The organism is Photorhabdus bodei (genome assembly GCF_003287735.1).
Taxonomy (GTDB): Bacteria; Pseudomonadota; Gammaproteobacteria; order Enterobacterales; family Enterobacteriaceae; genus Photorhabdus; species Photorhabdus kayaii.
This window is the reverse complement of sequence record NZ_NSCM01000004.1, coordinates 115,343-173,013: the sequence shown is the minus strand read 5'-3', so window position 1 is coordinate 173,013 and position 57,671 is coordinate 115,343. Positions and strand designations below refer to the sequence as shown.

Here is a 57,671-nt window from a genome sequence, read left to right as displayed (position 1 = left end):
AGGTTAATAAACACCATAAGCAGGCATTGGAAGTTGCAGAAAAATTGCATCTGGTTCGCCAACAATATGCTAAAGAACTAAGTGAACTCATTACTCACAGTATGCATCAACTCGCCATGCCTCATGGTCGCTTTACCATTGATGTCTCTTTTGCACCTGAGCATCTGAATGCTGATGGTTCAGATAAAGTTGAATTTAACGTCACCACTAACCCCGGTCAGCCACACCAATCTCTCGCAAAAGTTGCTTCAGGTGGTGAACTTTCCCGTATTGCGCTGGCAATTCAGGTTATAACGGCTAAGAAAATGGAAACGTCCGCCTTGATTTTTGATGAAGTGGATGTCGGTATCAGCGGCCCAACAGCTGCAATTGTCGGCCGCCTGTTACGCGAATTAGGCGAATCTACACAGGTTATGTGCGTCACTCACTTGCCCCAAGTAGCCGGTTGTGGACACCAACATTTTTATGTCAGTAAACAGACTGACGGTGAAGAAACGGAAACTCAAATGCAATTGCTGGATAAAAAAGCCAGATTACAAGAGCTGGCGCGGCTTCTCGCAGGCAGTGAAGTGACAAAAAATACCCTGGCAAATGCCAAAGAGCTGCTAGCAGCATAATTTGATACAACTTTTGCGTAGATTTAAGGTCATAGATAAAGCTTGTATACCCTATGGATTTCAAGATGCATCGCGACGGCAAGGGAGCGAATCCCCGGGAGCATAGGTAACGATGTGACCGGGGTGAGTGAGCGCAGCCAACAAAAAGGCAACTTGAAAGATAACGGGTATAAAGGTTTTCAATTTCGTCAAGGTCTATTATTATCAACACCCTGACTCCTAAAGGAATGTAATTACCATGCACTGTAAAATGTTGACTGCCGCTGCTGTATCATTCGTTATGCTGACTGCGGGTTGCTCTACGTTGGAACGGGCTGTTTATCGCCCTGACATTAATCAGGGGAACTACCTAACACCGACTAGTGTATCAAAAATCCACAAGGGAATGACCCAGCAACAGGTAGCTTACACATTAGGAACACCAATGTTACAAGACCCGTTTGGGACTCAAACGTGGTTTTATGTATTCCGTCAGCAACCTGGGCACGAAAAAGTAACTCAGCAAACTCTGACCCTGACATTTGACAGTAATGGTGTACTGACTGACATTAAAAACGAAAATTCACTTACCGAAAATCTTCAATAACCGAAGAAATATAGACAGTCCGTCAAAAAAATAGATAACTGACTGTCTATAGTAATTATTGAGCATTATTTTTAGCCCGTTCAGCACGCTTACGACGCATTTCTTTTGGATCAGCCAATAATGGGCGGTAAATTTCCACCCTATCACCCTCTTCCAAAATATCCGTCAACTTGACAGGACGGCTATAAATTCCGACTTTATTCTTTTGCAAATCAATATCATTACGCAAAGTCAGCAAACCTGATGCAACTATTGCCTGCTCAACAGTTGAGCCTTGAGCCAATTTCACCGTACGCAGATATTGGCGATCAGGCAATGCATAAACAACTTCGATATTAATATCAGACACGATAAACCTCACGTGCACGCAGAGTAAAAGCCTGCACCATACTTCCAGCCAGCTCCTTAAAAATCTTACCGAAAGCCAATTCAATCAGCTTATTAGTGAATTCAAAATCAAGGTGCAACTCAACTTTACAGGCATCTTCACTCAATGGTATGAACTGCCAGCCTCCCATCAACTTACGAAAAGGCCCGTCGACCAGTTGCATATTAATGCTTTGGTTATCGGCCAGAATATTCCGGGTAACAAAAGTCTTACTTATACCCGCTTTCGAAACATCGACTGATGCAGTCATTTCGTTACTGCTAACACTCAGCACCCGACTGCCGACACACCCCGGCAAAAAATCCGGGTAAGAACCGATATCATTGACCAATTTATACATTTGTTCCACGCTGTACGGTACTAACGCAGAGCGACTAATCTGTGGCATATAATTTCCTGTAAGGCTTAATTGTAGCAAATAATATCACCTATACGTGATCAAAGAAAAAACTGTCAGCGTATAATGCAATAAACACGCATTAATCAGCAAATATGCGCGGGAAAAGATTTCTTTCACCAAACCATTCAGTATAATGCATACACTATGACAAAGAAAAAAGCACACAAACCCGGTTCGGCAACCATTGCCATGAATAGACGAGCTCGTCACGAATACTTCATTGAAGAAGAATTTGAAGCGGGTCTCTCGTTACAAGGATGGGAAGTCAAATCACTGCGCGCTGGTAAAGCTAACATCAGCGACAGTTACGTTTTGCTCAAAGATGGCGACGCTTATCTTTTTGGTGCCACCATCACCCCGTTAAATGTAGCTTCTTCCCATGTCGTCTGTGATCCAATGCGTTCACGCAAACTCTTACTTAATCAACGCGAACTTGATTCGTTATATGGTCGAGTCAATCGTGAAGGTTATACCGTTGTTGCCTTATCTCTCTATTGGAAAAATGCTTGGTGCAAAGTCAAAATTGGCGTAGCGAAAGGCAAAAAGGCACATGACAAACGTTCGGACATTAAAGAACGTGAATGGAAATTAGACAAAGCGCGTATTATGAAGAATGCTGGGCGATAAATTCTGGCATTATGGTTTAGTATTCTGATATACTTGCGTTTAAGACACTTGGGGCTGATTCTGGATTCGACGGGATTCGCGAAACCCAAGGTGCATGCCGAGGGGCGGTTGGCCTCGTAAAAAGCCGCAAAAAAATAGTCGCAAACGACGAAAAATACGCACTAGCAGCTTAATAACCTGCGCAGAGCCCTCTCTCCCTAGCCTCCGCTCTTAGGACGGGGATCAAGAGAGGTCAAACCCAAAAGAGATCGCGTGGATGCCTTGCCTGGGGTTGAAGCGTTAAATTTAATCAGGCTAGTTTGTTAGTGGCGTGTCTATCCGCAGCTGGCAAGCGAATGTAAAGATTAGACTAAGCATGTAGTACCAAGGATGTAGGAATTTCGGACGCGGGTTCAACTCCCGCCAGCTCCACCAATTTAGTAAGGACAGTGACAGGACAACAGCTTTAAAAACAGTGAGTTAGCAAAGTTGATTGGACACTGACCAGACAATGAAGGGACACAAAAGGATACGCAAAGGAGCCGCGGAGCTTTTGGAAAAACCAACCGCAATTAGGTTGGTTTTTTTATGTCTGTAGCATAGCAACCAATTCCTCACTGTCAGGTGTTAATACCATACTCATTAAAATAGAACTAACACCTCTATTATAATGCATAGTGCAAAATAAAATGCCTCACCAGATCTCTGCTTCATTGGGTATTATTCATAAATCCAGCACCTGATACCGTCAGTTTTTGACGCATGCATGTGACCCAACTTCATATAACAGTCACCTTAGTGATAGGTATTTCTGGTATGGCATATCCTATGTTCATGGAGTCTAGTTCATGTCACTTAAGCGGTCATTTTATTTACCAATGTCACCCTACCGGCGAAATGGCTATACTATGATGTGTCGATAAGCAGTTTATATTTGTGGAGTAATTTTGAAACGTATACCGCCAGAATTGTTTAAGTCTGAAATGAAACGAAAAGGCTGGACGCGCCGCGAACTGGCTGTACGGTGGGGCAAATCAGAAACATGGATCAGCAAAATAGTGAATAATATAGAACGGGATCAACACTGGAATGACGCCCTCAATGGACTGCCTGAAAACGAAAAGCCCAGGTAAACTATAGGTCACATTTTTATTGCAGAAAGGTGACCTATAGTTCATAATTCAACATTGAGAGACTATTTTCACTGACGCAGAGCTACCGGGCGGGCACCCGATAACCCTGCTTACCACAACTAACTATATAAGGTAGTTAATTATGGCTAAACGCGATAATAAAACAATTCGCAGAATTTCCCAAGTTGAACGTTTTGGCAAGGTAGCTAAAAACGGCATTTCTTTAAAAAGAAAATGGTTACAGGAGGCGGGATTTACCTTCGAAATGCCACTAAAAATCCGGGTGATGCCGGACTGTATTGTTATTACCGCCCAGAACACTCAGGAACTCTGGCAATGCCTAGAAGGACTGAGTATTGAGCCATTTAACCCCAGTGCTGCTATTGATTGGATTAAGTATTATCCTGGTGGGTTGATGATTATCTAATAGACTAAAGCATAAATGGACTACACCTTTAAATGTTGGATAGTTATCCAACATTTTGAGGACGATTCAGTCAGAGTAGTACAGAAAAGCCATATTTGATTAGACTTATCTAACTATTGGGGGTCGGTTCAATTGGCCCTGATTCCGTTATTCTAAAGGTTTTTCGGGCCAGTTAATATCTGACGCTGAATTAACATCAATTCGGTTCAATAATACTCTATATTTTTTTAACTCTGTTAACAGCGATTTTTCCTCATCACTCGACATCCCCAAATCTACAGCATCTTGTAACGGAGCGATCTGTTTACTTACAGTGAACATAAGTTGCTGTTTCTTATGTTCTGCTTGTTGCTGCTGTTCCCATCTAAGCTTTATTTTATCACTTTCTGATATTATCCACTTTTCACTATCCCATTTGTGATAAACAGACGGTGCTTGTTTTGTAAGAATTGGATAACCCTCTTTATCACTGACGATAGCAAAGCCGCGTGATTGACCGTCAAGCAATTCACTGTGTTTTTCTACTGTTATTTCAACACACTCTTCATGAGCTTCATTATAAAAAGCACATTCTTTTCTGGAAAAATAGACCATTTATACCCCCCAAAATAATATATGTACAACTTTGCTTGGGTTCTCATTATTGTTGGGAGTACCTGCTTGATATTCAAATGTCGATAGTGTTGCATTACGTACTAATGTGTGACCAGTTGATGTATTGATACTCGACATGCTTGCAATATAACCAAAAAACTTATTTTTAAAATAAATTGGATAATTTACTTTTATCCATGATTGCTGATCTGATGCAACCTTAACCCATTGAATAATAATCCCGGTATCTCCACATTGCCACCAACCATTTTCGGATTTTATAGCTGTATTTTGTAATGCAAGAGTACCACTTCTCTCAGGCGTTAATATATTGTAACGCCGCTGATTCCTGGGATCATTAGAATAGATATGTAACAATTTCCCTTCTGAACCATTAATCCCCAATACATACCCATCTTTCGACTTAAAACGTAATTCAGGAAATGGAGTTTTACTATCAATCAGTAAACTGCCAATTGTTGCGGTTTTATCGCTAGAAATGCGCAAGAAAGTATTATCGCTCTCAGATTTAGCATAACTTCCCACATCCCCAGCATTCAAACTAATATCCCCGGCCAACAGCTTCCCGTTAATTTTCCGGCTATTCGGCACCGCCCCTTTAGCCAACTCCACCGTTTCCGATAAACCGATATTTTTTACAAATTCAGTTTTATTGAAGATGTCAGCGCCATTTTGATTTTTAGCGAGCTTATTATTAGCACTATCATTCACATCAGAAACAAGTTTCTGAGTTGCTGCAAGGGTATTACTGTTACCTGTCTTGTCTGTAAGTTGGGTGATGCCTTTTTCTGTGAGTGTGGCGTCAAGAATAAAATCTTGAGTTGCAATCTCTCCCAGTCCCAAATTATTACGCGCTGTCGCTTTGTTATTAATATCAGATAAGTTATTAGCTTTCTGTAGAAATAACCCATTAGGATCTGCTAATAGATTTTTCCAACCGGAAACTGATGTACTATCCGGATCTGTATTGTTATCTTCTACCCCATTCCACCAAATTTTACTTCCATCAAAACTGGCAACAATGGCCCCTTTAGGATAACCATCAATGGCAGCACTAAAGTCAGCATTATACGAATACAAGCCACCAGACATTGAATAACGTATTGCGGTAGTAATATCATTCAATATCCCGTTCATATCCTTGCCAGATGGAGGAATTCCACCAGCAGATATTGCTGTCATCGTTAACGGGGGAAAACCGCTCAGATACGTAGCTACGCCTTTTGCCAAGCTGCTTTCAGTTGATTTTGTTGCAATCTCGTTATAGTCTCCGGCGCTCGCAAACGGAACAACAATAAGATTAGGTTTTTCAGTTGATTTCATTTGTTGGTATCCTTTGAACGATTGCGACACTGACACCAACCGGGTAAGGCAGTGCTCCCGATGTTTGAACAATTGCTAATTCTGCTGTTGATAGCTGAAATTCAAATACATAACTCATCTTCATATTTCCATCATCAGTGACATATGCACGTCCGCTATTGCTAAACATATAAACAAGCATTCTGTTGATGTTTGGTATAGTGCAGTCAGATATATTTGACATGGCTTTCATCATAATCAGCTTTCGGTACATCTGATCTGACAGTTCAATAGTTTTTGTTTTCGATTCTCCAGCGTAAAATGGTGCTTGGTTAAATGAGTTTGGATCTGTTGTTGTTGGAACACTCAGCAAAGCTTCACCAAAACCCAGATATTTTGCATTTTCATTAACAGTCAGCCGCCTGCTGACATTCACTATTTTTCCCCACACATCCAGCCCGTAAGTGTTTGCTGTGTCAATATTCCAAATCAGGTCGTAAAATGTATTAATAAATTCAGCGGAGGAAACAGCGGCATTGAAACTTCGAATAAGTGAGTTGAGTTTTGGACTAGCGGCATACTGAGCAAGAATAGTTGCTCCCATATTTTCCATTTATGAACCTACTAATTTCACAGATATATTATCAACGTCAAGCGTTGGAATTTCATCAATACCAAAACTAATTGATGTTAAATAAGTAGTACCGTCACGACTAAGCGTAATATTGTAAATATCAACACTCGATGTATCTATGTTATAAACACCTGAATAATATCTACCAGCAAATAATGTAGATGCTATTCTTGCTCGCGTTCCACCGTCTTCACCGTTAAACGCTTGTGCTATAGCCGACTTAACTTGTGTTTCAATATCAGCAGGAAGGTAATCACTATCAGCAAGTGAGACGTTGGCATAAACACGAATGGACGTTGGTATCACATATTTAATTTCATACTCAGGGTACGGCTGAACATAATTTTCATCATCAACAATTGTGTGAATTGTATTTCCATTCGTAGGAATACCTGGCGGCTTTTTCTTCCAGATTGCTCTAGCGACATCCTCAGTCTTTCCCCCATATACAGCAATATAAATAGAGTTCGATGCTATTCTGTATTTTGATACCCCGACTGTTTTTACTACCGAAGTATCATTTGAAATAACGTATGCATCTGCTACCCCATTTACTTCTAATACTGCTGCATAAATAGCATGTAATGAGTTTGTCGCATTTTTAGCAACAGATTGTTTACGACGATACTCAAAATTAGCGCGGGTTTCCTCATCTGTACCAGGTACACCAGCACTCGCATTACTGATACCAGACCAACCGGGCATCGAGCTATAAATCGTGTTCAAGTCATCAATTTGGCATGCTAACGGCCCTGTTGTTGAGTTTTGGAAAACAACATCAACAGAGCCGCTGTCAGGGATCTTAACCTCTGTTATTGAATGATAAAGATACCTTTTTTTATCTTGAGCAATACTACCAATTGGAATAACTGTATTAACTAACCCAGTGCATGTTGCTGTTACCGTTGTTCCCGATGCTGGAATTCGATCTAAAAAATAAATTCGTCCGATAGCATCTTGAAAACGTCCGGTTGCATAATCCGGATTAATTTGATTGACGATAGCAAGTAACTGATCGTTCTTGTCAGCAATGATAGCCGCATCACTCATGGCTATTTGACCTTGCGGTGTTGTTAAGCTCGTACTCATTGCACCACCCATTGCTGTAGCCAAATCATTTAGCCGCCCATTTAAAATATCAACCTCGTCGGGCACAGTTAGACCCGTCTTTGTAAAGGTTACACTTGGAACACTTGTTGTCAGTACTACAGAGTTAGTCATCAGAAATTTACCACCGTTGATTGATTATTCATGTCCGTTATTGTCATCGTGCCCGCAATAGTTCTTTCGTTCCCGTTTATAACTTTACAAATGGCAGATTGAACATAAGGTAACTTCACTGCTTCTTGTTGCATTTTGCTGTTGATTAGTTGAGTTCCCGGCCAATGTCCCAAAATTCGCTGGTAATAAGGAACACCCAATGTTGTGTCATACCAACACTCACCCAGATATGTACTACAGGCACAAGCGACATCCTGCGCTACAGAATAGGGATTATCAGAAATGGCGATATTTCCGGAGTCATTGAGAGTTAAATCCCATGACTCGGTATCAAGAAGAAATGAACGAGTTTGCATTTTCGAACCCTATAGAAATAAAAAAACCGCAATTAAGCCGCCAGATATGAAAAAACCCGTACTGGACGGGGTTTAGTTATTATCTCTGAAATTCTGAGCTATTCTTGCCAGATAACTCATTATCTTGGGATTTCTAGCTTTTCCATGAGCATCAGGATGCATTATCGCCAATAAGGAATATTTGTTTTCTTCCAAGAGACCTTGAACATATACTAGACAAGCATCATTTTCTGGGCTATTTGATTTACACGTTCTATAATACTGAACCCTATTTGTAGGGAATGAATCAGGCGGAAAACAAAGATGAATATGCATCATACATGATTTATATGCTGCTTCTGGCTGAGTGTAAGCAACATCCCTACCAAAATAATCAGGGACTTCTCCGGTTTCTTTATAGTGTTTAAAATCTTGCAAAATAGCCTGTTCAAGATCTGGATGTTTTAGGAAGACGTCATCAAAAAAATCTTTCCTTGTATACTCATTTATTGATACATCCACTTGTTCCATTTATCACCCAGTAAATGAAAAATTCCCAGACTCAACCTTTTTGGTTGTATAGGCAGCCAATTCTGATAGAGCAGCTTTATTTATATCGCTTTTATAAATCTTAGGCAAAGTAAATAATTGACGAGAAAAATCATTAAGACGAGTTATCTCAAATCTGGCCTTTGCTATAGATCTCAGATACATCCTCATTTCTTGTTTTTCTTCATCAGGTCGATCTTGCTTCAACATAGCTTTGAGTCCTTGCTCAAACCCTCTTATTGTGGTTTCGCAAGCCTTATTAATTTCTATATCGTTTTGAAGCATAATACCACGAACTTGACTTTCATCAAGGCTTAGGAGATTTAAATAATATTGGCTAATTTCATTAGCTAATGAATCAACAATCTCTCTTCTTTCTTGATATTGAGCTTTCAAATCATCCAGACTACAGATAGTTTCACCTACTTTAAAGCTAAGCATACTGCAACCGTCCCTCGAATCCACATAACCAGCAGAGAATGAAGGAACCGACAGCACTCCTCCAAATAAAACTACTGCTAAACAACTCCTTAGTGATAGATTCATGACGTTCTGCCTTATCAAATAGTTTGTTATAGTGAGTCACAAACAGTCATAATGTGTCACTATGTACCATATTAAACCACTATTCTTAACCTTACAACCACGCAGTAAATGACAATTAGCTACCTATGTAAGCCTTATTCCAGAAAATAACGACACGTTAAAAGCAAGATTTAGAAAAATAGAATCACATTGACATCATTTTGTCATGAGTGTCATACGTCTGATGAAAATACGCAACAATAATTGCACTGTAAGCCGAAGATGACTTTATCCACCAGCACGATTGGGGGTTTATAGGTTTTTGAACCGTTCGATTCTATATTTTTCCCGCTGCTTTTAACATGTTGTAGCTAGGAAGATAACGCTTTGGATTAACGATACATAGCTGCTGAAAATCGGATGAAACCTCTTCCCCCTGCAACAACATTGCTTCATCACGGTTCTCATAGTAATATCGAATAACATTCATTACTTGTTTCTCGTTTAGCATCAATTTTTTTCCTTGATTTACAGCATCTTCCTTTTGAGCTTTATATACCGGGCTTTCAGTCGAGTAGCTTCCTGTTTGTAACAGGACCTCTTCTGCGGGGGTGGACGGATCTATATAGTTAAGCCCTGCATTCGCGGCATACTGCTGTAATATAGACTGGGACATACACATAGCGGATATCTTTTCTTGCCGAGAAATGTCACTGTTTTTTGCTCCGGAGCTAAACACGCAGGCAAACAAAGCTCCCGCGACAATAATATTTGATGTTAGATTTCTACACATATTTTTACTCTGGACTGTTGGTTTTTGAACCACCAGATTCTACACCACCATGCATATGTGATGAAAGTTTAATCCCATTTCCTGTAATTTCACCCTTCGCTGTTACGGTTCCACCAAATGTTGCATTTCCACCGTTACCGCCACTACCTTGAATAACCGCACCATTTAATATAATAGATGGTGAGTTCATTGTGATTGAATTTGATGAAGTAATTTCCGTTGTCGGTGCGACCACATTAATTTTATTCGGTGAAACAATATTTATCTGATTATCTGCAAATTCAATATATTGTTGTGACTCTGCGTTTAAAACACCCCCCAGATAAATTGCATCTGAATAATTGTGTGTTCTTTTTGAACCGGGCAATGCCGGTGCTTTTGTTGCTCTGACGCTGCTAATATCATGATCACAAATAACGATTAGTCCAATATCTCCCACAACCGGGTTCATAATGACAGCACTGTTACCACGCTGAAGGCGAAATACTGGAACATTATAGATTATTCCATTCTCGATTTTTCTCCCTGTTCCTGTCATATTATGTACCATCGGCTTTACATCTACGGTTTTCCCGTTCGATTTAATAATAAGGCCCAGATGAACCATCCAGATCAGCAAAAAACAGTTCACCCTGGAACCGTAAGTAACTGTAACGGACAATTTTATTGCAGTTGAGGCACACAACTCCCTGCAATATAGGTTTATCATTAACGGTTAAATCCATATATAAACCTGTGCTACGTTGATTGAGACGTATCATGCATGACTGCTCATTCAAGGTCACAGTGAACTCCTGAGCTTTGGCTGCTCTGATCGCTATTTCAATCACGTTAATTTCCTTGATAATTCTTCTACTGCATCATTGAGATGGTTGGTGGCACTCAATACAGAATCATTTAATGGACCGGTAATCGTCTCTGTCGCACGCTTGAAACCGGATGAAACTTTATCGGCAACTTGCGTTGCAGCACTGGAAACGGATTTTTTCAATCCGGTCAGGGCTTTTTTAACATCAGATAATGTGGCGTGTTTTGTTGAGCCTGTTGATTGTTCGGTATTTTTACTTGGGCCTTTCGCCGTCTCATTCTTTGTTGTATTCGACTTAGCAACATTGCTGCTCATTTTCACTTCAGCAATGTCTTGTACAGCCTGGAAAACTGCGGTCACAATCAGTAAGGTAACACCGTTATCCTGCCTTATTCGAAAATCGTACTTAATCAAATCATAACTTGTGTACGTAGTATCAGGTGTTTCAATGTCGTAAATTTCGGCACTGGATACCATCTTATCTAATGCTTCAAGAACATCAGAACGGGACGTCAGGGTGAGGTTTGTTAAGTTAGGCACGGAACCAGAAAAACCGGTCCATCCCTCAAACGAAAATGTCACATGGACTTCACCGGGCCGCTGCACTTTGTTGTATGATGTATAGCCGCCTTTCTCTATCGGTACCGTAGTGATTTGATGCCTCTCGTGTAACTTCTACGGCAATAAACGAGGTGGGCGTAAACGGCTTATCACCAACTCTCTGCCCGGATGCGTAATAAATACCGTATCCGGGAGATATCATACTGTTAACGGCAGATAGCAGGTTGCCGCTACGGAACGCGCTAAGTACTGTTGTTTGATTGAGAGAAAATGCCATTATCCGGTTACCCCCGTTGAATAGCTTGCTGCCAGCGTTGATCCACCTATTTTCTGCCGGGCATCGTCAACTACGCCTTTTACGTTGTTAGCATTAGAGCTGACTTGAATAGTTCCGATGTGGTAACTCTCAGAAACAGAAGAGTTTCGATTGTTGTTTACCGCATTCTCATAGCGTTGAGCGGCCACATGAGCCCCTGGTTGTGGCATATTCACCAATACCTTTGGGATATAATCGCGGGTTTCTTTTGGCGCAGCGCCCAATCCTTTCCGCATGACATTTCCCTGCCCCCAGTTATAAGCTGCCAGTGCTTCACTCAAATCTCCGTCAAACATTCTCATTAGCTGAGATAAATATTTTGCCGCGGCTTCCGAAGATTTTACCGGATCAAAAACATCATCATCCTTTAACCCAAAATGTTTGGCTGTACCTGGCATGAACTGGAATAAGCCCTTGGTGCCTGCTTTGGACACAGCATACTGATTGCCTCCCGATTCAGTGATAGCCACACTACGTAATAAACCCTCCGGTAACCCGAACTGCTGCTCAAGTTGCGCTAATTTCGGTGATAGCCAACCCAGTAATTTCATGCCGGTAGTGTTCGGTGACATTTCAGCGGCTGCGACTTGAGGAACGAGCGAATCAATCAGTTTATTAATTGAATCGGTCAGCTTATCTAACGCAGTTCTTAACCAATTATTGCTGTATTCCAGCCGCTGTTGTCGTTCATCCTTGGCCCGAATGATACGGTCGTTTTCGCTGCGCTTTTCTTCCTCTTTGACTATGGTCGTATCTGGCTTAGAGGTTTTACCATCCAGTTTTGCCTGATAGGCTTCATACTCTTTTTTACTAAAAAAGGGTGTCCAGTCGCTTGCCAGATACAATCCATATGAATCAAGTGTATTTTTTGTCTCTTCCCCAACAATCGAAGTCGCAACTGACTCCACAGGATCATATAACGCATATGTAATAGCGCCATATATTCCGGCCTTCCCAACAATCCCTTTTCCCATTTTCAGCATGGACGAAGCCGCGCGATAAATTCCCCATAACCACCCGGCAAACTTCAACCCGATTAGCCCAATGATGACATTACCCCCAACCGCCTACCGCCCCCGCAGCCTGATTAGCGACTGAAATAATAAAACTCATCTTATCGAGAAAACCGCTGACCGCTTTTTTAATCTCTTCTGGGTGCTTATTCATCCAATCAGCTAAATTTTTTAGCCAGATATTGAAATCATTGATATATGGTAAAAGAGCATTAAACAGAATGTAGCCTGTTTTCTCAAAACTCTGGCTTATCTCTGTCCACTGTTCACGGAAACGACGCGCGGCGGCAACAGATTTATCATCCACACCCGAACTGGCCGTAAATTTATCCACGTCTTTGAGAGCATGGCCGGATGAGAACCACTGCTGCGCTGCGTAACCGAATCCGAGTTCACCACCGTAGGCTTGCTGCTGATCTTTATTAAGTTTAGGAAAAACACTGGTCAGCTTTCGCATGATGGATTCAGTGCTGTCTGACACAACATCAATATTGACACCCGCTTGTGATGCCGTTTTCAAGAGTGTTTCTAGGGCGGGATCAAGAGCAACACCCGATTTCAATCGGGCTTTAGCATCGTTAATTCGTGAAAATGCCCCGACAACCTCATTCGCACTAACCCCAAATGCCGCGCCTGCTTTTGTCCAGCCATCAAGTGCTTTGGCAGACATACCAAAAGCATCAGCAGCAGTACTTAACTGATTCAGATTACCGGTAAAGCTGGTCACAAAACTTTTCAGTCCACCGAGTGAAACCGTGACACCCGCCAAAGCCAAGATCTGACCCTTTATGCTGGAAAAGAAAGAGGAGGCTTTCTTTCCTGCCACCTCCATTTCTTTTGCTACTTTTTCGGTTGTCTTACCGGTTTTGTCTAATGATTTGCTGGTTTTCTTTTCGCCATCATTAAACGAGTCAACCAGTTTTTGCATAACCTGAACCAGGCCACCGATCCCGGCAATTACCGCGGCTTCACCTGCGCTAAATTCAGCCGCGTCCAGTCCCAGCGTTATAACAAGTTCATCTATAATGTTTGCCATCAGTTTTTACCCTGCTGTAAAACGTAAGCATTGTGATTATCGACCTGAATAATCTCTATTAACTGCCAAAGATCCTCCACGCCATAAACTGTATCCAGCTCATGGAGAGTTGCTTTTCCTGATGAGATAACGGTCGCTATTGTGCCTGGGACATTTGTATAACTGATGATACCGAATGGCTTTGAGATGCTGGAATAGCGCGGCGGGATTACGATTGGTCGGCGGTTTTGAAAAAATCCACGTGTAACTTAAGCACCTCTGCACGCAATTTCAGCCGGGTAACAATTTCTTCAATGTCACTGTCGATCAGTTCACGTTTGATTTTTTTATCCGCCGGGTTCGGAACCATCTGTACACAGGTCATTAGCTCATCAAGTAGCGGCCTGGCTTCATCAGGTGCGATGCGTGAAATTGCTTTCAACCCAACCACCGCTAATGCAGCCATGCCCAAATCCCGAAAATTATCGGGGATATCCAACCACTCTCTCCCCATTACCATCAATGCACGAATAGCCCACCATTCAGCCTGTGAAGCGGGCATTTCCTGAATGTAAAAAAGCTTTCCTTTGTCGCGATTATCATCATTCATAGTGATGAAGGTTTCTTTACGTGCCATTAGCTATATGCCTCACCTGTTATTGATTCCCACTCAATGACGGCCTGCGCCGCTTGTAAAACCTTTCCTGCGTCCGGCATGGTTTTCCATTGCTTCAGAACGCCGTTTACTAATGTGTATTTACGCCCGATAGCCGGAAGAATAACCGTCGCATTACATCTGAACACAGCGACACTAGTACGTGATGTCGTCGCCCAGGTATCAAAAATGGTGCGACTTTCCGAATCAGGCATAATATGAATCGTCTGATTGATATTGCCGTAGATAAAACCCGCTGACAGTTTACCGTCCGCCCCACGCACAGTTTCAGCCAAATCTAACACCTCAGTTTCGAAAATGTTGTCTGCGGCAAATCCCTGTAATTGCACACCAGACGGATACAAATTAGTGACTGTCAGGGTAATGACTGCATCAGCAGAAGTGATTGTGTCTGACATTATTGAACCTCCGTAGATGCCATTTCGAATTTCTGAATACTGCCACCGTCGCAATACCACAGTGTACAGCTTGGGCTGGTGCGATTTGCACGCATAGAGGCAGACATTTTCCCAATATACAAGTAATAACCCTTCGCGATTATTGACGTTGAAACATCAGATCCCACGGCGTTAATAATTTCCAGCTTTTGTGCAGCCGATAATGTTACGCCTGATCGGATACCGCCCCACAACTTAAACCGCTGGATAACATCACTCATTGAGGCTTCCACCAGCGCACGGCCGGCCGTGTTATAAGGAACAGTCTTATTGGATTTGAACAAGGCAATAACCGCGCCTTGCAAGTTCGCATTCAGCCAGATTTGACCACAGAAGGAATCTAACCACTTAAAATCACCGGTTATTGTGCCATCAGCCCAATAATTTTCGGTGATGTTATTGGCGGCATAATTGCCATAGAAGTTATATCCATTAGCAATCAGTGCATCATAAACATCAGAATCGATCACATCAGGACTGAGGCCGTTCAATTCTCTGAATTTAAACGGAACACGCCCCTCCGTTCGCTCAAAATCCAGCACCGCCGCATAACCCAATACTGCTACCGGTTTCATATTATCAGAGCAGAAAACAGGAACGACACTACCGTAGCTATTAATGCCGATAATTTTATGGGCGATAGTTTCCAGGCTGCCTTTTACTTTTGCCGTGCCGCTTGTTGTCCAGGCAACATAGAAATAGCGATATGCCTGACTACTAGCCCACGCTGATAATGCAAGATGCTGTTCATCTGTACATTCAAATACCGTCGTAAAACCTGCCCATTGCTGAGACTGCGTTTTAATCACAGCGAATAGATCAGGAACCGCCGACACTGTAGCCCCCTGAGAAACCGTTGCCCCTAGTGCGCCAGTGAACTTAAAAGCTTGAGCCCCATCACCAGTACCATAGGTAATGCTTGTATCTTCTGGTTTAATGCTGCCAGACACGACATTGATGATGAAAGCCTTACGGGTAGTATCGAACACAACCGTTACTGCCTTGCCAACCGCTGTTTCAATGCTCTTTGCTGCATCAGCAAAGGATTTAACCCCATCAAGATTGATTGCGGCATTTATTGCTGTGCCATTGATATTGAGTTTCAACGCACCGGACATTTTTTGCAGATCGGTAATAGCTACTCCATTAAAAGAACCTGAGCGTAACCAGGCCGATACTGCCGCTTGATTAAATCGGGAAAACAGCAATTGACCGGGCGTCTTTGTACAATTGTTGTACCCTGAAAAATAAATAGCCGCCATGCTATATTCTTCGGATGCACCACCGAAATATGCCGCCACATCCTCTTTAGTCGAGAACGACAACACCGCTCCAACAGGTGCATATATATTATCTGTCAGTAATAACCCATTGAGATCAACAGCATTACCCGCTGCCGACAGCACCCCCGGATTAATTCTCACGTCTTTACTGATTGGAATTGCCATGAATAGACTCCACTGTTTTAGTGTCCAGCGTAATGCTGTCGAAAAATAGTTGTTCTGTTGTCACAACGGGGTTGATTTGAGCAGTAAATTCAAATGTCCAACGCGACTCATATTGCTGTTCACCATTAATCATCGTCGTCTGAATCGGATCGCTGGCATAGAGCGGTGTCATATCGATACCCGATCTCTTGAATAGCTCACTTGCATGTTCAGTACGCACCGTCGTTGCAATAATGTGAGCATCCTCATGAGCGAACTGACCGTAGCAGTCAATTTGACATGTCCAGCGTGTCGTCCGAGTGATTAGACTTTCCCCCATACCTGCTGCTATAGGTGCGTTATAGATCTCTACACTTGTTGATAAACCCGTGCTGTTCAATGGTGTCATAACAATAAAATCGCCATCCGGCATCGGTGAGCGGTTTATCTGAGACAAAATAACGCTACGCTTAGGTATTAAGGCTATTAAAAAACCGCGTAATGCGGTTGTTATATCGTCTTGCGTTACACTTATCGTTGCCACTATTGTTCCCCACGCTGCAATGTAACAGCAAATTTGCACCAATCCGGCCACTCTTCCAAAATCTGCACTATCAACCACTCTTCACCATTAATAATCAGCAGATCGCCCCCTTGCTGCCTGGGGCGGTTGACGGCATTAAAATTGCCATTCACATAAGCCGCTTTGAGTATGCCCTGAATATTCAAACCGTTTGTATGTTGTAGATCAGTAAAAGTCAGTGGCTGAATTTGTGCGGTAACAGGTGTTGTGATGTATTTCGGAATTTGCTTGCCACTGGGTGCAATATCATAGCCCGCACTTACCCGTATCTCTCCAGGCGAGTGAGGATTAACAATCCCGACAGCACCAGATACAATATTATGCAGGTTCATTCGTTCCCCTCATCAACCACATAATCAACACTGTTCAGCATGTGTTTGGTGTCACGTAACGGGACATCAAATCCCTTTTTAGCTATAGTTGATTCCGCATTGCCTGGTGAAGTGAAAGAACGAATAGATTGTTGAATTTGCCCCTTGATAACTTCCCCGGTCATCCGTAACGCTGCATCCCCATTCATATCGTTAGCACTCAGGCCCTGTGCAAGCACATCACCCCATTCATTAGCATGTTCGTTGATAGTGTTACGAAAAAACGGACGGGGCGGCCTATTACGCTTCGGATCGCCAATCTCGTTACTGATTGCCACCATTGCTACCGAAGTACCATCGGGATAAGTCGCGTCTTTGAAAAAACCAGCACGTAATTTTTTGCCTTCACCTATCTTTTTGGCTAATTGCTTTAAATAGCGTTTTGCTGCATCACCGCCCTTGATACTATTCGACATTAGCGCCTCCATTGAGTCCGTGGATAGTAATATGACGGATAGTGAGAGGGAGAGCTGCCGGGGATGTAACGCATAGTTCTATATTGTGCTGTTGTCTGCCAGTACATAGCCCCGTATTTTGTCTGCAAGAACCAAGCAGCACGTTCACTGACAGCTCCCATATCAGCCGAAACGGAAACAGATCCCTCGCTTGCGCTGCTAACTCGCCCCACGAGCGGATTGGCCACTGTTCCGCTAACAGATAAACGATTAAGTTCGGCAATATGAGCAACAAGCATATTCAGCAACATTCCCCGTTGCTCAAGATCACTAACTGGGCTTTGGGCCGTATTGTTAAGATAGAGTGTTGCTTCAATAAAATAGGTATCCAGCAGGACATCACTGACAGAAGAAAACTCCGGGTAACGAGTGCGAAATTTCACGACATCAAAAACGACAACAAAGCCCATTAGCTTAATCCTCTTCTTTTCGCTGCTCGATATTCTTACCCGGTTTTTTTGGGTCGATAGGCTCCAACCCATTCTTTAACTCGGCTTTTTCCTCAGCTTCAGTCCGGGCCTCTTTGAGTTTTTCCTGGGCAAAAATAAGCCCATTTTTGACTAATTCCGTATCTGCATAGAGCTCCAGATATTTGTCAAAAAACGCTTTATCAACATCATATGTCAGCCCATAACCGCCAATAATTGTTGATGAATTTATCCCGTTTAGCGTCACGTGATTCTTATCAATTTCAATCGTTAATCCGTGGGGCAATTTACACCCCACAATGACTGTCGCCATTTAAACCCCCAACATTTGTGCAATAGCGTGTGGATAACGAATAATCGCACCCCACGTACCGGCTGATTTCTTTTGTTTAAAACTGGATGAGTTCACAACGACTGCGTGTGCCCGCATTTTTTCAGTAAATGAGGCATAAGCCGTTTTTTCACCATCAAGCGTATCGGCAATCAATTGAACCAGTTCCCCCGCATCTGTACTGTATTCAACCGCCGTTTCAATCGTTAGATTCGGGAAATTCTTTTTCAACTGATCGGTAACATTAACGTTGTACTGGTTGGTTTTTGTCAGATTGACTTCCGCTGTTGGCGACATGCAAAGTTTCAATGGATCTGTTCGCTCCACCAGCCCTTCTGTCTGTTTTGTAAGCTGTTTAAATAGGCGTTGGGAAATATCGTCATAAATTGCCTGCCCGTCTTTGGTTTCCCACGTTGTACCATTGGATTTTCCGTTTGCAGCTGGTACCACCGGTTCGCTTAACCCTGGATCATTCAACAGTCCATAGTTCTTAAGTCCAGCAATACCATAGAAATAAGACTTATTCATAAACTTGTTTAGGGTTAATGCGCTTGCGGTGTTAAGTTGCGCTGCTCGATTGATACGGGCCGTATCGTACATATCCAGCTCACGCTCCCCCCAGACAGTAAATGTTTGGAAATGATAGCTCTGGCGTTCCACCCAGTTCACGTTAGCATCTGACATACCATTGTTGCTGTGATCACCGTATGAACTCACTTCACCCGTTGATTCTTCAACCGGGAACTGGGTTGTCAGCGTTGTCCAGTCACCTTTTTTATTTTCACCGATAATTTCAGCCGCTCTCATCGGCGTGACCAACACACGAACCAACTCAGGATCGAGATAGTTAGTCAGATATGCAGGAACACCGGCGTTACTCACGGTCACCATAGCTGGCTGTACATCCATAGCTAACGTATAGTTATTAGCATATTGGGGATTTAAGTAATCGACGGCCTGTGGTACTACAATGCCGTATTCCCCTTCAATATATTGAAAATCTGCGTGTCGTTTCATTAGCTCCAGGTCCACTTTACGTCCATCTATTTTATTTTTATGGGCATCAATGGACACTACCTGCACCGCCACATTCCTTCTGGTTCATCACTGAAACTACTTAAGATGCTTGAACGTAACCCCGTGCATATTAATGAATTAAGCACACTTTAATGCTTTCACTTTCTCCTTGTCATAATGCAAAAGGAGAAAATAATTTCAGTTCTATATATCCAGTAAAACCGGCCTTATCTAATTTTTATGATAAAGCACGGCTTTCCTCCGTGATTTTATTTTCCACGCAAAATATAATTTTTCCTTTAATATCATTGTATTGGGATTTTATCCGTGATCCTCTTTTGATCCAAAAACTGAAATTCCCTGAAAATCTTTTCAATCATTTCAGTTTGCTGCTTCTCTCACAATGCCAGTGCTGGCACGGTTTGGCTGTTCGATTCGTAGGATTTTAAAACTGAAAAATTTTCTTGATCCAAAACGTGCAGGCGGGTGCGGTGTAGTGCCGTTTTCGCCATAAGTTCATTTATTTCGTCATGAACGCAGCGAGACAAACCGTCACTAAGGTATTTATTTGATTCTTGAGTCAGTAATACAATCAGTTAAAGTAGCACTGCCATCGGCAAAATCCGATGGTCAGTGGGTCGCAGCCTTGAATGAGTAACCCACTGGTAAGAGATTATTTCCTTACCAGTGTGCCTGCTATCGCTTCTATGGCGGTTCAGGCAGGGGAGGCTATGCCTCGCCGGAATGGCTACTCTCCGGTACTGCGAACCCTGTTTGAACCGCCACCACCAAAGAGGTAAGCAGGAATATGAAAAAAGACTGGCATACCGCCGATATTATCGCTGCGATACGTAAGAAGAATAAAACGCTAGCATCATTATCCAGAGAGCACGGTTTAAGTTCTTCAACATTAGCAAATGCTTTAACGCGTCCCTGGCCTAAAGGGGAGCTGTTAATTACTCAGGAAATTGGTGTCACACCTGCTGAGATATGGCCCAATCGGTATTTTGACGAAAATAAGCAGCCTATCAAACGAACCGTCCGAAATGATTTACCAAACAATTCTGATATCACATAAGTTATTTCTATATCCGAAAAAGTAACAACAACTTTTAAATCACTAAGCTAATATAACACGCTGAATTATCAGTTTTTTATTACACTTACTGCCCATTCATTTAATATCAGAATTGTATTCAAGCTCTATGAAAGTATAAAAAAGCCCGCATGTTGCGGGCGAGATAATTGTGTTTCAGGCCATCAGAACCTGTAGCACTGATCGATACCGCATTTAAAAAACGCGTCCCAGTGTTATTATGTGTATGACTCGCGGTAAACTACACTAATCTGTTGGCTATCCTCCCATACTACCGGAGCAATAACCGCTTGAACACGGGTTCAAGTCCGGTCGGGATTACCAAATTTAAGCTGTTAGATCAGTATATTGGGCCACTTAAACAAGAGTGGCTTGCTTGAGCAAAAGCGGTAAGTGTTAAAGGCCACCGGGAGGTTACCCCGATGGCCTTAGCTACGTTTCCGTTATCTATTTCAGAAATGCACGGATCAGCTCTAAAAGCGCGATTAACGCTTTGAGAACGATGATAGCAATGTCAATAAATGCTTTCACCCGTTTGCTCCAGTTGAGGAGCACGATTTACCCAGCCATTGCCTTTACATTGCCTGTCCGGCTGGTTCTCATCAATGTTAGTTGAAGTGGATCGCGCTCCGACCGAGGCTCTGAATCAGCACCACCTGTATTCAGCCAGGACTTACGAAAACTTGCGTAAGAGATACACAGGCCAAAACGCGCCTCAACTAACAGCCGTTGATTATAAGTTTATTTGGATATGATTCAATGGATTAATAGATAGGTAAAAACAAAAAAACCAACTGGTGAGGTTGGTTTTTTGTTTTTACCTTTAAGCAGGACCTCTGTTTTTGTGCTCTTAACCGGGTTGGTAGCCTCGGCCTTAGCGCGATCCACTTCAACTAACATAAGAAGTCTAATGCTTAGAATCGGAAATATCAACCTATAACATGACTATAAAACAAACAACACTGCCAGACTGAAAGTCAACCAATCACAGGCGAATATTTCTGTTTCAGCCTATCCGATTTATAAGCCGTGTTCCTTATCGCGCTGGCGTTCTCCGGCGTGCTTGTGTTGTGATGCGTATGCGCAGCTGTCAGTTCAGCCAACTCTTTGACCACAACCAGCGTCTCTAACATCAAGGTCATGACATTGATTTGCTGGCTGCCCACCCAAACCACGGGCGCGACGATTTCTTGCCTGGCTCCGGCGATGCTCTGCTTAAGCAGACCAATTTTCTCTATCCGCTTTTATCCGACTTCAACATTGGCCTCTTTCCCCACACTGGCAACGAAATTTGATGAGGTCACTATACTATAGTCACCGTCTGCGATTTGCTGGACAGCGCCCGCCAGTAGCGTAGACGTGCCCAAAACCGTGGTTTTATCCGTGGCCTGTATCGTGGTTTCCCGTGCGACGACGGTACGCGTTTCCGTGTCTGTCCTGACTTCACGGTACATGGACGATTCATCAATAGTTTGGTCAGTCTGACGAATCCAACTCCCTTCCTGAGTTACCCTCTGCGAGACTTCCGCCCGCTGCTGCTGCAATTGCTCGCCTGGTTTGATATCGGGCAAGGTATTGCCCTGGCTTAATGTCTGCCGGATAAAAGGCTTGTCCGGTCGGCCTCCTTCGAATGCAATTTCTACAATCACTGATAGTCGGTACCATGATGGGTAAAATGCGGGATAGGTGTCTCTGTATAAGGAACATCCGGTAATGTGAAGGTCAGTCCGCTGTGCTCCTGCAACCAGTCCGCAATCTGGCTCAGTGTTAGATGCTGAAATGAACACGACCACAATCGGTCAAACACGCCGACCAGCTCACGCACAAACAAACGCTGATAACCGTTTTGGGCTGGCTGTGAGCGTTCCACATAGCCCGTAAACCAGCGTAATACCAAATCCGTGTAACCCACGTCCAGCCGCACCAGTTTTCCAGTGTAGTCCGTTGTCGTCTCCGCCGTGATAAAGCCACGGCCACAGGATGCCAGTTCCAGCATAATATTGGCGTCAACCAGGTGAATTTCATCACCGGAAAGATAGAGCCGGTTAATCGGTGTCATTATTTAGCGGGGCCTATTTTGTCATTAATCGGTTTCAATACTTTGCTTTCAAACCAGCTTAATTTTTCCGGCGCTTCCTTGGCGGTAGCACTTACTTGCGTTGTCTGTGTCTGTTTCTTAGTCTGTACCTTGTCGGCAGCGCGGGCGTCCCGTTTTTCGGCAACAGATAAATGCTCACGCAAAGTAAATGTGACCTGCCATGCCTGTTTACCGTCGATCTTACTGGCATCAATGGTATGGGTGAATGTTCCGATGCGAAAGTTGATAGCACCTGCGGTCAGGTTAGCGACACGGTAGCGTTTCAGATTGCCCTTATCTTTGGCCTCCGCCAGTGCAAACAGGCGTGACAACGTTTTTTGCTCAGTAAACGGAATGATCCCCGTAATGCGCAACTCTTTAGGCTTAATGCCTCGCTCTGCCACGGCGGTACTGGATGACTGGCCGCTTTGGTCTGTGTCCTGAAACATCACCGATGGGGTTACGGTCAGACTTTTTAATGGGATGGCCTCGCCATCAAGGGCCAGTGTGATAATTTGGCTCATTGCGTAGCATCCTTTCTAATGCGCGAATATCGTCCCCGACAAATAATATCGCCAGCGTGTAAACAGCTTTCTGTTTCTGTTTTTCCTACACAAATATTTTAATATTCTCTGAATTCTTTTTGAACTTTTGCTTATTTCATCGATCTCAATAAAAAAACGCAGATGAGGTAACCTGTATGTTTTCAGCTGATACCGAGCAATAGGCAAAAGAGACCTTTCAACACGCTGAATTAGGCGATAAGCGACGTTCAAAACGCCTTGTTCAGATGGCCTGTTCACTACCTAACCATACGGGACAATCGCTCGTGCAATCCTTACATTCTCCGGCCGATATTGAAGCGGCCTATCGTTTCACCCGTAATCAGTCTGTTTCCCCTCAGGTCATTGCCGATGCCGGTTTTTCCGCCACGGTGGCGCAGGCAAAAAACTATGACTGCCTGCTGGCGTTAGAAGATACGACTACCCTGTCATTTTCCCATGCCACGGTGGTGGATGAACTGAGATATACCACGTCCAGTCAGAAGTCCCGGGGAATACACGCGCATTCCGTCTTACTGTTTGCGCCTCATAAACAGCATGTCGTCGGATTGATTGAGCAGCACCGCTGGACTCGGGATGGTCAGGATTATGGCAAAAGCCGGCAACGTGACACGCGTCCTTATGAAGAAAAAGAAAGCTACAAGTGGGAGCAGGCGTCGCGGGCCATGGCAAGCCGGCTGGGTGAGCAAATGCCGAAAATTATCTCGGTCTGTGACCGTGAGCCGTTCGAATACACCAGCTTCGTTATATGGGGTTGAACAAAGAGGAAGCAGAAAAGCAAAGTTGTGAAGGGGTATTGAGTTCGCTGGCCTGGAAGTTGTTGTGGTCAAAGCAGGAGAAACGACGTCCGCCAAAGAAAGCACCGATTCTGTATTGGGCGTACATCAATTTAGGTAAACTGGCAGGTTGGTATGATTCAAAACGCACCGGCCGAGTGGGTTGGAAAAGGTTATGGGAAGGATGGTTCCTGCTGCAAACCCTAGTGGATGGCTATTTGCTGGCTAAGTCTGTTGATCTGGAGATCTGATTAAGAGACAGGTTCATTGCGGGATATCAGTGCTATGATAGGCATAACTCAGTCCGTTTAGTGGTTTTGGGATTTTTTGCAATTGATCAGATCGCAAAAATTGGACTGAGTTTCCTCCAAGTGATCTACTATTTTGAAAAGTTATCTAGAAATAAAAAATCAAGATTCAATTTTTAACTGTTCTTTTAGACACGTAGTTATAATAAAAAAATCTTCGTATGCTTTAATATATCCTCTTTTATCAAAATGTACTAACATAGCTAAAATAATCTCACGTTTAAAAATCAACTTTCTGTTACCTTCACGTATATATTCATAATACACATTTCTCTCTATTTCAATGAAAACTGGACTTATGGGTAAAATTTTCTTTAAACGTTCAAACAAATCATCATACTTTATTTCACGATAGATCTGATACTCATCTATTAATTCGACTAAATAGCTAAGCACTAAAACATGCCATTGATTAAACATCCAAAAACATGATGAATCTTTATAATGGTTTAATAGAATTGGTATCTTAACTTTCCGACTCCATTTATTAGGAGTAAGGCTATTTCTCCTCATCCAGTTCAACCATTGGTTATATCCCAAATCATAAGCTTCATTTAAATCAAAATATTTATACTTCATTGAAATATCAACAACTTTATTCTCTATATTTTTGCTGTTATTAAAATTTATAGCACATTCATTCAATCTCTTTAATTTTAATTTATTCAGAGGGAGATAATTAAACCAATAACTATTACTTTTATAACAATTATCACCAAACATATTATTAATAATAACACTAAAATTACAGTTTTTTATTTCTTCAGGAATATAATTTTTAAATAAAAAAACAAACCATATAACACCAGTTTTATTGACACATTCTAATATTAGAAAATCGTCATGCTCTTTTATCATCAATGAGTCAAATCGGACATATTTATCTCCGTTGAACAATCCCATATCAAAACCATATTTTTTATTTTCATACGTAATATCAATAGGTATTTTAATGTCTGGAAACTTTATGAAGTTTTCATTAATTAAAAATTTAGTTATCTTCTTGGCATATTTTTTATTTTCTTCAAAGTGATAAATTTTTTCTTTGTGTGCTTTACTTTTATAATAATTCTCATTTATATAACAAGTCCAAGAAGCAGGAACACTCATACTATTTAATGCAATAATAGCATCTTGAATAGGCTTATTTTTAAAATAACTTAGATCATACTCCAATGATGCTATTTCATTTGATTTATAATAAGATATTTTTTCACTAGTATTTCTATGTGTCACAAAAATCTCAATAATGATATCACCTAAATTAGTTCTCAATATAGCATCAGCACGAAATCGTCCTATTTTAAATTCTATTTCTGCATCTAATATCTTAGCTTTTCTCATTGGTATATTTATTTGATAATCCCCATGGTAAATAATAACCTCGGGGAGTTCTATATGCTTTATTTCAGTAAAATGCTTCTGTGCAACTATATGAAGCTGTGTCATTAAACAACTTTGCATTTCATCTCGTGATGAATGAGCAAAATGATGACTTACTTTCTTTCCTCTATTTTTAGCAATAAGTTCATCTTGACACCCAGGACAGATACAACCACATTTACCGCCGTAATCCACTTCATCAATATGTACTATTACATTTGATTTTTTTAGTATCGCATATTCAAGCATAACAACCCTAACCTACTTATTGATAAAGAAAAATAATTTTATAGTATGATCTTAATTAAATTAAATAAGTCAGTTAAAACAAACACTAAAGCGTATATTATTTCTACTCAAAATACCAGCAACTAAAAAATCATTAAAATCCATACTTAACTTCAACAGATTTTCAACAATACAACAAAAAATTATACGAAAAGAGAACTTATTACCTATTATTGAACAATAATTAGTAGCTAGGATAAATTATTTTACTCTACATAATCCCCTGATGAGGTACCAACCATGAAAAAGCTATCAATTTGTATTTTAGTATTGAGCATTACCGCTTTCTCGCCTAACTTCGCGTCGGCAAATTTATGTTATTACTCTGAGAGATCTCTGGGTAAATGCGCTAAGACATGTGCGCCAGTAATTATTCTTAGCCTTTTCCTTGGGACAATTTGTCTTTAAATCAATTGATAATAATATATTTAATAAATAAAGTGACAAGGATAGTTTTGTTCTTGTCGCTTTCATTGTACGGTTTTATTTATTTTATATTTTTTAAACCGTCAATCACTTTAAATAAATTCAATCAAAATTAAGTGGAATGCTTAATCGGCAAGCTCATAGAATGAAATTCTATTAATCATAGAAAAATAAATACTCCACGGAAGGTTATCTCAGCAGGAAAATATATTAAATACTTAATCGTCTTATTATTAATATAACCCCATAATTAAAACTATTTTTCTGTCTGTAAGTAATAGTTGAAGTCACCAGAAACCTTAGATAAAAAATACCAGTAAATAATTCATTATATCATCTCAAAATTATATAATTTAAGAGACACAATTTTCAAAAATCCTTATTAATGGTTGATAGTTACATTGATAAGCAGAAATATTAGCCTCAATCCACTGTTTAGCATCTATAGATTCAAAAGAGATTTTATATCCACAGTTTATAACAATATATTCAAATAATAGTCGCTGTGTTCGCCCATTTCCTTCTCTAAAAGGATGAATCACATTTAATTCTGCATAATATTCAGCAAGTTTTCTAATAAGTTTCTGATAGTTTAATCCTACAAGATAATTTTCATTCTCTAGCATATCAAATATCCTATTCCCTTCTATCTCAATACATTTAGCATGACAGAAACGGGTATCCCCTTTAGATATATCAATTATCCTTAGCTGACCAGCCCAATCATATAAATCAGAAAATATTTGTTTATGGAGTTGACACCAAAAAACCAAATCGTAAGGTGGTTCCTGGAATGAAATATTCAATATAGCAAGTTCAGTGAGTTCCCTTTCTGCCTGCTCAAGAACAACAGGATCACGAATAGCTAATTTATTGATAAGTGTGTCTATGCCCGGATATGTATAGGGATCTTGCCCTGCTCCATATTTATCTACCATAACCACCTCATTGTAAACTATATTTACTAATGAGTTTATCTTTAAGATTTTTTTGCTCTTTCGGTGTTTCAGGCAAACTATTCATAACAATATTCATCCCTTCAAGACGCATACTATCTCTATAGTTTTTTAATTTTACACGGTCAAAATAATGTTTTTTTTCACTATAAGTTGTCATTATTGTTTTTCTATTCTTTTGGCTTCTAATATCTTTCTCTTGCTGACGGGAATATTTAAACTTAGCCAGATCCAAATCGCTCAATTTACAGTTAATCGCCTGACCACTTTCAAATATTCCCCAAGAAATAACTTCAAAATAACTAACCTTCCCATTTCTAATACGGCTAATCTTTACCTCTAAGTCTTGTTGCAATATTTGCAAAACCTGTTGCACCTTACGTTCAGATATCCCTGTCGCTTCTACAATTGAACGGGTATTAGGATGATCTAGTTTAGTCAAGGCCGCCATAACAGCTAATTCATATTTCATTTGAATTTCCAAGATACAATCTATGCAACAATAGTATAAAACATCAAAGTAACAAAAACCAGAAAAGAGAATAGCGCTATTATTGACGAACCCGGTAAAGCACATGTTCATGAAGAGGATGCCCACTCGGTAATGAAGGATGCAAGAAAGTATTTTCATCTTTCACCATGCCAAGCCGCTCCATAACTTTTTGAGATCGCAAATTGGAAATTGTCGTAAATGCAACTATTTCCTCAAGTTTTAATTGGGTAAAAGCAAAATCCAAAGCTTTACGTGCGGCTTCACTGGCGTAACCTTTACCCCAAAATGGCTTATCAAGACGCCATCCAATTTCGATACAAGGTGAAAACGGTAATTCCGCCACAGGAATATTCAAACCGACAAAACCAATAAAATCCCCAGTTTCTTTCAGCTCTACAGCCCATAATCCCCAACCACTCTGCTGCTCAAATCTTTGGATAATCCTATCCACCATGGTATTACTCTGTTCCACCGTCAAAGTGGCAGGAAAATATTCCATGACTTCTGCGTTACTATTCAAATGATAAAATGGTAATCGGTCTTCTTCTCTCCATGAACGCATAATTAATCTGTCTGTTTCCAACACCACAACCATATTCTTCTCCTCCCAATATTAATTAACAAATAGGATACCTACCATGCGATAAACCATATATATCCGTTATCTTTCAAGTTGCCTCTTTGTTGGCTGCACTCGCTCTCCTCGGTCACATAGTTTGCTATGCTCCCGGGGATTCACTCCCTTGCCGTCGCGATCCATCTTGAAATCCATAGGGTATACTTTAATCAGAGGAAATAGAACAACATGATTTAAACTAAAAAGGAAGTGGCCCGTGCCAAAAGTCTCTGAATAAGATGTCACACGGGCCTGGTTTATCAGGCACTTGTTTTTACCGTGGCCTTATCTTTAGATTTATCAATATTGGTATCTTTTATTGGTACAACACGTTCGGATGATGTTTTGTTTTCAACCTGTTCCGATTGCCCAAAAAACAGGCCTCCGCGCTTGATGGACATACTGCTGCAACGACTGATTCCACGCAGCTCACCATGTTCAAGAATATCCAACGTTGCTGCACAGCAAGTCCCCACAACGTCACCATCAATAATGATTTCTGGCGCGCTAAGTTCACCTTCAACCCGTCCAGCATGCATAATGCGGATCGCACCCTCTTTCACCCGGATATTGCCAATCACTTTGCCCCAGATTTGTATATCACCTTCTACATCAATATCGCCCTTAAATACCGAACTTTTGGCAACAATAGTACAACGACGAGCTTCTGCACCGGCGTTCTTTTTATCATCAACAAATTGAGATACCGGCTCAACAGCCGCTGCCTCTGCTTTTTTTCCAAACATAGTTTTTAATCTCGACCTCATGTGAATAAAGCAAAATATTAGAGCCAAAAAAGAGAGAATCGCTGTCACTGCACAGCCAAAAGAATTACCAGCCAGATAGAATCCCAGAGCAATGCTCCACATGATCCATATACAGCTCAAAAAAATGTTGTCCGAAAAACGATATTTTGCCATGTTTGTTCACGTTTTTGTTATTTTTCATGCTTTTTTCGTTAGAAAATACAAAACCAAAATCAATATTTTAACAGAACAGATAACAATTAATGCTAAAGAAAAGCAGGTATTTACAACGTTATTAAACGGTTAAAAACCTATACCCGTTATCTTTCAAGTTGCCTCTTTGTTGGCTGCACTCACTCACCCCGGTCACATAGTTACCTATGCTCCCGGGGATTCATTCCCTTGCCGTCGCGATGCATCTTGAAATCCATAGGGTATATACTCATTCTTCGATAATAATTAACAAGGAAAAATTAACATTAAAATAGATGCTTTATATTTATAATTATTAACATAAATCAACAATAAAATCACGTTATTAATGTTTAATTTTGTTTACAGATGATGTATTGCAAGAATATTTCTCAATTAATATTTACTGATATTTATCTAACAAACATCTTACTTATTTATATAATAGAATTAATTTATTAAAAATATCAATATTATTACTCAAGCAATATACAACCAATATCCAATAAATTAATTACTTTTATGAATAAATGATTCAATTACAAACTTATAAGATTAATTATAGATTGGATAAACCATCCTGAATTACTCATTTAAACTATACCCGTCATCTTTCAAGTTGCCTCTTTGTTGGCTGCACTCGCTCACCCCGGTCACATCGTTATCTATGCTCCCGGGGATTCACTCCCTTGCCGTCGCGATCCATCTTGAAATCCATAGGGTATATATCATTAGACAAAAGAATTAATATTAAAAATCTTTTTTATCTATTCCACTTATTTATTAGTTTTATATTAATATAAAAAAAAGATAAAATTGATATGAAAATAATTTAATATTGATGAATATCATGAATAAAAAAATTATATAGTGGGGATAACTTAAACACCAAAATTTTATTGAAAATAATCAGACTCACCTGTTTCATAATCAAGAAATAGCTATTAAAAAGTAAAATTTATCATTAATCTGAATATATGAAGCTTCTTTCTCTGACACAACTTCGGAGATTTATCCGTCTTATTAGTCACCCAAGGTAAAGCCAGCAATATTTTCAATGTTGCCCGAGATAATAACTGATGAACTACGGGTTGTAATCTGCAATTTACCAAATGGTTCTCAAGACTCTTATAGGTTGAAGCTCTCGCCTTTTTCAATATTACGTTGGAAATTTTCCCAGGATTTACACTCTTACCCAAAAGACCCTGTCCGGTAGAATAAGGTATAGCAATAATAGCACCATTAAAGGTCACTGTGATATAACTTCGATCAGTTTTATGTGCTATAGATGCAATAGACACAACACCCAATATTAACATGGCCGATATTATAATTTTATTCAGTTTCATTTCAAATTATTACGATTATCTAATAACGATCAATACCAGCATAGAACAACAATATATTTTAAATAAATAATTTCATTGTCAATCCTATTTTAATCTTATAAAGATTAGAAAAAATTTGATGCAAGTAATAAATCATTAAAAACATTTATATATGGACAATGACCCTATCAACCTTTCAAGTATTACAGAATAATTCAATTAATAAAAACAAAAAATGCAAATTCAAATAATTTCACAACAAAATACTTAGATAACATTTCAATCCGATCATTTGCGATCTATAGTGTCGCAAATTATATCTATATAAGAATAAAATACTTTATGCAATTTGTTTTTCAAATTAAAAGATCTAAAATTTCAATTTTTCGATATAATCGTTCTGCATCGTATAAAAACCAACCTTGACAAAACAGGATATACCCGGCAATTCTTTATGACTGAATAGGACATTCAGATTGCCCTCATGTGTTGAAATTAACCGTTGGATTATCCTAATTGCTCAAGATATCCAACTGGGTTCAATAAAGCCTGGAGTTAATATGGAAAACCGGAAAGATTCGACTCAACCTTCCCAGACGGATCAAATACTCAATGTCATATCCGAATTATGTACTATTCGTAAAATGCAAGCGGCTCCCCCACCAGAATCATGGCCTAGTACGCGTGATGTAGCGGAACAATGCGATTTCACCATCTACAAAGCACGTTATCTGTTATTGAAACTGGCTAACAAAGGATTAGTTATGGTAACTCCGTCTCCCATTAAGAATTCTCTCCGATGGTATATACCGGAAGACAAAATTAAGTCTATCTAATGTCAAACAATTCTGAATAAATGGATGCCTGTTCTGTACAGAAGGGCCTGTCTATATAGTCGAAAATTTGAAGAAGCAACATACGGCCCTATGGCGTTATTCATTCAAATCGCTATATTCTTTCCATGGCAAAAGTCTCGGCAAAACATTCAAGCACAGAGATATCATAACCCATTATTATCATTTTATCTTAAGAGGAAGCCTGGCATGGAAAAATTGCATCGTTGGGAAAAGGATGGATATGTTGTCACTACAGATAAAAATAAATTAGATATTATGATCATACAGCAGTTTTTAACGAAATCCATTTGGGCGGAAGGAATTGACAAGGAAACAGTTAAGTTGTCGATCGAAAATAGCTTGAACTTTGGTCTATATAAAAATACTCAGCAAATAGGATTTGCTCGTATCGTGACTGACTTCACAACCTTTGGTTATCTTAGTGATGTTTTTATTTTAGACGACTATCGAGGATTGGGATTAGGACGCTGGCTAATGACATGTTGCCTGGAACATCCCCAAATAGCACAGCTTCGTCATATTATGCTCGTCACTTCGATGGCACCGTGGCTATATGAAAAAATGGGTTATTCCCCAGTAAACGAGGAAAACTTTGTTTGGCAAATTGTCCGGCCGGACATTTATAAACAACCCAAGATATGAGGCAATCATCACAAAAAATGCCCGATCACTTTGTCGGGCATTACTACGATAATAGCCATACTATTACGACAAGCAGACAGCTACTGTTTTATCAACTTGCATCTTTTAACCAGAAATTAGAAACTGGCATTAACACCTAAACTGAAAGCATAAGTGTGATTCTGAACATCACCATCATTGCGTGATATTGACGCAAAAGCGCCCCAATCTTTTGTAATAGCAGCATTCATACCGATAACGTATTCACGCCAGTTAGTGTCCTGCTTTTGGCTTTTACTAACGAAAGATGTCTCAGTTAAGTTAATGGCACTACTAATCTGATAATGCTTATCGCCGAACTGATGGTTAAACCGAACTTCAGCATAGGGGTTAAAACGACTAAAATTGGTGTCAAAACGCCAGCCTAATGTTCCGACCTGAGAGTCGTAACGTTGATCACCGAAATGCATAGCCGTACTGCTATTACCTGATTCGCGATAACCTTTAACATAACTTTTATCCCAAGCGTACTGGATAATCGGGCTGGTCATCACGGTAGATGTCAGCGGAATATCCCAACCTGCGGTAATGCGCCCTCCCCACTGATGACCGGTAGTCGAAGCATGCTCCTTGCGCAGCCACTCATTAAGCACGATACCGCGCGTAATATCCTCATATTTCATGTCCAAATAGTGAAGATCGCCGCTAATCCAACCTTTATCGTAGTAACGCCATAAGCCATACGTGGTGAATAGATAACCACGACCATCAGCGCGGAAATGATTAACTGAACGTTTATCCTGATAACGCGAGATCATCCCGCCTAACAGAATATTATCCGTGAGTTGATAGTCACTACCCAGTGTCAATGTACTGTTGTGATTTCCACTATAACCACCGAATACGCCTATTTTACTCTGCTCATTACCCACGCTACGTAGCTGTTGTAAACGACCGTCAAGAGAGGCAAGCGCCCCCTTCACCGGCACATTGTTGGTATTCGTCAGTGACATAACCTGATGTGGAGCATTAAGGATTGAAATAGTCTGCTCACCAATCATACGCTGTGCAGCTGGAGTTGGATGAAAATCGTCAGCAAATAAAAAAGGCTTACTGGCATCAAAACCGGTATCATCAGAACTACAGGAATTAGCCTCAATACCCCGAGCACAAGCATAACCTACAGTATTGGAAAAACCGTAACGTAAAGGATTATCAATGACCTCATGTAAAAGTGCATTAACATCAACCCGAACAATATTGCCGCCCTTCTGGCTAAGTACGATATCTTCTAATTTATTATAGCTGTCAACCAATGCTGAAGCGTTGCTACTTAATTGCTTATAACTATCCTCAGCTTTTTTGGCATCGTCCTTTGAAACTACTGACTCCATCTTTTTAAAAACACCGTCGATAATTTTAAGGCGAGTGTCTCTATCAATTGTGGTATATCCATTTAGTATCGCATGAATTTCATCCATCTGTTTAGAAGTGGCTCGTGTACCGATAACAAGCTCCAAAATCTTCGGCGTCATACCAACATCAGGAACCGTAGGCACGATCACTAATCCGGCCCCCTTATCGAGAAGCATATGTACCTGGGATGCAGCGGCTTTCGCACTATCCTCAATCATTTTTTGCGCGTTACCTGGATCTCTCAATGCCGCCTGAATATCATTACCACCAACCCAATGAACATACATACCATTAGGATCAGCACGATCACCATGACTCGCCAAATAACGGCCTACCTGCTCCTGAGTAGTGTTATTTTTATTTCCAGAATTAGGAACAGCAGTCGCTCCACCTACTGCGTAATTATTCCCCCCACTATCAGAATTGGTCAGTTTAGTCCCTAAATGTTGAGCAATAAGATCATTATACAACTTACTGGTTGTACCATTGATCGTATATCGACCCCCATTTCCACCATCACTCAAGCTATCACCAAAAACATATAGATGGTCGTAAGTGTGTGCATTCGAAATTGCACTTACCGAAAGTGCTAACATGCCTGGTGCAAATATAAATGACCTTTTCATTAATATGATCCTCAAGAAGTTATTTTATATTTATCATTGAACTAGCCGTTCAACTGAAATGATCAATCCAAATAGAAACTACGTTAATGAGATATGACGCAATCCCCTTTCTGATTAACCAATACCTCATTATAGTTAGTAATAGAGAGAATCCCGCATTGTTTTTTTAGGTTTTAAAGTTTAGTGTTGCTTGATTGTTCAATTAACCAAATTGGTTAAAATTCAACTATCTATAAAAAGTAATATTAGACCAAATAGATTGAATTCTCTCCTTTGTTTCATGAAATAGATCACAAAACAGACAGCATAAGATTCTGATAAGAATAATGGATAGGAATAACGGCTAAGTCTGAGTAATATCTGAAGCGATCCATCACAACAAATGTGATAGCGTTAATTCATCATCGGTTTAGAAAAATAAAAGATTAAGAAGAATGAATATGAGAATTCAGCAAGCGATAAAGGCCGATTTCAATAAACTGATCGAAATCTGGGAAGCCTCGGTACGAGCAACACATGACTTTTTATCTGACGAACATATTAATCAACTACGCCCATTGATTCTGCATACCTATTTACCGATGCTGACGGTTTATAAAGCGATAAATGATAAACACGAAATACGCCATCCCCACATGACGCTACTATTACTAAGGCAGCGACAGTCTCTTCGCTGCCCAAACCTTATACCCTATGGATTTCAAGATGCATCGCGACGGCAAGGGAGCGAATCCCCGGGAGCATAGATAACGATGTGACCGGGGTGAGTGAGTGCAGCCAACAAAGAGGCAACTTGAAAGATGACGGGTATATATTTATTTCAAATTAAATTCTATTGCTAAAGTAAGCTCCCTTGGCAAACCAGCCGGTTTTAGCCCTACCGACCGAGCTTGTTGGATAGCCGCAAGGGCAGCGCGGTCTAATTCATCAGCGCCTGAACTCTGCACTAATTGGTGATTCGTCAAATCGCCACTATCCAGCAAGCTAAACCTGACCTGAACTATCCCTTGCTGCTTCATCTTCTTAGCCCGACGCGGATAGCGTTTATGTTTTTCAATTTCACGACGCAGGGCAGCCTGATAGCTTTGTAACTCATCAGCTCCCACGCCAGTCATTGGTTGACTGGTCGTCGCCTGACGGGCGCCAGCTTGTGAATCCGCAGCATCTCTCCCCGCTAATTGAGCACTGCCTTCCGTTTGCTCTGGCTGATTTTGCTCTGCTTCCTGTTTACGCCCACGCTCTGCCAGTTTTGGTTGAGGATCTTCTACCGGTTCTTTCTGCGGCTGAGGCTTGCTCTTCGGTTTAGCATCCGTACGTTTTTCTGGGCGTTCCTGCTTCCGTGGCTTATCCGCTGGCTTATTGAGTACTATTTTTGCCTCATGTGGCGATTCCGCTACCTCTATCTCTGGCGGTAACGGGGGTGGAATAGGTTCCGGTTCTACAGGTTGTTCCTGTCCGGCCGGTGCTGCCGAAGCAACCATTTCTATTGACATACTGATTATTGGCGAATTCACTGATTGATTATCCGCACTGTCATCACGCAGTAAATGCCACGCCATAAACACGATAATGCCCGCGTGTAACAGTAAGGAAGCAAATAAGCCAATATAAATACGATTTTTCATCATAACTCAAGCCATCTTTCCGTTCGTTATCTATGGAGATTGCCAGCGCTCTTAACGACAACTGGCTAATCTCCCTTAAAGAGTCAGAACCGACTGGTGACACTAAGCTTAAACGTCCGTCCGGGCGCTGGCATCATGGAACGCGTTAACGGGTCCAAATAATAGCGATCGGTTAAGTTAGTGCCGGATAATTCGACAACCACATCTGGCGTAACCTGATAATTAATATAAGCATCTATAGTCATTACCGGGTTCCAACGCATCGGGTTATTATTTATTCCTTTATAAACGCCGGGCATTTTTTTCATTAACCATTTTTCATCCTTATTCTCCACACTGCTGTGGTATAATACTCTACTACCGATTTCTAAATTTTCATCTAATAACCGGCCACCGATATTCAGATTAAGAGAATAACGAGGTGGAATAGTTGTCCTTAAAAAACCACCGGGAAAACCGCCATCAATACATTCAGGAACACCATGTCGATTTGTCAAATCTAACATAAGCGATTCCATTTTATCGCAAACTTTATTTTTAAGATTATAAGATAGGCCCAAATGGGTAAAGAAGCCACCGTTATCATAACGTCCCTGTATTTCTAAACCGGATAACTTCTGTTTATCTAACTGAGTAAATATAAAGTTACTGTCACGATCAAAGATATTTTCTATAACTGTATTATAATAAGCGAATTTAATGTCCGCATTACGCTCCGCACCCAACAATTGACTTAAATCATGCACATAACCCACTTCCACAGTTTTACTACGTTCAGGTTTAAAAGCACGCGCTGGTTTATCAACGGAAACAGAGGAAAATCCAACGGTATCTTCAAAAATACTTGGCATACGTACCGCTTCGGCATAACGGGTATAGATACGTGCATTATCACTCACATAGGCTGTTACGGAAAATACTGGTGCCCAAGCATGATCCTTACGTTTAGGCTGTTTAGACCAACGCTCCTGTTCGCTTTTCTCTTTATAAACTAGACCACCGTCACCATGACTCAATATTTCTCCAGAGTCGTCAATATAGCTACTATTATTTTGAGTATCGCTATATTCATATTTATACACTTCTTTATTCGTCACAGGATCAATAACGCGTTCATTCATATCAAGTTTCCCATTAAAATAGGGATTATCTTGTTTATATAACTTACCATCATTACTAAATTTCCAAAGCACATCTACCGGAACCATAGGGCGAAGAACTGAATCTCGTGTTTTTGAACTTGTAAATTTTTTATCGTTATATTCGTCAAATTCATCATCGGTTAGACACTCAAAACATTCATCAAACTTCTTATACAGTTCAGCTTCCCTATCGTTAAGAGTTCTCAGATATTGCAACCCTTGGCCAACCAGTTTTTTACTTTTACTATAACGAGGATCTCGGACAGCCAAACGTTCATTTAAAAAATCATCCTTAGACCAATAACTGACTCGCTTAGCACCGGCACTTAATGCCAGCCACGAGGTAGGACGCCAGTCAAAATTAAAGGCAATATTATTTTCTTGGCGGCGTCCTTTTCTTGGTAGCGAACGAAAATTGGAGAAACTCTTTGCTTCATAATCATCATGAGAACCCAAACGCTCCTGCTGTAGATTAGCTGACAACGTTAAATCCAGATCCGGAGTCAACGCAAAAGCATTAGAGAGATCAACACCCCAACGGTTATTATGAGCATTGGTAGAAGCAGTATCTACCAGACGACCGTCAATATTCGGATCTCTTTGCTTATTATTCACATCCCATACTTCATCTCGTTCTCGCGGTTCACGTGGATATCCCCCGGCAGTATTGGTATTGCTGATAGTACGGGTAATCCAAAATTTCATATCAAAATCAACCCACTTATTTCCATCAGGTTTCCACTTATAATCCAGATTAAATGCCTGCTGATGCACATTCGCCAACGGCCACTGCGATACAACATTATCTTTAGCACGAACCCAACCAATCCGCGAAGGCATAATCTCCCCGTAAATCGTTTTAGTATCGCGAATACCAAACCCAATCGTCTGCTGATTAGTCAGGTACCAGTTATTTTTAAGCAACCAAGATTCCATTTCACTGGAAGTATTAGGCACCTCATTTCCAGGGCGATATATACGTGCCACAAAAGGCAGATAAGGATCATACGACCGGGTACCACCATCAAGGATCTCTATATCCTCTTTACTCATGGAATCATTATAGCGATGAGCACCACCCTTGCCGGCAAAATAGTTTCCTTTACTGCGGTAACTATAAGCTGCCATTAAATCAAAATACTCCTGCCGGGTACCTATCGCCAGACGTATCGCATTATCTTTTAGGCCCAATAATTTATTGTCTTTCGAAGTTTTAGGGGTAATTTCTAACGCCGGATCAACATAATTAAATCCCTTAGTGAAACCAGGAATATCTCGATAATCTTGTCCTAATTGTAGATGAGGTACACGCTCCTTAACGGCATTACTGCTGGTTTCCAATTTCAAGTTAATACCAAATCGTTCATCTATTGGTACCACATCATCGATCCCCAAAGTTTTGATCATTACGGCCCCACCGATCGAGCCTTTTACTCCACGTGTCAGTGATGGGCCTTTTTCTATTTCAATGCTGCTGATCAGGTTAGGATCAATATAGTTACGATTGTTCGCACCGTTATAACCACGCCAGGTGGTAATTGCCTGCTCAGTACCATCAATGGTAACAGGAACCCGTCCCTGCCCTTGGATGCCACGAATATTAGGATCTAATGCGCCACTGTTTCTCGAATCACCACTAAATACGCCGACTGCGCTTTTTAAAACATCCGCCGGTGAAGCACCCTTATAGCGTTCTACCAAATCCTTACCCAAGTAAATATTAGTAATATCTTTATCATAAACCGCATCATAACCTGCTTCATCTTTTTCACTGGTCGCTGAAACGTTAATTTTACCGAGGTCAGCCTTATTTTCAGCGGGCTGTTTAGATGACTGAGCCAAAGTTATTAATGTTTCTGCATCAGAACGATAAGGCATCATACTGTAGGCCAATGCCAGCATGAATGTTATTTTGCTATATTTATTATTTAATTTATACATAATCATTATCTGCCATAGTGGGGATTGAAATATACCCGTCATCTTTCAAGTTGCCTCTTTGTTGGCTGCACTCGCTCACCCCGGTCACATAGTTTGCTATGCTCCCGGGGATTCACTCCCTTGCCGCCGCGATCCATCTTGAAATCCATTGGGTATAACTTGTTACTTCAATCAGTATCAAAAATACTTTTCAAACTTGACTAACACTTCATTCTTATTATAGGAATAGAGCCAATCAACATTACTACTATTTTTCCTAAATCGATAAGTAATTACTGGAGTTAAACCAAAAACTTCAAATTTAGGCATACTCACAATTGCCGCATAGAATTGTTCATTATCTTTACGACGTGCATTTAGAGGTATACTGTAATCACCAAATTGCCGCTGGCGCAATGCAGTAAATACTACTGCATTAATTCCCGGATACAATTGAGTGGAAATGCCTGCTCGCACGCCTTTTTGCTGATAATCATCCGCTTTTTCAACACTGGTTTTATTAACCCAATCACCACCCGCAAAGGTAATGGTTTGATCAGTTAAATAATAAGATAAGGTAGCATAAACAGAGCTCATATTACCGTCATGATGATTATAAAGTTTATGATAACGAAACTGCTTATATTCACCTTCCAAATTTAATGCCAGATTTTTAGATAGAATATTTATCCATTCTGATTTTATTCCCGTAGTACGATAACGGGAATGATTAGCAACATAATTAAATTCAACAACTGGCCCCATTAGGAAATCATCTCTTTGCGCTTTATAGCTATAACCCAAATAAGCAGAAGTGGTATTTTCATTTTCCTCACTGTGATGACGATAACTTTCTCCATAAGTCATCGAACGTAAAAAAACACCGTGGTGACCACTTAGTGGATATATCTTACGCAACGTAGCATCATAACTAATACCGTTTGCCTTCTTTGCCATAGGTAAATTACGTTCAACCGCGCACTTACCATTTTCATGATAGATAGTGCAAACAGGAGGCTTATCCGGCGACATATTCGTGTTATCGTTAAAGATATATCCCACGGAGAAAGATCCACGCCAGGAATTACGCAAATTAATCGCCTCCTGATAATTAGTTATATTCTTAATGACTGCTGGTGGTAACTTATTTTCATTATCGCGACTAACTGTTGAAATCTCATTAAATAGTAAACTGGCTTCTCTATTCTTTTGATTCTCATAATAGACTCTGGCTAACTCTAATTTAGCCCGGGTAAAATCAGGTTGTTGCTGCAAGATGGCCTGATAATGCTGTTCTGCTGCTACTAAGTCACCTTGTAAACGCGCCAAATTCCCCTGAGCAAAATGGACCAATTGGGTATCATGTCCAAGTAGCTTCTGATATATCAACAAAAAACGCTCGACATCCTGCACTTGTTGATGATTAATGGCTAAATAAAGCGCCTGGCCGATATCATTCACATTATTCTCAACACTGAAAATCTGACCATTAAGTACTATCGATAAATGATCCGTTTTTTTATTCACCGTTTCATCTGTAACCAGCGCTTTTTCTTGATCCTGTAAATTTCGTTGTACGTTATGCCACAATCTTCTACCGGTATCTTCATCTGCCAAAACCAAAGAGGGATAAATAAACAAGCAATTGATTAATATGGAAAAACGGATAATGGGTGTATTTAACATCGGAATATCACTGCTTCATAGTCGAGCCGATAAATAAACCAAATAAGACAAAGCCCATATGAACTTTGCCTTATTCAACTAATACAAATTCATATTATGGGTTTTTAGTTCCACCAAAGGCAGTATCTTTGCTATGGTCCGAAGCAAACGTAGCAACCCCTGCTAAACTAGCCGCATTATCACCAAAGAAATGCCCGCTGTTTGTACCGACAACATTTCCAGCAGTTGCCCTACCCGCAAATGAACCATCCGTTCTAATTCTGGAATTAATGTCAACGGTCAATGCGCTATTTGCTATTGAACCAGTAAGTCTTTTCTGACCGAAATCAGCAGTAAATGTCCCATGTAGGGCATTACTACCACTATATTGGTTAATCCCTTTAACCGTATAAGTCGCGATACCGCCTGTAGGTAAATTAGTGGTCACGTCTTTACCGGAATAATAGGCAGTATGAGTAGTATCATTTACTGCACCGGTTTGTGACCATTCACCAAAATAAACATCAGCATTAGCCACTTTACTAAAGTTGAATACCCCCATGCCTTCATGGCTACTCGAGCCTGGCACAGAAATCTTATGAATTCCATTCTCATCCGCTTTAACATATCTGGCAAGACCTGAGAAACTGGTAATACTACCTTTGCCAATAGATTTCACTCCAATCCCCGGCTCACCACCTGGAGTCGGATGGCCACCACTTCGTGGTTCAGTCACACCGACTCTAATACTTTGATTATTAGGATCAAATTTTTGCGTTTGCCCAGTACCAGGAACAGCAATTGATTGTGCTACTAATCCACATGTACCTAATACTGCAATTAACACTTTAACTTTGTTCATAGCATATTCCTTATGTTAACTAATTAAATGTTAGAGTATTGCTTATTACATAGTTTTAGTACCGTCCGAAGACTGCCGCGCATATTAACGCACTTTTAATAAAAAATGAAATGATAATCATTATCATAAAATAATTGTATCTACTTGTATAGAATGGCAATTAATTCAGCTAACTATTTAATTATTAAATAAATATTCACCATAACCTTAATATAATAATGGATATAATCTTAGATGAATCACCCAATAACGAATGTAAAAAAATCGACACATATAGATATATGAATGAGAAATTATTAATATTGTAAATTAATTATAATGTTATTGTTTATTTGGTAACTATTTGATGGAAAATTATCTATTTCACATTAATTAAGAACTATTTGACAATGAGAAATAAAAATCAAAAATATATATTCCATACAAATGATTTAAATAGGTAAAATTATTACTCCAGATATAAATATATTCATTCCGAGAACAATCACTAATATATAATTTACTAAATTCACTAAAATAAAAATATTACCAACATGACTTAAATCCTAACTAAACATTATCTTTCATTGATGAAAATTTAAATAACCACAGTCTTAGAGAGTAAATTTTCATTAACTATAATTTTTTACAAAACCAATGATCAAATGACAATATTGATACTCTTCTAACTCTAAGATTAAAGAGTTGAATTAAGTTATTTAAATAACTTAAGAAAAATCCCCTATCTCTCGACAGGGAATTTATGTGAACATGATAGTTTTTAGGTTAATATGAATATTATTCAGGCTCCTTATATCCTTGCTGGATCAGAATTATTTCCCAATGCTCTAAAATATATCTAGATTCTTCATCTCCCATATCAGCTATTTTCTGGAAATACATTTTCGCTTTCTCTAAATCCTGTGGAACATTACCGTCACCGTGTAAATAAGTAACAGCAATACTGTCATACGCTCTTATAAGGCCCAAACTACCCGCTCTTTCATAAAGTTCTATTGCTTTTTTCACATCTTGTTTATCTCTACCTTCATACTTATAAATTCCACCAAACCAATATAAAGCCAACATATGATTTCTATCTAATCTCAAAGCTTCCTCATAATAATACTTAGCCATTTTATAATCTCTTTCAGATCTTGCTAATGCACTATCGCTATATAAACGGCCAAGCAAAAAATTAGCATCTGCACTTCCTTTTTCTGCCAATTTTTCTAAGTTATGAAACTCCTCGACGGTTCTGGGTGTTTTCAGAGTAATTTCCTTATCCTCATAGTTCATTCCTGTAAACACTGTTTTCGGAATATATTTTTCTATATTTTCAGCATATACATTAGAAACCAATAAAACCATCATCAAAATAATATACTTCATGATATTGTCCTAAATTATTTACTAGAATATTCTGCGGCTGAATGAGATCACCCTGAATATTTTCAATGACCACATCACTATTTTGTTCTGTAAAATTTTCCAAAGAGCTGATTAATTTATCAATTTTATTATCCTGAGAAAAGTGACTACTTTCACCTTGTGTAAACCAAACATCAACAATATCTGTATTTCTGCCATCCTTCCAATTAACAGATGACGCCAAACCATGATAGTTCCCTTCAGAATCAAAATACTCAATTTCTTTATAGTTCAAATTAATAGATTCAATTCCAACTTCCTCCATACTTTTCAATTCACCTTGATCTGTATAAGCATCCCGGTTCTTATCTTGCCATATCTTTAGAGAAGACCACCATAAATCATTAGCATCCAATATACCATCCTTATTAGAATCCAAGTCTAGTAAAGCTTCAAAACCATTTTTCGCTTTCTCACCAGAAGAAAGTATGGTTTCCTCTCCAAATAGCTCGCTTCCATTGTTAATTATACCATCATTATTCCTATCAAGAACTAAAAAACCATCATTTTCATTTACCCAACCAGTCTTAACCTTATCTCCGTTACCCTCAAAATCAAATTTTATACCTGAATCAATGGAAATCGTCTTAACACCATCTCCATCAAGATCTATTACTATAGGTGTTCTATATCCATTAGCAATATGTTCTATGTATTCAGCAACACTATCAGGAGTAGATCCCAAGCTCAAATTTATTCCAGCATTTTCAGTCAATTCTTTAATAAAATGAATACAGTTAAAAGCTCCAAGATGATAATCTGGAGGAGCTATCTTTCCTTCTTTATAATCTTTAACTGTTTGGTAAAGTCTATCCACATTCTGATAATGTGGATAATTTCCTGAGATAATAGTCAGACTAGATGCCTCTGGATAATTAATAAAGTCATTAAAAGAAAGATTATCTTTTGGCGTCCAAATACTATCTCCAATACTTAACCCTATAGTAATTGATCCCAATCTACCAGTATCCTTATCATAACTTGTAACCGTCATAAAAACGTGACCAAATTTCGACGGAGCATCATTAAGTATTGCAGATCCTCTTGGGGCTGCATGGATAGTAACTGAATTAGGATAATATATAGCTTGACTCAGAGAATCTGAGTCTATCTGTGTGGTCATAGACATATCTTCTATTTTCTTAACAACGTAATGTTTAGGGGTATAATTTTTCATTTTCAATGAGTCTCTTTAGTCATTAGATTATTATTTAACAGAGTAATTTTGTAATGAATCCACTATCATCTATTTATAAATAGATGATTTCTCTCTTCATAACTTTAAGCTAATGGATAATAACGAACTTTATTTATATCATAATAATAACTCCTATATGTATTACATTTATTTTGAATAACAGTTTTACTGTCCATTCATCACTTTCAATAACATTGAAATCATTCCATAATAATATAATCATCCAAATAATAAATCAGTCAATTTATATTTAAATTACAAACTAAAATAAAAAATAACTAAATTAATTTAGAGCAGAAATATTTTCATCTAAATAAATATATATGTATGAATTTTATAATCAATGTACTATACCTGTCATCCTTCAAGTTGCCTCTTTGTTGGCTGCACTCACTCACCCCGGTCACATAGTTATCTATGCTCCCGGGGATTCGCTCCCTTGCCGCCGCGATGCATCTTGAAATCCATAAGGTATATATCATGTATAAATTAAGAAATTATTTGAGAAATCATTCCTCTCTGTCTAACCTTTAATATGATAAACAGCAAAATAGCGTTCACAAAAAGACCCAAAACCAACCCATACCAAAACCCGATAATTCCCATACGCTCGGTTACCCAGTCTGTCAAAGCCAAAATAAACCCTAATGGCAAACCCACTAACCAATAACCGAATAACGGCGCGTAAAATACCGATCGGGTATCATGAAAGCCTCGTAAAATACCGGATAAAGCCGCCTGACAAGAGTCAAAGAATTGGAACAGGCATAACAGAAAGATTATGTTAAGCGCAATCATTATGACGCCATTGTCGTTAGTATAGAGTGAAATAAATGAACCTGCGAAATAATAGATTAAAACACCAATAACTGCGGAAATAGATAAAATTAAAGCAATTGAGATCTTTATAGTACCTGTTAATGATGTTCTATCTCTCTTACCAATATAAGAACCGACTCTCACAGTTACAGCGGCTGCAATTCCCCCAGTTATGGTATAGATGATAGAGGTAATATTAAGCATAATATTATGCGCAGCAATGACTTGCGCCCCCAAAGGAGCAGCGGTTATCGCAATCACATCCAGAAAAACCATTTCAACAAAAAGAGCCAATCCACTTGGAATACCAATATAAAAAGTTCTAATCAAAGAATTATATTTTGGTAAACTGAAATCTGGCCTATATCGCCGATATTCCTTCTTTAGCAAAAAATAGATAACCAAGCATACAGCAATTAGATTATTAATAATTGCAGTTGTAATACCCGCGCCAATGCCTCCCATTTCTGGCAAACCCAGTTTTCCATAAATAAATATGTAATTTAATGGTATATTCAATAATAAAGCACCCGCAGACAAATACATTGCGATTTTTGTGTCTTCCAATCCTTGTAAAAATGAACGAAAAACATTAAATATCATAACACTAGGAACACCACAGGCTAGAGCAATAACATAGCCCTGGGTAATTTCTAAAATATGCTCATCGATGCCTATAAACGAAAGTAGCCAGCTAACTAACATTAATAAAAGAATTATTGGTATTGAAAGTATCACCGCCAGAAACAAGTAATTTTTAAGACTGTCTTTAATCCCTTCGTCATCATGTTGCGCTTTCTGCTTAGCTACATCTGCTGCCAGCATGATAATCGTCCCATATCCTAATACAAATATAGGAAACCAAATACTACTTCCTAATGTTACGGCTGCTAAATCAGCCGTAGCATAGTGACCAGACATCACAATATCCACAAAACTCATTGCTGTACGTGCTATCTGACTAACAATGATAGGGAAAGAGAAAAATAAAAGTTGTTTTAACTCCCGCCGGTTTGAAAACTTAGCCATAATAATCCTATTAATTTATTGGTTAGTGCCAATATTGATCATACTAACAATAAATTACGACCAAAATCATTTAAAAAAGTTTGAAAAAATCAGAACGATGAGTATACCTTCTATTTTCGTTCAGGCAACAGTGAAGAAATAAATTAAAGCAATCTAACGAAAACTAACTATTTCACAGAAATTTTTGTGATCTTTCTAAAAGATTGGATATTTATTTAAGTATTTTGTTTCAATTTTCTATTTTAATAGTTAATGTTACTTGGCTGAAATTATTGAAGTATTTTGTGATAACACCCACATTATTAAAAAATAAAGAGACCAGCATAGCTAAAGTAGATAATTAGTCACTTTTTCAAATTGTTTCTTTAATTAATAAATAATTAGCGGAAATATCATGTCTATACAGATATCTATTCTAATAGTTCATCAATCAAAAAGAGATATAAATCAAGTTCTTTGTGAGCAATTCCTTATGAACAATAGTAAGTCAGGCTATGGTTTTAACAAAAGCCGCTTACACCTATTAATGAAAGATATATGTCATCTTACCGTAAAAAAAGAGATCGAAAATGAAACCAGAAACTCTTGCTATCCACGGCGGATATTCCCCTGATCCAACAACCAAAGCCGTTGCCGTTCCTATCTATCAAACAACATCCTATGCATTTGACGATACCCAACACGGCGCCGATCTATTTGATTTAAAGGTTGAGGGCAACATCTATTCCCGCATTATGAACCCAACTAATGATGTATTAGAAAAACGGGTTGCTCTACTTGAAGGAGGCATCGCTGCTTTAGCGGTTGCATCTGGCATGGCGGCTGTCACCTGTGCGATTCAATCCATTGCCAGCGTTGGAGATAACATTATATCTGTTGCTAAGTTATATGGCGGCACTTATAACCTGCTAGCTCACACATTGCCGCGATTCGGGATTGAGACACGGTTTGCTGAACACGATGATATTGCAGCACTGGAGTCACTGATTGATGATCGTACCAAGGCGGTATTTTGTGAATCTATTAGTAACCCGGCCGGTAATATTGTTGATCTGAAAAAATTTGCCGAAGTCGCTCATCGTCATGGCGTCCCTTTAATTGTTGATAATACCGTCGCCACGCCTGTGCTTTGTCGCCCCTTCGAGCATGGCGCTGATATCGTTATTCACTCTTTAACCAAGTATATGGGAGGGCATGGTAACTCTATTGGCGGTATCATTGTGGACTCCGGCAATTTCCCCTGGAAAAAATATAAGCAACGGTTTGCTGTATTGACTACCCCAGATCCCTCCTATCATAACGTCATTTATACCGAGCAATTCGGTAAAGCGGCATTTATCGGGCATTGCCGTGTGGTTCCGCTACGTAATATGGGCGCTGCATTGTCGCCTTTTAATGCTTTCCTTATTTTGCAAGGATTGGAAACACTGGCATTAAGAATGGAACGTCATACTGAAAATGCACTGAGAGTCGCCCATTATCTGCAAGATCATCCTCAAGTTAGTTGGGTGAAATATGCCGGGTTGCCAAACCATCCAGAACATGAACTGGCTCAACAGTATGTGAATGGGAAGCCATCAGCGCTCCTCTCTTTTGGTATTAAAGGCGGACAACAATCCGGCGCGCGATTTATTGACGCACTAAAATTGATTGTGCGGCTGGTTAATATTGGCGACACTAAATCACTCGCCTGTCATCCAGCGTCAACAACCCATAGCCAATTAAATGATGAGGAGTTAATTAAAGCTGGTATATCACAGGATATGATTCGCTTATCTATCGGCATTGAACATATCGACGATATTATTGCTGATCTTGCCCAAGCTCTGGATGCATCAAAATAATTTAAAGTTGTCATATACCCTATGGATTTCAAGATGCATCGCGACGGCAAGGGAGCGAATCCCCGGGAGCATAGAAAACTATGTGACCGGGGTGAGTGAGTGCAGCCAACAAAGAGGCAACTTGAAAGATGACGGGTATATACCCCGTTCTCACGAACGGGGTCTTATTCATCGATCCTCACTGTTTTTTTCTACCTATCTCAATTATTTTTTCCTAATCCATGTTGTCGACTTTAATTACCTTTCATTTTTATTAATCAATATTAACACCATATTGAATGACTAAAACGAAAAGCATAGGGGTAATAAATTAAATCGGTAACCCCGTCGCCAATATTCGATAAAGTAACTCATATCTCCGTGACAAAAAGGGGAGGTCAATAATAGCTCTCGGATAAATAACGGTTATTCACGTCAAATATACAAGGAAAATAGATGAAAATTCAGTTAGCCTATACGTTGTTATTAAGCACATTGTTCAATGGATATGCTCTAGCACAGATCCCCAATGAATTCAGCCCTACACCTTCATTCGAAGATAATTTTAATGGCACTACGCTTAATACCCAAAAATGGGATTACCGTGGCTTGGGCGTTAGAAACAATTGTATTAATACTCAATCCGCCGTTATCGTAAAGAATGGTCATTTAACCATAAAAACCTATTCCGATAGCTCTTCTGGCAAACTACAGAATTATTGCGGCATGATCTCAACACAAAAAAGTTTTCTACAGTCATATGGTTACTGGGAAGCTGCTATCAGATTTAATCGTGCAGAAGGTAATCAAGTTGCATTCTGGGTCCAGTCACCGACAATGGGTCACGATTTAACAAATCCAGAAAAATCAGGTGTCGAAATTGATGTATTTGAACATTTAGCCGAAGCGAAACAGGATCAATACGATCACGCTATGCACTGGAATGGTTATGGCAGCGCTCATAAGGAGTGGTCAAAGAGATTGTACACCAGCAAACTTGCTGATGGTCAATTCCACAAATTTGCCGTGGCATGGACACCAAGAGGTTATACATTTTATGTTGATGATATTCCGCAAAATCTGTCGGGGTTATACCTTATGGATTTCAAGATGCATCGAGGCGGCAAGGGAGCGAATCCCCGGGAGCATAGATAACTATGTGACCGGGGTGAGTGAGTGCAGCCAACAAAGAGGCAACTTGAAGGATGACAGGTATAGATCAAGTTCCAATTTCAATCGCCAACCAATATATTATTTTAAGCTCCGAAGTACCACGCAATTATCCAGCACAAGGTTATGGCTCGATAAATAAAACAACCGCAACATTCGATGTTGATTATGTCAAAGTCTATCCGTATATCGGTAATAAGAAATAATCCTCGATCAGGAAAAGGGCAAACAAATATTGGCGTCCAATAATTGGACGCCATTTTCTCATTAGAATTTTACATCTATTTTCGCCCACACCGTCCGGCCGGGTTCATTCACTGAGGTATTCGCTGAATAACCAAAGGTGCTATTACCGGCAAGGTTAAGGTGTTCGCTGTATTCTTTATCCAAAATATTGTCGATGCCAGCGCTCACTTTGACATTTTTGTCAACCTTATAGGCAACGTTGGCCGAAAGTACGCCGAAACCTGAACTATCTTGAAAATCTTTGCCGACAACATTCCCCTGCCCCACGGCAATCCGATGCTGGCTGCTCACCAACCGCCACAAGCCGGTACTGCTCCAATCACCACGTTCATAGGTCAAGCCGAAGCGGGCTTCCAGAGGCGGGATCTGAGGCATCGGCTTGTTATCCGTCCGGTTTTCTCCCCAAGCATAGGCAAGGCTGGCATCCGTTTTCCAATGATCTGTCAATTGATAGCCAAAGCCCATTTCTCCGCCCATGATATTGGCATTAACGTTATCAGCTTGGCTAATACGGGCGTTTGTCGGGCTATATCTAAATAAAATGAAATCATTTACACGCCCTACATAGGCGGATACCCAACCATTAAAACGTTCCCCGGTATATTGAGCACCAATATCAAGCTGAGTGGTTTTCTCACTTTTTACCCCATCAAAAGCACTAGTACTCCCCATCGGACCATATGTAGGCGAGAACAGTTCCCAATAATCAGGGAAACGTTCAGTGTAACCAATACCGGCATAAAACATCATAGGCATATCAGCCAGAGTGTGCTCTAAACGCATAAAACCACTCGGCAAAGTATCATTACGCTCTTTTTCACTATTACCAGCAAATTTCTTTACTCGGCTGCGATCAAGACGGGCACCGGTTATCAATTCGCTCTGTTCTGTGGCAGACCAAGTTAGCTCACCAAATAGGCCATAGTTATAAAATTGAGCATCCTTTTGCCATACATTACCTGCTTTATTACGATGGGTATTGGTTTGCGTATCTGCGCCACTTTCCAATTTGAAGTCTTGCCATAGCCAGGTGCCCATGATTCGCCCTCCCACAACGCGACGATCCAGTTGCATAGACATACCGTGATTCATATTCATGTGCATACCACACATATGTTTACAACTCGAAGACGGCATACCCATTGACATGGCGCTATTCGGAGAACGCAAGGTTATATTGTCCATAATATGGTTGGTATAGTTGTAATAAACTTGGGCTTCAACCTTATCAAGCACCTCACCGAGGTTAGATTTCTCAAAACGCACACCGAGACTTTCACGTTTGAATTGCGAACCATCCATGCTACGTCCAGCATAACGAGCTTCTCCGTCCCCTTTTCCCGCGGTCAACTCAAGCAATGTATCTTTATCCGGAGTCCACCCTAACGCCAGATCACTATTCCATTTATCCCAACGTGAAGGAACGCGATACCCACCACCATCTTTGTAGTCATTTGAACGGGATTTATTTGCCATTAAACGTAAATATCCCAATTCATTGCCAATACTGGCATCCACATTGCCATCCCAACGGTCATTTGAACCCGTCAATCCACTGGCATTGATTTTTGCTCCCGGCTCATCAAATCGCGGATGTTCACGTTCAAACCTTATGGTCCCTGCTGAAGCACCGGCCCCCCACAATACCGTTTGAGGCCCTTTAATGACTGTCAGCAAATCATAACTTTCTGGCGAAATATAGGATGAAGGGGCATCCATTCTGCCGGGACAAGCTCCTAGCATTTCTGCACCATCAGTCAGGAGCTTAATTCTAGAACCAAACATTCCCCGAAATACTGGATCACCATTGGTGCCTCCATTACGGATTTGAGAAAATCCGGGTATGGTTTTTAAATAATCAGAGCCGTCACTTGCCGGAACCGGCTGACGGGGGGTTTTTGGCGAGGTGACAATTGACAAAGGAGAATGCAAAGGTGCTGTTACCGTGATCACATCACCATCATTGGTTTTTAAACCGTGCACATGATCACGTGAATCAGGTGAAGTTTCAGCCGCATAGCCATTAAAAGTCGCTAGCAGAAAAAGTGGCATCGCCGAACGGATACAATGGGATAGCCTATTTTTTTTATGAGAAGAATTTTTTTCGAACATCATCTTTCCTTAATGTGAATCCACCTTCCGAAGAGATATTTCTATCAACAGCGGAATACGTTATAGAATCCAACCAAATCGTTTTTGGTATGAACAGACTTTTCCTGACTCAATAATGAGCAGGACAAGACATTTCATTATGTTTAAATTAATAAGATGAGATCTGTTCAGGCGGAGCACGAGGCAACGAATCAGAAAAGATGAAATGCGGCAGAAAGGAAGCTACGGTTTGAATCGGTGGTGGCCGTGAAGTCAGCGAAGTTGACCAAAATAGCGGTGTATTCGCCAAATCCAGCATAGGTATATGGATCAGAAAAACGCAGTATCCACAGGCAATATCCTCCAACATCGACATACCACCACCATGCATACCCATCTGCATGCCATCATGATGGTTAGTAACATATGATGCGGAAGAAACGTCGGAATGAGACATATTCCAAGGCATATCACCGTCAGATGACATCACCCTATGGCAATCGACCACTCTCGATGAATGAGCCTCACCAATGCGCGCATGTTCCAGTGACCGGGAGATCACTGGCGCAATGAACAACATCAGTACCGCGAATATACCGAGCCAAGCTGGCAGGCGGCTCCGCGATGTGTAAAATTGGATCAGTGACAAACTAAGCCTATTCTGTAGAGAACACATTCAGGGACGGGATTGTACGTATTTAACGACCAAATGTTAAAACACTTTATGCAGGAATGTCGCTTTGACGACAAAATTTGGGATTTTTCTAAGGGTGGGGGATATATTTTCACTAAATCGAACAAGAATATCGAAAATCCAGCCTGCCACAATAACTGCATTCTTAGGAAACCATTGGTCACATAACTCCTAAATAAATGACAACAATACCCACAATCTAAGTGAATTCCAAATGAACACCGAACAAAATTACAGAGATTAACGTCACGTGCAATAAGGTAGACTTGACTAAGTATATCTACACAATACTATTTCCATATTGATTCTTACCATATAACCCATAGACCTTCACCACATTTTTTTATCCTCAACAAAAAACACTCATTAGAAAAACCTTGAGTCATACAACTTTTTCCGATTGTGAGCATCAGAAAAAACGCAGATTTAAGGTTTCTATGGCTGAAATACAACACATGATAAATCGGCATAAGGGTGTCACTCTTCCAGACGACATTTCTGATTAATTAGGAATAGTCTTAAAAATAAACTCATTGATATTATTTTGTGATTTAGGTAACATTTTTTGACATGAACAGATATTCGACACAAGACGAACAATATCTGATTAATTTTTGATACTTAATTATTTAACTCTGATAGTTTTCACTGGAAGGGGGAAAAACACAAAAAATTTACCTTTATAGCCACTAATGAAAACAGATTATTGTACTACATTAGCGCTGAAAGACAGCGTTTTGTTATAACGACATTGGTAAGAAGATGCCCATTTAAGGCTCGCCAGAAGACCAGCAAAAGAGCTGTTCTAATGAACCAGCACTAATTTATGCAATGTACTAACAAAACACTGTTGCAGTGCAGGTTAAATTATCAGTCTCCGAATGGAGTTAACACAACGAATACTAGTTATCAATCATTGCATCTTTTTTTAGGGGCATATTTGAGGGAAGTTTTGCTAAGAACTTTACTCGCCCTATTACTTAAACTTAAAACTCTGGAGAAAATTGTGACTTTATGTACCAAAACAGTTCCCAAAATTTGGGGCATCATTACTAAACAATTAAACATAAGCAACCATACATTCAAAATGTCGGCTTGGAAAAATCATTGCGAATCTGCGTTAAATGATGCTTTAGTTTATGCTCTGCATTCTTGCAGATTCTTACTCCACCATTTGAGTGTGATTTACCGAAATATTTTATTGATCCCGTTTCTTCTCTGCGAGTTATTATTGGCAACCCCATCATTCGCACAAACAGAGATGCCTTTAACAACATCAGATATTCGAACTTCTATCGGCCCAGTGGTAAAGGGTGGAGTATACAACTATGCGCCTTCCGTGATGTTAGACGGGGTATATCGGATGTGGTGGTGTGGTTCTGATCCCACTCATCCCGGTGACCATATTTTCTATGCCGAATCTTCATCTCTTGATGGTCCTTTCCGCGCCCGTGGAGGTAGGGAACCCTATCAGATTGTTTTTTCCCCTAACAAGGAAGCAAACGCATTCGATAAAGTCCATACTTGCGATCCCTCTGTCATACGAGTTAACGGTACATATTATATGTATTATGGTGGATGGGACAGCGTTCGCGTTGATGCCGAAGGTATAACAAAAATTGGCCTCGCAACAAGCACTGACGGAATTAACTGGACACGTGCAAATAATGGTAATCCGATAATCTTACCCGCTAACAAGAAGCTAGATGGAAATCCTTATGGGGCAGGGCAACCATCCGTATCCTATCTCAACGGTATGTTTTACCTTATGTACACCGATACGACCGGAGCAAATTCCCTAGATAAAATTTACGGCGGCGGTGGACAATATGTCTTAAGATCTCCCGATCCAACCTTTCAAAGTGAAGTGGAAGAACTTACTCCTAATGGATTCATCACAAAAACGGAAGAGAACCACACCGGATACCGTCAAAACTATTGGGTAAGCGTCGATATGCAATTTTCTGATGCACTCAATGCATGGATTGTGGCTCACAATGATGGCTCCAGACTATCTTTAAGCTTTTATCCTCCAGACTTCTCTACGAAAATCTACAATGATGTCCAATTAAGTACCTCCACTGTAGAAGGTCCCGGTATTGTATCAAGACCTGATAAACACTCAGTTGTCTCAAGTACCGGACAATGCAGTACACTGCCAATCGATGTTATTAATGCGACTGCGCGTAATTTCCCTCGTAGGTCGCCTACAAACTTGGCACATATTGGTATCGACATCAGTGCTGGAATGAGCTGTGAAAATATGCTTCCTAACCAGGTCGCGAATATCTACGAAGGTTATGGAATTAAAGCAGCCGGTTTACCTTTAACATTTGTTGTATCTGGAACGCGTTTTCAAGCTAATTCCATTCGATCAATTCAATTTTTAACTAAAAACTTCGTTGAAGTCACGCCTGAGATTTTCCATGCCATTCCATATGGTGCTTCATTAAAAGTCGGTGCCCCTGTTATTGGTACAACTGGACAACCTGCCGCGTTTCTTCTTGATTCCGCTAAATGGCCAGTAAATGGAATAAAGATCATCAGAGATAATAAATCATCTATTAAGATGGTACCGTCATCTGAATACGAATCCTATCCAACAAAATACCCACTCTACCTAGTGCAATAACCATTTCACTAGCTGAGTCAAGCATAGCAACTTATTGATATGCTAATTTTTCTCTACTACATCATGGTCGTAGAACGTTTACGACCATGTACCAGTAAGAGGAATTTATTAGCCGTGTTGGGTGGACTCATTGCCTATTGTTTAAATAAAGAAGAAACCGTCACTGAATTTTTCCATTCGAGAGTGACGGTTTAAACAGAATTCAGATTAACTTAACTCAGGAATCAACATCCGAATAAAATTTGCTTGTTCCGGTGATATATCATCGTCGTTGTTTATGGAATGCTTAACAAGCTCCAAGTTCGTGTCATTAATAAAATTTTCAGTGATTGAAATTCCTGCCACCAAATTTTTAACTTGATGATAGTGTGTACAAGGCGTGAAAACAATATCACCAGGATTCTGTATACAATGAATTCCTTGAGCCTGAATGAAATCGGGATATAAGACCAGATCAGGGTTAAAAGCATCAACTTTGCCATAACCTATTTTCATTGCCTCTTCCGGCCCATAAAATACCCACTCTTTTCGACCACTAATCACCGCATTCCAAGCATGAGTAGAAGCAATATCCAAATGCATACGAGAGCCGCTGTTTTTAGGCCCCATATAAATCCAGCGAAGTAAGAGTAATGCTGCTTCATTATGCAAAATATCGTCTGCAACACGTTGACGAATTAAGCAAGAAAAGTAGTCAGGGACCTCATAATCACTCACCAATTCTTTAAAATAGAGCGAAAACGGCCACGCAGAAGCATAATAAGGATCAAGTTCTTCCACATCTTTTATATAATCAATATAGTCACCAAGAGACATATATTTATTATCTTTATTATTTGATGATCGAAATACTTTTATCAGGTGATGACCAAATTTTTGCTGAAAATAGTCCCATGTCCACTTTGTTCTTGCTACCCACTGTTCAGCGCCTCCTCGAATAATGAAAGGGACTCTATTCAGCATACAAGCAGATACATCCTCTATGGATGGCATGGTGAACTCTACGCATTTCTGATAACTAGAATTAGAAAAATCCATCATATTTATATCGTTCCAAAGAATAAATAGTATTTACCCGTCATCTTTCAAGTTGCCTCTTTGTTGGCTGCACTCACTCACCCCGGTCACATAGTTCTCTATACTCCCGGGGATTCGCTCCCTTGCCGCCGCGATGCATCTTGAAATCCATAGGGTATTTTCTATAACTGGCTGAAACAGCCAGCCAGTTATAATGCTTATGTTAAAAACATCAAAAAATTTCTTGTGAACCGGTGCCAAGCAATCTTAACTTAATGTTGGATAATCAATTCCGAAATAGTTGATTTCTGAACTTCTTCTAACCCATAAGGCAACGGCAATAGCTGTTTATAATGAGAATAATATCTGCTCTGATCTGCAAAATGAGGCGAATCAATATCAGAAGATTGCGAATAAGTGAGTAACCCGCGCGCATTAGGCCCTTGTTGATCAAATGCCACCAACATTATCCAACTAGACCCATAACGAATATGATATCCCTGATCAGTTAGCTCCGATTCCAATACTTCACCACTCACCACATCATTACCCACAGTATAATGATGTTTAGGAAATAGGGTTTCATCCCCATCCCATGTCGCGATCATATTAAAGCCGCCTTCTTCTTGAAATAATCCCGGCCAACTCATGCGATTACCTGCCGGTTTACCGTCAGGCGCGGTACTTTCAATAAATTGAAATTTACTTACCGGAGTATCTAAAGCCAGCCCCGCATTCTTCACATTTGCAACCGCCCGTGCTAACAAGGTGACAAACTCTTCACTTTGTTTTAATTGACGTGGCGTTGTTGCCGGGTGGGCTATATCAAACGGTACGGCAAAATGTTCTTGCTGATCAATTAAAAACGCTAATTCACGGAATATAATCGCGCCCCGACTATCCGCATTAAATTCACCGTTCCATTGTGATAGCAATTGACATGCCTGAGTAATATCCACCTTCATGCCATTCACCAATTTAATTAATCGGTTCTGTGTTTTATCACATAAGGAAATCACATCTTTTAATATCAGTTCAGCTAAATATGAACGCTCAGAGAATAACGCCCGTTCTAACTCCATGAGAGAAAATCGCTTATTATCACCTGCCGCATCCTCTATTAGTTGCAACCCCATACGAGTTCTGAATGATAGTGGCTTCCGCTCGTTACCAAGAAGTGGAGAAAAACCTTCGAGCAAATGTTTCAGGTTCGTTGCCCAGTGAGAACCATTGGAATTTTGTACATAGGATGTTTCCACAAGCTGTGGGATCTGATCATAACCCAAGGCTTCGGTAAAAATCATTGATGATGAGTTACCCGGTAAAATAGTCACGCCATACTTCTCACGTGCCGCCGCTAGGGTTTCGTTGTCATTCAATAATTGAATAGCTTCAAGAGATAATGCCGGTACAGCTCTATCACCAATAAAAATACCAACGCCTTCTTTACCGGTTAACAACGTGTTATTAAAAGCCAAGCCATTAAAATCTTTATAAGATTGTTTTGCATCGGCAAGACTATCCGCTCGATTCAACGCCAACCAATGATCAATCATATCAAGATTGTAAAGATTGACATCTTTCACGACATAAAATTCAGACTCGGACCAGGCAAAGTCTTCATTTTCAATAATAGGCCCAATATCAGTATAAAAATGATCTTTCGTGACAGTTTCAATACCGCTATCGGTTTTGACGTCAATATGAATTGGTTTCGACATTACCGGTTTAATAACACCATCAATCACATAATTGAGCGGATTATTAGCAGCAGTTTGCATTTTATAAACAATGACATGTTCAGCCGATGAATAAGTGTGAGTCCAGGCAATATTGTGATTAAATCCAATATTAACAATACCCGGGAAACCAATTAAAGACGCTCCCATGACATCAATCTTTCCATTCATGACATGATGCACCTGCCAAAAACGCAAGTTGCCTTCATAAGGAAAATGGGGGTTCGCCAATAACATGCTATTGACCTCTTC

At 40.1% G+C, this 57,671-nt stretch carries 61 protein-coding genes, 1 other RNA gene and 3 pseudogenes (2 of these 65 running past the window's edge); 18 read left to right on the top strand and 47 right to left on the bottom strand.

The features are described 5' to 3' along the window. The 3 genes in view from recN to bamE are tightly spaced (at most 42 nt apart) and all read left to right on the top strand, a layout consistent with a single transcriptional unit that may run on beyond the window. A protein-coding gene (gene recN / locus CKY02_RS05155; protein ID WP_112894470.1) for a DNA repair protein RecN crosses the window boundary here: on the top strand, nucleotides 1–617 show its end. The gene continues 1,045 nt to the left of window position 1, outside the view; only the last 617 of its 1,662 coding nucleotides appear in the window; the start codon falls outside the window, past its left edge; its stop codon occupies nucleotides 615–617. Between the two features lie 42 nt (nucleotides 618–659). After that, nucleotides 660–833 (top strand): hypothetical protein, encoded by a 174-nt coding sequence (locus tag CKY02_RS24350; RefSeq protein ID WP_162120096.1) that lies wholly within the window; start codon nucleotides 660–662, stop codon nucleotides 831–833. A 22-nt stretch (nucleotides 834–855) separates the two neighbouring features. Beyond that, nucleotides 856–1,203 carry an outer membrane protein assembly factor BamE gene (gene bamE / locus CKY02_RS05150; RefSeq protein ID WP_112894469.1) on the top strand — a complete coding sequence of 116 codons (348 nt, stop codon included), beginning with the start codon at nucleotides 856–858 and terminating at the stop codon, nucleotides 1,201–1,203. A 55-nt stretch (nucleotides 1,204–1,258) separates the two neighbouring features. On the opposite strand, the gene CKY02_RS05145 is transcribed toward bamE, so the two are convergent. Continuing rightward, entirely contained in the window at nucleotides 1,259–1,552 is a 294-nt protein-coding gene (locus tag CKY02_RS05145; protein ID WP_112872052.1) for an RnfH family protein, read from the bottom strand. After that, entirely contained in the window at nucleotides 1,545–1,979 is a 435-nt protein-coding gene (locus CKY02_RS05140) for a type II toxin-antitoxin system RatA family toxin (protein ID WP_112876387.1), read from the bottom strand. Before CKY02_RS05140 ends, CKY02_RS05145 begins: the two co-directional genes overlap by 8 nt. Nucleotides 1,980–2,135: 156 nt before the next feature. Here CKY02_RS05140 and smpB point away from each other — a divergent pair, with 156 nt between their 5' ends. From smpB to CKY02_RS05120, 4 genes are all read left to right on the top strand, one after another. Continuing rightward, nucleotides 2,136–2,618, top strand: coding sequence for an SsrA-binding protein SmpB (smpB, locus tag CKY02_RS05135; RefSeq protein ID WP_015833415.1), 483 nt, complete (start codon nucleotides 2,136–2,138; stop codon nucleotides 2,616–2,618). 50 nt (nucleotides 2,619–2,668) lie between these two features. Continuing rightward, nucleotides 2,669–3,032: a transfer-messenger RNA gene (gene ssrA / locus CKY02_RS05130) on the top strand. A 512-nt stretch (nucleotides 3,033–3,544) separates the two neighbouring features. Beyond that, nucleotides 3,545–3,730 carry a helix-turn-helix domain-containing protein gene (locus CKY02_RS05125; RefSeq protein WP_202924547.1) on the top strand — a complete coding sequence of 62 codons (186 nt, stop codon included), beginning with the start codon at nucleotides 3,545–3,547 and terminating at the stop codon, nucleotides 3,728–3,730. A 142-nt stretch (nucleotides 3,731–3,872) separates the two neighbouring features. After that, nucleotides 3,873–4,157: a SymE family type I addiction module toxin gene (locus CKY02_RS05120; protein WP_112894468.1), complete on the top strand. Its 285-nt coding sequence runs from the start codon at nucleotides 3,873–3,875 to the stop codon at nucleotides 4,155–4,157. A gap of 147 nt (nucleotides 4,158–4,304) precedes the next feature. On the opposite strand, the gene CKY02_RS05115 is transcribed toward CKY02_RS05120, so the two are convergent. The 23 genes and pseudogenes from CKY02_RS05115 to CKY02_RS05010 form a co-directional block, all read right to left on the bottom strand. Next, nucleotides 4,305–4,751, bottom strand: coding sequence for a tail fiber assembly protein (locus CKY02_RS05115; RefSeq protein WP_112894467.1), 447 nt, complete (start codon nucleotides 4,749–4,751; stop codon nucleotides 4,305–4,307). Beyond that, the gene (locus CKY02_RS05110) at nucleotides 4,752–6,095 is read right to left on the bottom strand and encodes a phage tail protein (protein ID WP_240002001.1); all 1,344 of its coding nucleotides are present in this window, start codon (nucleotides 6,093–6,095) and stop codon (nucleotides 4,752–4,754) included. Then, on the bottom strand, nucleotides 6,082–6,687 hold the full coding sequence (locus tag CKY02_RS05105) for a DUF2612 domain-containing protein (protein WP_112894466.1): 606 nt from the start codon (nucleotides 6,685–6,687) through the stop codon (nucleotides 6,082–6,084). Before CKY02_RS05105 ends, CKY02_RS05110 begins: the two co-directional genes overlap by 14 nt. Next, nucleotides 6,688–7,929: a baseplate J/gp47 family protein gene (locus CKY02_RS05100; RefSeq protein ID WP_112894465.1), complete on the bottom strand. Its 1,242-nt coding sequence runs from the start codon at nucleotides 7,927–7,929 to the stop codon at nucleotides 6,688–6,690. After that, nucleotides 7,929–8,285, bottom strand: coding sequence for a contractile injection system sheath initiator (locus CKY02_RS05095; protein ID WP_112894464.1), 357 nt, complete (start codon nucleotides 8,283–8,285; stop codon nucleotides 7,929–7,931). Before CKY02_RS05095 ends, CKY02_RS05100 begins: the two co-directional genes overlap by 1 nt. Nucleotides 8,286–8,357: 72 nt before the next feature. After that, nucleotides 8,358–8,795 (bottom strand): type II toxin-antitoxin system YafO family toxin, encoded by a 438-nt coding sequence (locus tag CKY02_RS05090; RefSeq protein ID WP_021324729.1) that lies wholly within the window; start codon nucleotides 8,793–8,795, stop codon nucleotides 8,358–8,360. Nucleotides 8,796–8,798: 3 nt separating this feature from the next. Further along, nucleotides 8,799–9,359, bottom strand: coding sequence for a hypothetical protein (locus CKY02_RS05085; protein ID WP_128575530.1), 561 nt, complete (start codon nucleotides 9,357–9,359; stop codon nucleotides 8,799–8,801). A gap of 316 nt (nucleotides 9,360–9,675) precedes the next feature. After that, nucleotides 9,676–10,131 (bottom strand): hypothetical protein, encoded by a 456-nt coding sequence (locus tag CKY02_RS05080; protein WP_112894463.1) that lies wholly within the window; start codon nucleotides 10,129–10,131, stop codon nucleotides 9,676–9,678. Nucleotides 10,132–10,135: 4 nt separating this feature from the next. Continuing rightward, nucleotides 10,136–10,738 carry a Gp138 family membrane-puncturing spike protein gene (locus CKY02_RS05075; RefSeq protein WP_274382156.1) on the bottom strand — a complete coding sequence of 201 codons (603 nt, stop codon included), beginning with the start codon at nucleotides 10,736–10,738 and terminating at the stop codon, nucleotides 10,136–10,138. After that, nucleotides 10,713–10,961, bottom strand: coding sequence for a phage baseplate plug family protein (locus tag CKY02_RS05070; protein WP_112894462.1), 249 nt, complete (start codon nucleotides 10,959–10,961; stop codon nucleotides 10,713–10,715). Before CKY02_RS05070 ends, CKY02_RS05075 begins: the two co-directional genes overlap by 26 nt. Next, the gene (locus CKY02_RS05065; protein ID WP_338047381.1) at nucleotides 10,958–11,545 is read right to left on the bottom strand and encodes a hypothetical protein; all 588 of its coding nucleotides are present in this window, start codon (nucleotides 11,543–11,545) and stop codon (nucleotides 10,958–10,960) included. Before CKY02_RS05065 ends, CKY02_RS05070 begins: the two co-directional genes overlap by 4 nt. Further along, complete coding sequence (locus tag CKY02_RS25545; protein WP_240001999.1) at nucleotides 11,529–11,777, bottom strand: hypothetical protein; 249 nt, start codon at nucleotides 11,775–11,777, stop codon at nucleotides 11,529–11,531. The genes CKY02_RS05065 and CKY02_RS25545 overlap by 17 nt, the downstream gene beginning before the upstream one ends. Further along, nucleotides 11,777–12,382 (bottom strand): annotated as a pseudogene (locus tag CKY02_RS26635) (lytic transglycosylase domain-containing protein); the annotation flags it as partial. The pseudogene CKY02_RS26635 and the gene CKY02_RS25545, both read right to left, overlap by 1 nt. A 487-nt stretch (nucleotides 12,383–12,869) precedes the next feature. Further along, entirely contained in the window at nucleotides 12,870–13,865 is a 996-nt protein-coding gene (locus CKY02_RS26630) for a hypothetical protein (RefSeq protein ID WP_420800721.1), read from the bottom strand. 208 nt (nucleotides 13,866–14,073) lie between these two features. Then, the gene (locus tag CKY02_RS05050) at nucleotides 14,074–14,481 is read right to left on the bottom strand and encodes a hypothetical protein (protein WP_112894461.1); all 408 of its coding nucleotides are present in this window, start codon (nucleotides 14,479–14,481) and stop codon (nucleotides 14,074–14,076) included. Then, nucleotides 14,481–14,918: a phage tail fiber protein gene (locus CKY02_RS05045; protein WP_112894460.1), complete on the bottom strand. Its 438-nt coding sequence runs from the start codon at nucleotides 14,916–14,918 to the stop codon at nucleotides 14,481–14,483. Before CKY02_RS05045 ends, CKY02_RS05050 begins: the two co-directional genes overlap by 1 nt. After that, a complete protein-coding gene (locus CKY02_RS05040) occupies nucleotides 14,918–16,405 on the bottom strand; it encodes a DUF3383 domain-containing protein (protein WP_112894459.1) in 1,488 nt (495 codons plus the stop codon). Before CKY02_RS05040 ends, CKY02_RS05045 begins: the two co-directional genes overlap by 1 nt. Continuing rightward, a complete protein-coding gene (locus tag CKY02_RS05035) occupies nucleotides 16,386–16,928 on the bottom strand; it encodes a phage neck terminator protein (RefSeq protein WP_112894458.1) in 543 nt (180 codons plus the stop codon). The genes CKY02_RS05040 and CKY02_RS05035 overlap by 20 nt, the downstream gene beginning before the upstream one ends. Further along, nucleotides 16,928–17,299, bottom strand: coding sequence for a hypothetical protein (locus CKY02_RS05030; RefSeq protein ID WP_112894457.1), 372 nt, complete (start codon nucleotides 17,297–17,299; stop codon nucleotides 16,928–16,930). Before CKY02_RS05030 ends, CKY02_RS05035 begins: the two co-directional genes overlap by 1 nt. After that, a complete protein-coding gene (locus CKY02_RS05025) occupies nucleotides 17,296–17,754 on the bottom strand; it encodes a hypothetical protein (protein WP_112894456.1) in 459 nt (152 codons plus the stop codon). Before CKY02_RS05025 ends, CKY02_RS05030 begins: the two co-directional genes overlap by 4 nt. Then, nucleotides 17,754–18,203: a DUF4054 domain-containing protein gene (locus tag CKY02_RS05020; RefSeq protein WP_112894455.1), complete on the bottom strand. Its 450-nt coding sequence runs from the start codon at nucleotides 18,201–18,203 to the stop codon at nucleotides 17,754–17,756. The genes CKY02_RS05025 and CKY02_RS05020 overlap by 1 nt, the downstream gene beginning before the upstream one ends. 4 nt (nucleotides 18,204–18,207) lie before the next feature. After that, nucleotides 18,208–18,534 carry a hypothetical protein gene (locus tag CKY02_RS05015; protein ID WP_112894454.1) on the bottom strand — a complete coding sequence of 109 codons (327 nt, stop codon included), beginning with the start codon at nucleotides 18,532–18,534 and terminating at the stop codon, nucleotides 18,208–18,210. Then, a complete protein-coding gene (locus CKY02_RS05010) occupies nucleotides 18,535–19,569 on the bottom strand; it encodes a major capsid family protein (RefSeq protein ID WP_112894497.1) in 1,035 nt (344 codons plus the stop codon). It lies immediately after the preceding gene. Nucleotides 19,570–20,219: 650 nt separating this feature from the next. On the opposite strand from CKY02_RS05010, the gene CKY02_RS24345 reads away from it, so the two are divergent. Together CKY02_RS24345 and CKY02_RS05000 are read left to right on the top strand one after the other, a co-directional pair. After that, nucleotides 20,220–20,369, top strand: a complete 150-nt coding sequence (locus CKY02_RS24345; protein WP_158537752.1) for a hypothetical protein — start codon at nucleotides 20,220–20,222, stop codon at nucleotides 20,367–20,369. Nucleotides 20,370–20,377: 8 nt separating this feature from the next. Further along, complete coding sequence (locus CKY02_RS05000; protein WP_112894453.1) at nucleotides 20,378–20,647, top strand: helix-turn-helix domain-containing protein; 270 nt, start codon at nucleotides 20,378–20,380, stop codon at nucleotides 20,645–20,647. Nucleotides 20,648–21,112: 465 nt separating this feature from the next. Here the strand turns inward: CKY02_RS05000 and dinQ are convergent, their stop codons facing one another. From dinQ to CKY02_RS04985, 3 genes and pseudogenes are all read right to left on the bottom strand, one after another. Then, nucleotides 21,113–21,184: a damage-inducible type I toxin DinQ gene (gene dinQ, locus CKY02_RS26625; protein WP_376744740.1), complete on the bottom strand. Its 72-nt coding sequence runs from the start codon at nucleotides 21,182–21,184 to the stop codon at nucleotides 21,113–21,115. A gap of 458 nt (nucleotides 21,185–21,642) precedes the next feature. Beyond that, nucleotides 21,643–22,724, bottom strand: a pseudogene (locus CKY02_RS25145) (hypothetical protein). Continuing rightward, on the bottom strand, nucleotides 22,724–23,266 hold the full coding sequence (locus CKY02_RS04985; RefSeq protein WP_112894452.1) for a baseplate complex protein: 543 nt from the start codon (nucleotides 23,264–23,266) through the stop codon (nucleotides 22,724–22,726). The pseudogene CKY02_RS25145 and the gene CKY02_RS04985 overlap by 1 nt, the downstream one beginning before the upstream one ends. 176 nt (nucleotides 23,267–23,442) lie before the next feature. Here CKY02_RS04985 and CKY02_RS04980 point away from each other — a divergent pair. Then, nucleotides 23,443–24,332, top strand: a pseudogene (locus CKY02_RS04980) (IS4 family transposase). Nucleotides 24,333–24,491: 159 nt separating this feature from the next. On the opposite strand, the gene CKY02_RS04975 reads toward CKY02_RS04980, so the two are convergent. The 5 genes from CKY02_RS04975 to CKY02_RS04955 form a co-directional block, all read right to left on the bottom strand. Continuing rightward, a complete protein-coding gene (locus CKY02_RS04975; RefSeq protein WP_112894451.1) occupies nucleotides 24,492–26,021 on the bottom strand; it encodes a competence protein CoiA family protein in 1,530 nt (509 codons plus the stop codon). 818 nt (nucleotides 26,022–26,839) lie between these two features. Then, the gene (locus tag CKY02_RS04970; RefSeq protein ID WP_112894450.1) at nucleotides 26,840–27,424 is read right to left on the bottom strand and encodes a putative adenosine monophosphate-protein transferase Fic; all 585 of its coding nucleotides are present in this window, start codon (nucleotides 27,422–27,424) and stop codon (nucleotides 26,840–26,842) included. 7 nt (nucleotides 27,425–27,431) lie between these two features. Continuing rightward, a complete protein-coding gene (locus tag CKY02_RS04965) occupies nucleotides 27,432–27,914 on the bottom strand; it encodes a YhfG family protein (protein ID WP_112894449.1) in 483 nt (160 codons plus the stop codon). A gap of 79 nt (nucleotides 27,915–27,993) precedes the next feature. Further along, entirely contained in the window at nucleotides 27,994–28,530 is a 537-nt protein-coding gene (locus CKY02_RS04960; protein WP_112894448.1) for a GNAT family N-acetyltransferase, read from the bottom strand. 281 nt (nucleotides 28,531–28,811) lie between these two features. After that, nucleotides 28,812–29,297, bottom strand: a complete 486-nt coding sequence (locus CKY02_RS04955; RefSeq protein ID WP_240001998.1) for a bactofilin family protein — start codon at nucleotides 29,295–29,297, stop codon at nucleotides 28,812–28,814. Between the two features lie 2,080 nt (nucleotides 29,298–31,377). Here CKY02_RS04955 and CKY02_RS04945 point away from each other — a divergent pair. Both CKY02_RS04945 and CKY02_RS04940 read left to right on the top strand, forming a co-directional pair. Beyond that, nucleotides 31,378–31,653 carry a FaeA/PapI family transcriptional regulator gene (locus tag CKY02_RS04945; RefSeq protein ID WP_112876683.1) on the top strand — a complete coding sequence of 92 codons (276 nt, stop codon included), beginning with the start codon at nucleotides 31,378–31,380 and terminating at the stop codon, nucleotides 31,651–31,653. Between the two features lie 207 nt (nucleotides 31,654–31,860). Beyond that, the gene (locus CKY02_RS04940) at nucleotides 31,861–32,316 is read left to right on the top strand and encodes a GNAT family N-acetyltransferase (protein ID WP_112894445.1); all 456 of its coding nucleotides are present in this window, start codon (nucleotides 31,861–31,863) and stop codon (nucleotides 32,314–32,316) included. Between the two features lie 116 nt (nucleotides 32,317–32,432). Here CKY02_RS04940 and CKY02_RS04935 read toward each other — a convergent pair whose 3' ends face one another. Continuing rightward, the gene (locus CKY02_RS04935; protein ID WP_112894444.1) at nucleotides 32,433–34,337 is read right to left on the bottom strand and encodes an autotransporter outer membrane beta-barrel domain-containing protein; all 1,905 of its coding nucleotides are present in this window, start codon (nucleotides 34,335–34,337) and stop codon (nucleotides 32,433–32,435) included. A 440-nt stretch (nucleotides 34,338–34,777) separates the two neighbouring features. On the opposite strand from CKY02_RS04935, the gene CKY02_RS25535 reads away from it, so the two are divergent. Then, entirely contained in the window at nucleotides 34,778–35,083 is a 306-nt protein-coding gene (locus CKY02_RS25535) for a GNAT family protein (RefSeq protein ID WP_240001997.1), read from the top strand. Nucleotides 35,084–35,152: 69 nt separating this feature from the next. On the opposite strand, the gene CKY02_RS04925 is transcribed toward CKY02_RS25535, so the two are convergent. The 8 genes from CKY02_RS04925 to CKY02_RS04895 form a co-directional block, all read right to left on the bottom strand. Next, a complete protein-coding gene (locus tag CKY02_RS04925; RefSeq protein ID WP_238399085.1) occupies nucleotides 35,153–35,962 on the bottom strand; it encodes an energy transducer TonB in 810 nt (269 codons plus the stop codon). A gap of 83 nt (nucleotides 35,963–36,045) precedes the next feature. After that, a complete protein-coding gene (locus tag CKY02_RS04920) occupies nucleotides 36,046–39,045 on the bottom strand; it encodes a TonB-dependent receptor domain-containing protein (RefSeq protein ID WP_238399084.1) in 3,000 nt (999 codons plus the stop codon). A gap of 177 nt (nucleotides 39,046–39,222) precedes the next feature. Then, the gene (locus tag CKY02_RS04915; protein WP_112894442.1) at nucleotides 39,223–40,710 is read right to left on the bottom strand and encodes a surface lipoprotein assembly modifier; all 1,488 of its coding nucleotides are present in this window, start codon (nucleotides 40,708–40,710) and stop codon (nucleotides 39,223–39,225) included. Nucleotides 40,711–40,804: 94 nt separating this feature from the next. After that, nucleotides 40,805–41,551: a Slam-dependent surface lipoprotein gene (locus CKY02_RS04910; protein ID WP_112894441.1), complete on the bottom strand. Its 747-nt coding sequence runs from the start codon at nucleotides 41,549–41,551 to the stop codon at nucleotides 40,805–40,807. A 777-nt stretch (nucleotides 41,552–42,328) separates the two neighbouring features. Next, the gene (locus CKY02_RS04905) at nucleotides 42,329–42,922 is read right to left on the bottom strand and encodes a tetratricopeptide repeat protein (protein ID WP_112894440.1); all 594 of its coding nucleotides are present in this window, start codon (nucleotides 42,920–42,922) and stop codon (nucleotides 42,329–42,331) included. Continuing rightward, complete coding sequence (locus CKY02_RS04900) at nucleotides 42,882–44,138, bottom strand: hypothetical protein (protein WP_112894439.1); 1,257 nt, start codon at nucleotides 44,136–44,138, stop codon at nucleotides 42,882–42,884. The genes CKY02_RS04905 and CKY02_RS04900 overlap by 41 nt, the downstream gene beginning before the upstream one ends. 326 nt (nucleotides 44,139–44,464) lie before the next feature. Beyond that, the gene (locus CKY02_RS24335; RefSeq protein ID WP_162120088.1) at nucleotides 44,465–44,641 is read right to left on the bottom strand and encodes a hypothetical protein; all 177 of its coding nucleotides are present in this window, start codon (nucleotides 44,639–44,641) and stop codon (nucleotides 44,465–44,467) included. 7 nt (nucleotides 44,642–44,648) lie between these two features. Continuing rightward, nucleotides 44,649–46,007: an MATE family efflux transporter gene (locus CKY02_RS04895; RefSeq protein WP_112894438.1), complete on the bottom strand. Its 1,359-nt coding sequence runs from the start codon at nucleotides 46,005–46,007 to the stop codon at nucleotides 44,649–44,651. Between the two features lie 569 nt (nucleotides 46,008–46,576). Between CKY02_RS04895 and CKY02_RS04890 the strand changes: the two genes are divergently transcribed. The 4 genes from CKY02_RS04890 to CKY02_RS24330 all read left to right on the top strand — a co-directional run bounded on the left by CKY02_RS04890 (nucleotide 46,577) and on the right by CKY02_RS24330 (nucleotide 49,142). After that, nucleotides 46,577–47,851 carry a bifunctional O-acetylhomoserine aminocarboxypropyltransferase/cysteine synthase gene (locus CKY02_RS04890; protein WP_112894437.1) on the top strand — a complete coding sequence of 425 codons (1,275 nt, stop codon included), beginning with the start codon at nucleotides 46,577–46,579 and terminating at the stop codon, nucleotides 47,849–47,851. Further along, a complete protein-coding gene (locus CKY02_RS23520; RefSeq protein WP_146747388.1) occupies nucleotides 47,838–48,137 on the top strand; it encodes a hypothetical protein in 300 nt (99 codons plus the stop codon). The genes CKY02_RS04890 and CKY02_RS23520 overlap by 14 nt, the downstream gene beginning before the upstream one ends. Nucleotides 48,138–48,286: 149 nt before the next feature. Continuing rightward, entirely contained in the window at nucleotides 48,287–48,985 is a 699-nt protein-coding gene (locus CKY02_RS04885; RefSeq protein ID WP_112894436.1) for a glycoside hydrolase family 16 protein, read from the top strand. A 4-nt stretch (nucleotides 48,986–48,989) separates the two neighbouring features. Continuing rightward, nucleotides 48,990–49,142, top strand: a complete 153-nt coding sequence (locus CKY02_RS24330) for a hypothetical protein (RefSeq protein ID WP_162120086.1) — start codon at nucleotides 48,990–48,992, stop codon at nucleotides 49,140–49,142. Nucleotides 49,143–49,267: 125 nt separating this feature from the next. Here CKY02_RS24330 and CKY02_RS04880 read toward each other — a convergent pair whose 3' ends face one another. Both CKY02_RS04880 and CKY02_RS04875 read right to left on the bottom strand, forming a co-directional pair. After that, complete coding sequence (locus CKY02_RS04880; RefSeq protein ID WP_420800720.1) at nucleotides 49,268–51,361, bottom strand: TonB-dependent copper receptor; 2,094 nt, start codon at nucleotides 51,359–51,361, stop codon at nucleotides 49,268–49,270. Between the two features lie 145 nt (nucleotides 51,362–51,506). Next, nucleotides 51,507–52,013 (bottom strand): DUF2946 domain-containing protein, encoded by a 507-nt coding sequence (locus CKY02_RS04875; protein WP_275658203.1) that lies wholly within the window; start codon nucleotides 52,011–52,013, stop codon nucleotides 51,507–51,509. A gap of 1,024 nt (nucleotides 52,014–53,037) precedes the next feature. Here CKY02_RS04875 and CKY02_RS04870 point away from each other — a divergent pair. Then, nucleotides 53,038–54,663, top strand: a complete 1,626-nt coding sequence (locus CKY02_RS04870; protein WP_167405266.1) for a glycoside hydrolase family protein — start codon at nucleotides 53,038–53,040, stop codon at nucleotides 54,661–54,663. A 207-nt stretch (nucleotides 54,664–54,870) separates the two neighbouring features. Here the strand turns inward: CKY02_RS04870 and CKY02_RS04865 are convergent, their stop codons facing one another. The 3 genes in view from CKY02_RS04865 to CKY02_RS04860 are tightly spaced (at most 30 nt apart) and all read right to left on the bottom strand, a layout consistent with a single transcriptional unit that may run on beyond the window. Further along, nucleotides 54,871–55,704, bottom strand: coding sequence for a cupin-like domain-containing protein (locus tag CKY02_RS04865; RefSeq protein WP_240001995.1), 834 nt, complete (start codon nucleotides 55,702–55,704; stop codon nucleotides 54,871–54,873). Between the two features lie 30 nt (nucleotides 55,705–55,734). Beyond that, complete coding sequence (locus CKY02_RS23510; RefSeq protein ID WP_146747386.1) at nucleotides 55,735–55,941, bottom strand: hypothetical protein; 207 nt, start codon at nucleotides 55,939–55,941, stop codon at nucleotides 55,735–55,737. 11 nt (nucleotides 55,942–55,952) lie between these two features. Beyond that, on the bottom strand, nucleotides 55,953–57,671 hold the 3' portion of the coding sequence (locus CKY02_RS04860) for an acylase (RefSeq protein WP_112894431.1). Its footprint extends 690 nt past the window's final position; the window shows 1,719 of its 2,409 coding nt (coding positions 691–2,409); its start codon lies off the right edge, out of view — the gene reads right to left on this strand; its stop codon occupies nucleotides 55,953–55,955.

Coding starts and splice junctions, on each gene's coding strand:
- CKY02_RS04955 (WP_240001998.1), bottom strand. CDS start 29,297: ATGTTTGGAAAAAAAGCAGAGGCAGCGGCTGTTGAGCCGGTATCTCAA.
- CKY02_RS05020 (WP_112894455.1), bottom strand. CDS start 18,203: ATGGGCTTTGTTGTCGTTTTTGATGTCGTGAAATTTCGCACTCGTTAC.
- CKY02_RS24335 (WP_162120088.1), bottom strand. CDS start 44,641: ATGATATATACCTTATGGATTTCAAGATGCATCGCGGCGGCAAGGGAG.
- bamE (WP_112894469.1), top strand. CDS start 856: ATGCACTGTAAAATGTTGACTGCCGCTGCTGTATCATTCGTTATGCTG.
- CKY02_RS04915 (WP_112894442.1), bottom strand. CDS start 40,710: ATGTTAAATACACCCATTATCCGTTTTTCCATATTAATCAATTGCTTG.
- CKY02_RS05040 (WP_112894459.1), bottom strand. CDS start 16,405: ATGGCAATTCCAATCAGTAAAGACGTGAGAATTAATCCGGGGGTGCTG.
- CKY02_RS05100 (WP_112894465.1), bottom strand. CDS start 7,929: ATGACTAACTCTGTAGTACTGACAACAAGTGTTCCAAGTGTAACCTTT.
- CKY02_RS04880 (WP_420800720.1), bottom strand. CDS start 51,361: ATGATGTTCGAAAAAAATTCTTCTCATAAAAAAAATAGGCTATCCCAT.
- CKY02_RS04935 (WP_112894444.1), bottom strand. CDS start 34,337: ATGAAAAGGTCATTTATATTTGCACCAGGCATGTTAGCACTTTCGGTA.
- CKY02_RS04890 (WP_112894437.1), top strand. CDS start 46,577: ATGAAACCAGAAACTCTTGCTATCCACGGCGGATATTCCCCTGATCCA.
- CKY02_RS05110 (WP_240002001.1), bottom strand. CDS start 6,095: ATGAAATCAACTGAAAAACCTAATCTTATTGTTGTTCCGTTTGCGAGC.
- CKY02_RS25545 (WP_240001999.1), bottom strand. CDS start 11,777: ATGGCATTTTCTCTCAATCAAACAACAGTACTTAGCGCGTTCCGTAGC.
- CKY02_RS04965 (WP_112894449.1), bottom strand. CDS start 27,914: ATGAAATATGAATTAGCTGTTATGGCGGCCTTGACTAAACTAGATCAT.
- CKY02_RS05095 (WP_112894464.1), bottom strand. CDS start 8,285: ATGCAAACTCGTTCATTTCTTCTTGATACCGAGTCATGGGATTTAACT.
- CKY02_RS05050 (WP_112894461.1), bottom strand. CDS start 14,481: ATGGCACGTAAAGAAACCTTCATCACTATGAATGATGATAATCGCGAC.
- CKY02_RS04960 (WP_112894448.1), bottom strand. CDS start 28,530: ATGGTTGTGGTGTTGGAAACAGACAGATTAATTATGCGTTCATGGAGA.
- CKY02_RS05015 (WP_112894454.1), bottom strand. CDS start 18,534: ATGGCGACAGTCATTGTGGGGTGTAAATTGCCCCACGGATTAACGATT.
- CKY02_RS26630 (WP_420800721.1), bottom strand. CDS start 13,865: ATGGCAAACATTATAGATGAACTTGTTATAACGCTGGGACTGGACGCG.
- CKY02_RS05010 (WP_112894497.1), bottom strand. CDS start 19,569: ATGAAACGACACGCAGATTTTCAATATATTGAAGGGGAATACGGCATT.
- CKY02_RS05075 (WP_274382156.1), bottom strand. CDS start 10,738: ATGGTTCATCTGGGCCTTATTATTAAATCGAACGGGAAAACCGTAGAT.
- CKY02_RS05030 (WP_112894457.1), bottom strand. CDS start 17,299: ATGAACCTGCATAATATTGTATCTGGTGCTGTCGGGATTGTTAATCCT.
- CKY02_RS05105 (WP_112894466.1), bottom strand. CDS start 6,687: ATGGAAAATATGGGAGCAACTATTCTTGCTCAGTATGCCGCTAGTCCA.
- CKY02_RS05080 (WP_112894463.1), bottom strand. CDS start 10,131: ATGTGTAGAAATCTAACATCAAATATTATTGTCGCGGGAGCTTTGTTT.
- CKY02_RS04900 (WP_112894439.1), bottom strand. CDS start 44,138: ATGAAAAATTATACCCCTAAACATTACGTTGTTAAGAAAATAGAAGAT.
- CKY02_RS05085 (WP_128575530.1), bottom strand. CDS start 9,359: ATGAATCTATCACTAAGGAGTTGTTTAGCAGTAGTTTTATTTGGAGGA.
- CKY02_RS04920 (WP_238399084.1), bottom strand. CDS start 39,045: ATGTATAAATTAAATAATAAATATAGCAAAATAACATTCATGCTGGCA.
- CKY02_RS04970 (WP_112894450.1), bottom strand. CDS start 27,424: ATGGTAGATAAATATGGAGCAGGGCAAGATCCCTATACATATCCGGGC.
- CKY02_RS05025 (WP_112894456.1), bottom strand. CDS start 17,754: ATGTCGAATAGTATCAAGGGCGGTGATGCAGCAAAACGCTATTTAAAG.
- CKY02_RS05045 (WP_112894460.1), bottom strand. CDS start 14,918: ATGTCAGACACAATCACTTCTGCTGATGCAGTCATTACCCTGACAGTC.
- CKY02_RS05115 (WP_112894467.1), bottom strand. CDS start 4,751: ATGGTCTATTTTTCCAGAAAAGAATGTGCTTTTTATAATGAAGCTCAT.
- CKY02_RS04910 (WP_112894441.1), bottom strand. CDS start 41,551: ATGAACAAAGTTAAAGTGTTAATTGCAGTATTAGGTACATGTGGATTA.
- CKY02_RS05090 (WP_021324729.1), bottom strand. CDS start 8,795: ATGGAACAAGTGGATGTATCAATAAATGAGTATACAAGGAAAGATTTT.
- CKY02_RS24345 (WP_158537752.1), top strand. CDS start 20,220: ATGAGTAACCCACTGGTAAGAGATTATTTCCTTACCAGTGTGCCTGCT.
- CKY02_RS05120 (WP_112894468.1), top strand. CDS start 3,873: ATGGCTAAACGCGATAATAAAACAATTCGCAGAATTTCCCAAGTTGAA.
- CKY02_RS04925 (WP_238399085.1), bottom strand. CDS start 35,962: ATGAAAAATCGTATTTATATTGGCTTATTTGCTTCCTTACTGTTACAC.
- CKY02_RS05140 (WP_112876387.1), bottom strand. CDS start 1,979: ATGCCACAGATTAGTCGCTCTGCGTTAGTACCGTACAGCGTGGAACAA.
- CKY02_RS04865 (WP_240001995.1), bottom strand. CDS start 55,704: ATGATGGATTTTTCTAATTCTAGTTATCAGAAATGCGTAGAGTTCACC.
- CKY02_RS04895 (WP_112894438.1), bottom strand. CDS start 46,007: ATGGCTAAGTTTTCAAACCGGCGGGAGTTAAAACAACTTTTATTTTTC.
- CKY02_RS04885 (WP_112894436.1), top strand. CDS start 48,287: ATGAAAATTCAGTTAGCCTATACGTTGTTATTAAGCACATTGTTCAAT.
- CKY02_RS05000 (WP_112894453.1), top strand. CDS start 20,378: ATGAAAAAAGACTGGCATACCGCCGATATTATCGCTGCGATACGTAAG.
- smpB (WP_015833415.1), top strand. CDS start 2,136: ATGACAAAGAAAAAAGCACACAAACCCGGTTCGGCAACCATTGCCATG.
- CKY02_RS04985 (WP_112894452.1), bottom strand. CDS start 23,266: ATGAGCCAAATTATCACACTGGCCCTTGATGGCGAGGCCATCCCATTA.
- CKY02_RS23520 (WP_146747388.1), top strand. CDS start 47,838: ATGCATCAAAATAATTTAAAGTTGTCATATACCCTATGGATTTCAAGA.
- CKY02_RS04975 (WP_112894451.1), bottom strand. CDS start 26,021: ATGCTTGAATATGCGATACTAAAAAAATCAAATGTAATAGTACATATT.
- CKY02_RS04905 (WP_112894440.1), bottom strand. CDS start 42,922: ATGAAGTATATTATTTTGATGATGGTTTTATTGGTTTCTAATGTATAT.
- CKY02_RS25535 (WP_240001997.1), top strand. CDS start 34,778: ATGAGAATTCAGCAAGCGATAAAGGCCGATTTCAATAAACTGATCGAA.
- CKY02_RS04875 (WP_275658203.1), bottom strand. CDS start 52,013: ATGTGTTCTCTACAGAATAGGCTTAGTTTGTCACTGATCCAATTTTAC.
- CKY02_RS04940 (WP_112894445.1), top strand. CDS start 31,861: ATGGAAAAATTGCATCGTTGGGAAAAGGATGGATATGTTGTCACTACA.
- CKY02_RS04945 (WP_112876683.1), top strand. CDS start 31,378: ATGGAAAACCGGAAAGATTCGACTCAACCTTCCCAGACGGATCAAATA.